This window comes from Citrobacter amalonaticus, assembly GCF_001559075.2.
Classification (GTDB): Bacteria; Pseudomonadota; Gammaproteobacteria; order Enterobacterales; family Enterobacteriaceae; genus Citrobacter_A; species Citrobacter_A amalonaticus_F.
The window spans coordinates 2302493-2356882 of sequence record NZ_CP014015.2 but is presented as its reverse complement, the minus strand read 5'-3'; the positions used below and the strand labels follow the sequence as shown (position 1 = coordinate 2356882).

Sequence of the window (54390 nt, the reverse complement as noted above, 5' to 3'; positions counted from 1 at the left end):
TTTGCACAACGTCGTCTATCTGGTGGCGATCCTCGCGCCGATACATTATCTGTGGTCGGTGAAGATTTTGTCGCCTCAACCCATCATTTATGCCCTGCTCGCACTGCTGCTTTTGGCCTGCCGTTACAAGAAGTTCCGCCAGTGGTGGCGCTAGTTTGGCGAACTGTGCAGTCGGTTACAAAATGCAGAGACTCGGATGTTATTTGTGTGTTAGCGGTTGATTATCTTCCCTGATAAGACCAGTATTTAGCTGCCAATTGCTACGAAATCATTATAATGTGCGACCTTGGCTCCCTGGACGGCGTTTTTAGACCGCTGAAAAGGTGACAATCGAGCATTGAAGGTATATTTTGTTTTTTGCCGGAGGATTGCAGCAAATCGCTGCATGTTAACCGACAAGTCTCACATGAATCGTTGAGGCGGAATATACCGGCGCCCTGGCTGGCAGAAGCCGTTTTGCCGTCAGGACTCACGCTTTACAGACAGCGCTTAACGCCTGTCACAATCACACTAAACAAAGAGTACGGAACCCACTCATGGATATTCGTAAGATTAAAAAACTGATCGAGCTGGTTGAAGAATCAGGCATCTCCGAACTGGAAATCTCTGAAGGCGAAGAGTCTGTACGCATCAGCCGCGCAGCGCCAGCAGGTAGCTTCCCGGTGATGCAACAAGCCTACGCTGCACCAATGATGCAGCAGCAACCTGCTCTGTCTAACGCAGTTGCTCCGGCAGCAGAAGCGCCGGCAGCCGCCGCAGCAGAAATCAGTGGTCACATCGTACGTTCCCCAATGGTTGGTACTTTCTACCGCACCCCGAGCCCGGACGCAAAAGCGTTCATCGAAGTGGGTCAGAAAGTCAATGTAGGCGATACCCTGTGCATCGTTGAAGCCATGAAAATGATGAACCAGATCGAAGCGGACAAATCAGGTACCGTGAAAGCCATCCTGGTCGAAAGTGGTCAACCGGTAGAATTTGACGAGCCGCTGGTCGTCATCGAGTAACGAGGCGAACATGCTGGATAAAATTGTTATCGCCAACCGCGGCGAGATTGCATTGCGAATTCTTCGTGCCTGTAAAGAACTGGGTATCAAGACTGTCGCTGTGCACTCAAGCGCGGATCGCGATTTAAAACACGTATTGCTGGCGGATGAGACGGTTTGTATTGGTCCGGCTCCGTCCGTAAAAAGCTATCTGAACATCCCGGCTATCATCAGCGCCGCTGAAATCACTGGCGCGGTAGCGATTCACCCGGGTTATGGCTTCCTCTCTGAGAACGCCAACTTTGCAGAGCAGGTTGAACGCTCTGGCTTTATCTTCATCGGCCCGAAAGCGGACACCATCCGTCTGATGGGTGACAAAGTGTCAGCCATCACCGCGATGAAGAAAGCGGGCGTCCCGACGGTACCGGGTTCTGACGGCCCTCTGACCGACGATATGGATGCGAACCGCGCCCATGCAAAACGTATCGGCTATCCGGTTATCATCAAGGCGTCCGGCGGCGGCGGCGGTCGCGGTATGCGCGTAGTACGCGGTGATGCCGAACTGGCTCAATCCATCTCCATGACCAAAGCGGAAGCGAAAGCGGCTTTCAGCAACGACATGGTTTATATGGAGAAATACCTCGAGAACCCACGCCACATCGAAATTCAGGTGCTGGCAGACGGTCAGGGTAACGCAATCTATCTGGCTGAACGTGATTGCTCTATGCAGCGTCGTCACCAGAAAGTCGTCGAAGAAGCACCGGCACCGGGCATTACCCCGGAACTGCGTCGCTACATCGGTGAGCGTTGCGCGAAAGCGTGTGTGGATATCGGCTATCGCGGCGCGGGCACCTTTGAGTTCCTGTTCGAAAACGGCGAGTTCTATTTCATCGAAATGAACACCCGTATTCAGGTTGAACACCCGGTAACTGAAATGATCACCGGCGTTGACCTGATCAAAGAACAGCTGCGCATCGCCGCAGGCCAACCGTTGTCAATCAAGCAAGAAGAAGTGCAGGTGAAAGGCCATGCGGTGGAATGCCGTATCAACGCCGAAGATCCGAACACCTTCCTGCCGAGTCCAGGTAAAATCACCCGCTTCCATGCGCCAGGTGGTTTTGGCGTGCGTTGGGAATCGCATATCTATGCCGGTTACACCGTACCGCCATACTATGACTCAATGATCGGTAAGCTGATCTGCTACGGCGAAACCCGTGACGTGGCGATTGCCCGTATGAAGAATGCGCTTCAGGAGCTGATCATCGACGGCATCAAAACCAACATTGATTTGCAGACCCGCATCATGAACGACGAGCATTTCCAGCATGGTGGTACCAACATCCACTATCTGGAAAAGAAACTCGGTCTTCAGGAAAAATAAGACTGCATCAACGTCAAAAGGCCGGAATTTCCGGCCTTTTTTATTTCTGGGGGTCGTCAATCCCATAAGGTACAATCCCCGCTTTCTTTTTCCACAAGGGACAAAAAATGGACAAACGTTTTGTTCAGGCCCACAAAGAGGCGCGCTGGGCGCTGTGGCTGACCCTTCTCTATCTGGCTGCCTGGATAGTTGCCGCTTACCTGCCAGGCGTAACGCCGGGTATTACCGGGTTGCCGCACTGGTTTGAACTGGCCTGTCTGCTGACGCCGCTGATCTTCATTTTACTGTGCTGGGCCATGGTGAAATTTATCTACCGTGACATTCCCCTGGAGGATGACGATGCAGCTTGAAGTCATTCTGCCGCTGGTAGCCTATCTGATCGTGGTGTTTGGCCTCTCTGTTTACGCCATGCGTAAACGGCAAACCGGCACCTTCCTGAATGAGTATTTCCTCGGCAGCCGCTCAATGGGCGGGATCGTGTTGGCAATGACGTTGACCGCGACATACATCAGCGCCAGTTCGTTTATTGGTGGGCCAGGCGCTGCCTATAAGTACGGGCTGGGCTGGGTACTGCTGGCTATGATTCAGCTCCCTGCCGTCTGGCTGTCGCTGGGGATCCTCGGCAAGAAATTCGCCATCCTTGCCCGTCGCTATAATGCTGTCACCCTCAACGACATGCTGTTTGCCCGCTACCAGAGTCGCCTGCTGGTGTGGCTGGCGAGCCTCAGCCTGCTCGTGGCGTTTGTCGGCGCCATGACCGTGCAGTTCATCGGCGGCGCACGCCTGCTGGAAACGGCGGCGGGTATTCCCTATGAAACGGGCCTGCTGATTTTCGGTATCAGCATTGCGCTGTATACCGCATTCGGCGGCTTTCGTGCCAGCGTGCTTAACGACACGATGCAGGGACTAGTGATGCTGATTGGCACCATCGTGCTGCTGGTCGGTATCGTGCATGCGGCCGGTGGCCTGAGCCATGCCGTGGAGACCTTAAACGCCATTGACCCGAAACTGGTTTCACCACAGGGCGCCGATGACATTCTGTCTCCGACCTTTATGACCTCATTCTGGGTACTGGTGTGCTTTGGTGTGATCGGCCTGCCGCATACGGCGGTGCGCTGCATCTCCTACAAAGACAGTAAAGCGGTACACCGGGGGATTATCATCGGTACCATCGTGGTGGCGATCCTGATGTTTGGTATGCACCTTGCCGGCGCGCTGGGTCGTGCGGTGATCCCTGACCTGACGGTGCCGGATCTGGTTATTCCGACACTGATGGTAAAAGTGCTGCCGCCTTTCGCTGCCGGGATCTTCCTTGCCGCGCCGATGGCGGCCATTATGTCGACGATCAACGCCCAGTTGCTGCAAAGTTCCGCTACGATCATTAAAGATCTCTATCTCAATATTCGCCCGGAACAGCTGCAGAACGAGACGCGCCTGAAGCGAATGTCGGCGATGATCACCCTCATCTTAGGCGCACTGTTATTGCTTGCCGCCTGGAAACCGCCAGAGATGATTATCTGGCTGAATCTGCTGGCGTTTGGCGGTCTGGAAGCGGTGTTCTTGTGGCCGCTGGTACTTGGCCTTTACTGGGAACGCGCGAACGCGACCGGGGCGCTGAGTGCGATGATTGTCGGCGGCGTGCTGTATGCGATTCTCGCCACCTTTAACGTTCAGTACCTGGGCTTCCACCCGATTGTGCCCTCGTTGCTGCTAAGTTTGCTGGCTTTCCTGGTCGGAAACCGTTTCGGTTCTCCTGCCCCGCAAGCCGCTGTATTGACTACTGATAAATAAAGAGTTTTGCTATGCCATGGATCCAATTAAAACTGAATACGACGGGCGCTAACGCGGAAGAGTTGAGCGATGCCCTGATGGAAGCGGGTTCCGTTTCTATCACCTTCCAGGACACGCACGACACGCCGGTTTTTGAGCCATTGCCGGGCGAAACCCGCCTGTGGGGCGATACCGATGTCATTGGTCTGTTCGATGCAGAAACCGATATGAAAGAGGTCGTCGCCATCCTGGAACACCATCCGCTGCTGGGCGCCGGGTTCGCGCATAAAATCGAACAACTGGAAGATAAGGACTGGGAACGCGAGTGGATGGATAACTTCCACCCCATGCGTTTTGGCGAACGCCTGTGGATCTGCCCAAGCTGGCGCGATGTACCGGATGAAAACGCCGTCAACGTGATGCTCGACCCCGGTCTGGCGTTTGGCACCGGCACGCATCCCACCACCTCACTGTGCCTGCAGTGGCTCGACAGTCTCGATTTAACCGGCAAGACCGTGATCGACTTTGGCTGCGGTTCCGGCATCCTCGCGATTGCCGCGCTGAAACTGGGCGCCGCGAAAGCGATTGGTATCGATATCGACCCGCAGGCGATTCAGGCCAGCCGTGATAACGCCCAGCGTAACGGCGTATCAGAACGTCTGGAACTCTACCTGCCACAGGATCAGCCAGACGCCATGAAAGCCGACGTGGTGGTCGCCAACATCCTGGCAGGCCCATTACGCGAACTGGCACCGTTAATCAGCGTCCTGCCCGTTACAGGCGGTCTGCTGGGCCTTTCCGGTATCCTTGCCAGCCAGGCCGACAGCGTGTGTGAAGCCTATGCGGATCTCTTCACTCTCGATCCGGTCGTTGAGAAAGAAGAGTGGTGTCGAATCACTGGCCGTAAGAAGTAATCTCCAGCGCCGATTGCGCCGTCTCCACTTTGCGGCGCAATCATCTGCTGAAATGAGAGCATAGTCACATTAAGTCACCATATTCCGCTGATTAATTCAGCAGAATATCTTGTCAGCCTTCACCGTTGCGAAGAAAAAATGAGAAGTTACGCAAAATTATATGCGTACAGATTTTCATCACAACTTTGTAATATAATGATTTGTATGGCTAATTATTTAAAGGCGCTTACTTGAACGGCGATTCTTTGATCCACCTCAGAGGATTGGTCAAAGTTTGGCCTTTCATCTCGTGCAAAAAATGCGTAATATACGCCGCCTTGCAGTCACAGTATGGTCATTTCTTAACTCATGCGCATCGGACAATACCAGCTTAGAAATCGCCTGATCGCAGCGCCCATGGCTGGCATCACTGACAGACCTTTTCGGACGCTGTGCTATGAGATGGGAGCCGGATTGACCGTATCCGAGATGATGTCGTCTAACCCGCAGGTTTGGGAAAGCGACAAGTCCCGTTTACGGATGGTGCACGTTGATGAGCCAGGAATTCGCACGGTGCAAATTGCCGGTAGCGACCCTGTTGAGATGGCCGATGCCGCACGGATTAACGTGGAAAGCGGCGCCCAGATTATTGATATCAATATGGGGTGTCCGGCTAAAAAAGTGAATCGTAAGCTCGCAGGTTCAGCCCTCTTGCAGTACCCGGATTTAGTGAAGTCGATACTGACCGGGGTGGTTAATGCAGTGGACGTCCCTGTGACCCTGAAGATTCGCACCGGCTGGGCTCCGGAACACCGTAACTGCGTAGAGATTGCCCAACTGGCTGAAGACTGTGGCATTCAGGCTCTGACCATTCATGGACGCACCCGCGCCTGTTTGTTCAATGGAGACGCTGAGTACGACAGTATTCGGGCAGTTAAGCAGAAAGTTTCCATTCCGATTATCGCGAATGGTGACATTACTGACCCGCTTAAAGCCAGAGCTGTGCTTGACTATACGGGGGCTGATGCCCTGATGATAGGCCGCGCAGCTCAGGGAAGACCCTGGATCTTTCGGGAAATCCAGCATTATCTGGACACTGGGGAGTTGCTATCCCCCCTGCCTCTGGCAGAGGTTAAGCGCTTGCTTTGTGCGCATGTTCGGGAACTGCATGACTTTTATGGCCAGGCAAAAGGGTACCGAATCGCGCGTAAACACGTCTCCTGGTATCTCCAGGAGCACGCTCCAAATGACCAGTTTCGGCGCACATTCAACGCCATTGAGGATGCCAGCGAACAGCTGGAGGCGTTGGAGGCATACTTCGAAAATTTTGCGTAAACAGAAATAAAGAGCTGACAGAACTATGTTCGAACAACGCGTAAATTCTGACGTACTGACCGTTTCTACCGTTAACTCTCAGGATCAGGTAACCCAAAAACCCCTGCGTGACTCGGTTAAACAGGCACTGAAGAACTATTTTGCTCAACTGAACGGTCAGGATGTTAATGACCTCTATGAGCTGGTACTGGCTGAAGTAGAACAGCCCCTGTTGGACATGGTGATGCAATACACCCGTGGTAACCAGACCCGTGCTGCTCTGATGATGGGCATCAACCGTGGTACGCTGCGTAAAAAATTGAAAAAATACGGCATGAACTAATCTCGATTAGCGAATTGCTTGTTTAAAAAGGCGCTACTCGGCATGGGGAAGCGCCTTTTTTATACGCCTCTTTTGCGGAGCTGATATGAACTCACGATGTGAACCACACTACTTTGGTGATGAATCCGCGTCGATCATCCACGGAGATGCGCTGACAGAACTCAAAAAACTCCCCGCTGAAAGCGTCGATTTAATTTTTGCCGACCCGCCTTACAATATCGGAAAGGATTTTGACGGGATGGTCGAGTCCTGGGATGAAGACGTCTTCCTGGGCTGGCTGTTCGCGTGCATTGAGGAGTGTCATCGGGTGCTGACAAAACAGGGCACGATGTACATCATGAACAGCACCGAAAACATGCCGCATATCGATCTCAAATGCAGAACGCTGTTCACCATCAAAAGCCGGATTGTTTGGTCTTATGACAGTTCAGGCGTGCAGGCGAAGAAATTCTTTGGCTCAATGTATGAACCGATCCTGATGATGGTCAAAGATGCCAGACAGTATACGTTCAACAGTGATGCCATTCTGGTCGAGACCAAAACTGGCGCGAAAAGAGCGCTGATTGACTACCGTAAAAATCCGCCACAGCCGTACAACACGCAAAAAGTTCCAGGCAACGTCTGGGAATTCCCTCGCGTGCGTTATTTGATGGATGAATATGAAAACCACCCGACGCAAAAGCCCCTTGCCTTGTTAAAACGGATCATTCTGGCCTCCTCCAATCCTGGCGATACGGTGCTGGATCCCTTCGCTGGCAGCTTTACCACTGGCGCCGTGGCGGTCGCATCGGGACGTAAATTCATCGGTATTGAAGTCAATAATGAGTATGTGAAGATGGGACTCAGACGGCTGAACGTCTGCTCGCACTACTCCCCGCTAGACCTGGCGAAAGTCAAAAAGAGAAAGACGAAAAACCTGTCAAAAAAGAGCCGAACGGCGTCGGATGTGGTGAAGATCACAGCAAAGTAAAAGCATTGTAATCCTGCTTTTCAGGACGCTTTTTTCGTGTATATTTCCTGCACGCTTGGGCATGAATACACAGGATTTGGCAATGATTCGTAAGTATTGGTGGCTGGTTGTTTTCGCGGTCTCCGTGTTCCTTTTTGATGCGTTACTGATCCAGTGGATTGAACTGATCACCACAGAAGTCGATAAATGCCGCAATATGGATTCGGTCAATCCACTCAGGCTGGTCAACTGTACCGATTTGCAATAACGGGAGATTGATAGGCAGGAGAAATAATTATAGGGTTTCCGGCGTTAATTGCATGACATATCCATCAGGAATTAACATCCTTAATACATTATCCACCAGCGCCGGAGCCTGCTGATAAAGATCGTAGCGGGCGGAATTCATCAACCAGTTTTTCACGATCCCGCTAAAACTACCGTGAATAATAATTAAGACAACGTCTAAATCCAGGGTTCTGGAAATCAACCCTTGCGTCATACTCGCCTGCAATGCGTCGCGCAGTCCCTTCTGGCTAAACCCAATTTTCTCTCGTATTTCTTGCTCTGATATCATTCCCTCATGAAATTCACATTTATGATATAAAATTTGCAGCAATGCCTGCTGTCGGGGAATTTCCGCGATATATTGCAATCCGGCGATTAACTTTTCGCGCAACTGCTGTAAGGGATTATCACAGACATGCAAAGCTAAGCGTTCCTGAATAAGATCACGTAATGGCGGCTGCTGTCGCCAGAGTTCATTGAAGAGCTGCGTTTTGTTGTCAAAATGCCAGTAGATGGCACCCCGGGTGACCTGGGCTGCGTCGGCAATGTCGTTAAGCGTCGTGTTGCCAACGCCTCGTGTGGAAAACTGGATGATTGCGGTCTCAATCAAATGTTGTCGCGTTTTTAACGCTTCGGCTTTTGTTCTCTTAGCCATCGGTTATCGCTTCAGGTGCAGAATAAAAAAACAGGAATACGGCAATTCAGAATTACCGATAAAAATAACTGTATCACCTCATCCGTTCCGAGATGAAACAAAAGCGAATAGCCTCAGCACAAAACATTCAATTAAATAAACACCACAAATAAAACCAATAAAAACATTCATACGACAAATGTACATTTCCAAATATATTAGCCAGAAACAAAGCATGACAAAGAAAAACAAAATGAAAAGATAAAGGCATCACTTTTTTGTTTTTACGTGCCGTAGACCTGGTCATAAAATAAGTATTGCTTACATCGCACGCTAATAATTTGTAGGATAGCCAACTGTTATTTCTTCGCGCACGTTATCGCCTTACCGTTATCCGGTAAATAACGAGCTATTGGTTTTTAAGGAACAGTAATGACGAAACATGCCAGGTTTTCACGCCTGCCCTCATTTATCCTCATCTCTGCTGCGTTACTTGCCGGTTGTAACGATCAGGGAGATAAGCAAGCTCAGGCAACCGAACCGCAGGTGACCGTTCATGTGGTCACCGCCGCGCCGTTAGCGGTAACAACCGAACTGCCGGGGCGGACATCCGCATTCCGCATTGCGGAAGTTCGTCCACAGGTCAGTGGTATTGTTCTCAAAAGAAACTTCACTGAGGGCAGCGATGTTCAGGCCGGGCAATCACTGTATCAGATCGATCCTGCCACTTATCAGGCAGATTACGATAGTGCGAAAGGGGAACTGGCGAAAAGTGAAGCTGCTGCCGCCATCGCCCATCTGACGGTTAAGCGCTATGTTCCACTGGTAGGCACAAAATACATCAGCCAACAGGAATATGACCAGGCGATTGCGGATGCGCGTCAGGCCGATGCGACGGTCATTGCCGCACGAGCCGCGGTTGAGAGCGCACGTATCAATCTTGCTTACACCAAAGTCACCTCGCCAATCGATGGTCGTATTGGCAAATCCAGCGTCACGGAAGGCGCGCTGGTCACCAATGGTCAGGCAACAGCACTGGCTACCGTACAGCAACTCGATCCTATCTATGTCGATGTCACACAGTCCAGTAGTGACTTTATGCGACTTAAGCAGTCCGTTGAACAGGGCAGCCTGCATAAAGACACCGCCAGCAGCAGCGTCCAGTTGGTGATGGAAAATGGCACGGCGTATCCCCTGAAAGGGACACTGCAGTTTTCTGATGTCACGGTGGACGAAAGCACTGGCTCTATCACCCTTCGCGCCGTCTTCCCTAACCCGCAGCACGCTCTGCTGCCGGGGATGTTTGTTCGCGCTCGCATTGACGAAGGCGTTCAGCCCAACGCCATTTTGATCCCCCAGCAGGGGGTAACGCGTACGCCTCGTGGCGATGCGACGGTACTGGTCGTCAATAGCCAAAGTCAGGTTGAGCCGCGCACGGTTGTCGCTTCTCAGGCCGTCGGTGACAAATGGCTGATTAGCGAAGGCCTACAGCCAAGCGATCGGGTGATTGTCAGCGGATTACAAAAAGCCCATCCCGGCGCGAAAGTGAAAGCCACCACGGATGCCAATACCCCTGCGGCAAACGCAGCGCAATAAGGTCACCGGATATGGCAAACTTTTTCATTAGACGTCCTATCTTTGCCTGGGTGCTGGCCATCATTTTGATGCTGGCTGGTGCCCTGGCGATTATGCAACTGCCCGTTGCGCAATACCCGACTATCGCTCCGCCAGCGGTAGCCATTTCCGCAACCTATCCAGGAGCCGATGCGCAAACAGTGCAGGATACGGTGACCCAGGTTATCGAACAGAATATGAACGGTATCGATAACCTGATGTATATGTCCTCCACCAGCGATTCTGCGGGTAGCGTGACCATCACCTTGACCTTTCAGTCCGGGACCGACCCCGATATTGCCCAGGTTCAGGTACAAAACAAACTGCAGCTGGCGACGCCATTGCTGCCTCAGGAAGTTCAACAGCAAGGGATCAGCGTAGAAAAGTCGAGCAGCAGTTTCTTGTTAGTGGCGGGGTTTGTCTCTGACGATCCGCAAACGACCCAGGATGATATCTCCGACTACGTTGCTTCAAACGTGAAAGATACGATCAGCCGTCAGAACGGTGTGGGCGATGTACAGTTATTTGGCGCGCAGTACGCGATGCGTATCTGGCTGGATGCTAATCTGCTGAACAAATACCAGCTCACACCGGTCGATGTGATCAATCAACTGAAAATACAGAACGACCAGATCGCAGCGGGTCAGTTGGGCGGAACGCCCTCGCTGCCAGGGCAGCAGTTGAACGCATCTATCATCGCGCAGACGCGACTGAAAGATCCTGAGGAATTCGGCAAAGTCACATTACGGGTAAACAGTGACGGTTCCGTCGTCCATCTTAAAGATGTCGCACGTATCGAACTCGGGGGGGAAAACTATAACGTTGTCGCCCGAATTAACGGTAAACCGGCAGCGGGTCTGGGGATCAAACTGGCGACCGGTGCCAACGCTCTGGATACCGCCAAAGCGATTAAAACCAAACTCGTTGAGCTACAACCCTTCTTCCCGCCAGGGATGAAAGTGGTTTACCCGTATGACACCACGCCGTTTGTGAAGATCTCCATTCACGAAGTGGTAAAAACACTGTTTGAAGCGATCGTCCTGGTCTTCCTCGTGATGTATCTGTTTTTACAGAATATCCGTGCGACGCTCATTCCGACGATTGCGGTTCCCGTTGTGCTATTGGGTACATTTGCCGTGCTCTCGGCGTTTGGCTACTCGATCAACACCCTGACGATGTTCGGGATGGTGCTGGCGATCGGCCTGCTGGTCGATGACGCCATTGTGGTAGTGGAAAACGTTGAACGTGTGATGATGGAGGAAAAGTTGCCGCCCAAAGAGGCAACCGAGAAATCCATGTCGCAGATCCAGGGGGCGCTGGTTGGGATCGCAATGGTGCTGTCTGCCGTCTTCATCCCAATGGCCTTTTTCGGCGGGTCCACCGGAGCTATTTATCGCCAGTTTTCCATCACGATAGTGTCGGCAATGGCGCTTTCGGTTCTGGTGGCATTGATCCTGACCCCGGCACTTTGCGCAACGCTGCTAAAACCAGCATCCGCCGAACACCACGAGAAGAAAGGCGGATTTTTCGGCTGGTTTAATGCCAAATTTGATCTCAGCGTTAACCACTACACCAACAGCGTCAGCGGCATTGTGCGCAAAACCGGACGCTACCTGCTTCTTTACATCCTGATTGTCGTCGGGATGGGGGTACTGTTTCTCCGTCTCCCCACCTCCTTTCTGCCTGATGAAGATCAGGGCGTATTCATGACGATGGTTCAGTTACCTGCCGGGGCAACCCAGGAACGCACCCAAAAAGTGTTGGATCAGGTCACGCATTACTACCTGAATAACGAAAAAGCGAACGTTGAAAGCGTGTTTACCGTCAACGGTTTCAGCTTTAGCGGCCAGGCGCAGAACGCGGGTCTGGCCTTCATCAGCCTGAAACCCTGGGATGAGCGTAGCGGCAAGGAAAACAGCGTTGAAGCGGTGATTGCGCGTGCAACGCGCGCGTTCAGCCAGATCCGGGATGGGCTGGTCTTCCCCTTCAACATGCCGGCGATAATTGAACTGGGCACCGCGACTGGTTTCGACTTTGAACTGATTGACCAGGGGGGGTTGGGACATACAGCGTTAACATCAGCGCGTAATCAGCTAATGGGTATGGTGGCTAAGCACGCCGATCTGCTGGTCCGTGTTCGACCTAACGGTCTGGAGGATACCCCTCAGTTCAAGCTGGATGTCGACCAGGAAAAAGCACAGGCGCTTGGCATTGCGCTGTCAGACATTAACGAAACAATCTCTGCGTCGTTAGGCGGCTACTACGTTAACGACTTCATTGACCGCGGACGAGTGAAGAAAGTGTATGTTCAGGCAGATGCGAAATTCCGTATGCTGCCAGAAGATATCAATAATCTGTACGTTCGTAGTGCCAACGGCGAGATGGTGCCTTTCTCAGCCTTCAGCTCAGCCCGCTGGGTGTATGGTTCTCCGCGCCTGGAACGCTTCAACGGTATGCCGTCGATGGAACTGTTGGGTGAGGCTGCCCCCGGTCGAAGCACCGGTGAAGCGATGGCCATGATGGAAAGTCTCGCGTCAAATCTGCCTAATGGTATTGGTCATGACTGGACGGGAATGTCATATCAGGAACGTCTTTCAGGCAATCAGGCACCGGCACTGTATGCCATCTCGCTGATCGTTGTGTTCCTCTGTCTTGCCGCACTGTATGAAAGCTGGTCCATTCCGTTCTCGGTAATGCTGGTAGTCCCGCTCGGCGTGGTGGGTGCGCTTCTGGCCGCTTCCCTGCGTGGGCTAAATAACGACGTTTATTTTCAGGTCGGACTGTTAACCACGATTGGGCTTTCCGCGAAAAACGCCATTCTGATCGTGGAATTTGCCAAGGATCTGATGGAGAAGGAAGGTCGTGGTCTGATCGAGGCCACGCTTGAGGCGGCTCGCATGCGCCTGCGCCCTATTCTGATGACCTCACTCGCGTTCATCCTCGGCGTAATGCCGCTGGTCATCAGTCGCGGGGCAGGAAGTGGCGCCCAGCATGCGGTCGGAACCGGTGTGATGGGAGGGATGCTGACGGCAACGCTGCTGGCCATCTTCTTTGTCCCGGTGTTTTTTGTGGTCGTCAGAGGCCGATTTAACAAATCCCAGAGTTAATGTGTAAATTAAGGCGTCTACGGACGCCTTTTTCCTGCTGGTATCTTTCTTTATTTATTAAACAGATAGTCATTTGCTCTGCGTAATACTAAATTCCCTCCTCCATTATTTTTACAATCCACATGAATTGAGATTATTCCATATGCCAATCTTTTTTTAAGCGGTGGTAAAATTCGTTCCGTATTCGCAAAGGGTCAGCATTCTCTGTTGCTGCATTTAGCGGAACGCTTATTGTTGAGGTAACACCATGAAAAGATTAATTCCAGTAGCATTGCTCACGGCATTGCTGGCGGGCTGTGCACACGATTCACCCTGCGTTCCGGTTTATGATGATCAAGGACGTCTCGTTCATACCAATACCTGTATGAAAGGGACGACCCAGGATAACTGGGAAACCGCAGGCGCCATTGCTGGCGGGGCCGCAGCGGTAGCAGGCCTGACGATGGGGATCATCGCGTTGTCAAAATAACATTCTCAGAGCGCGGTACTTGCCGCGCTCTTAGCCTAAGAACACTGTTTTTCATATCATTCAACGTGTTGAAAAATACGTTAGCTAATACATTTTAATAATCAATAACGTCCAGCCCTTTCTCTTTTCTCATTTATTTTTCGATACTCACGCCCTCGATATTCACGCCCGAAATCGTTATTTCACTTTGCGCGCATTATTTTAAATATTTTGCTCCAAAATGTGGCTTACGTTTCAATTTCGCACCATTTCAGGGCGCTGCATTTATTTTTTCCTGTCTACACTCTGCTTATTGCGTCGGATATTCACGCGCAAAACCTGGCATTACCTTTGCTTAGAAGAGTATGGCCAATGCCACAGACAGGTTAAAGACGTTGCAGAACGTCTCTCTATAACAATAATTTCTTTGCCACACAGGATGCATTATGAAAAAGATGATGATAGCCACACTGGCTGCGGCCGGCGTGCTGCTTGCGGTTGCCAATCAGGCACATGCAGGAACCACGCTGGATGCGGTAAAAAAGAAAGGGTTCGTACAATGCGGTATCAGTGACGGTCTTCCCGGTTTTTCTTACGCTGACGCGGACGGGAAATTCTCCGGGATAGATGTGGATGTTTGCCGTGGCGTTGCCGCCGCCGTCCTGGGAGATGATACAAAAGTAAAATATACCCCACTCACCGCAAAAGAACGCTTCACCGCATTACAGTCTGGCGAAGTCGATCTTCTCTCCCGTAATACGACCTGGACCTCCTCGCGTGATGCCGGAATGGGCATGTCCTTCACTGGCGTCACCTATTACGACGGCATTGGCTTCCTGACTCACAACAAAGCGGGTCTGAAAAGCGCGAAAGAGTTAGATGGCGCTACCGTTTGTATTCAGGCGGGAACAGATACGGAACTGAACGTGGCGGATTATTTTAAAGCCAACAACATGAAATACACCCCGGTGACTTTTGACCGTTCAGATGAGTCGGCAAAAGCGCTGGAATCCGGACGTTGCGATACCCTCGCCTCTGACCAGTCCCAACTGTATGCCCTGCGCATCAAACTCAGCAACCCGACTGAATGGCTTGTGCTGCCAGAGGTCATCTCGAAAGAGCCGCTGGGGCCGGTTGTTCGTCGCGGCGACGACGAATGGTTCTCTATTGTGCGTTGGACGCTGTTTGCCATGTTGAATGCCGAAGAGATGGGCGTGACGTCGAAGAACGTCGATGAGAAAGCGGCGAACCCGGCAACACCGGATATGGCACACCTGCTGGGCAAAGAAGGCGACTACGGCAAAGATCTGAAGCTCGACAATAAATGGGCTTACAACATCATCAAGCAGGTGGGTAACTATGCGGAGATCTTTGAACGCAATGTCGGATCGGAAAGTCCGCTGAAGATCAAACGTGGACAGAACAATCTCTGGAATAACGGCGGCATTCAATACGCACCGCCGGTGCGTTAAGTCGTTGTGATGTAACGGGCGCCGCACAGGCGGCGCTCAGTTCAGAGTTATGGTTACCGAGGCTTTCCTATGTTCCATCGCCGCTCAAGTGTAAAAGGGTCACTCTCCTTTTCAAACCCTGCGGTCCGCGCCTGGCTGTTCCAGATCCTCGCCATTCTTGCGGTCGTTGCAGTTGCTATCTATCTCATTCATAACACGATTAATAATCTAAGCAGTCGCGGCATTACCTCGGGCTTTGCCTTTCTCGACCGTAGCGCTGGGTTTGGCATCGTCCAGCACCTGATCGACTATCAGCAGGGTGACACGTACGGACGTGTTTTTGTGGTGGGCTTGCTTAATACGCTGCTGGTTTCCGCATTGTGTATTGTCTTTGCGTCATTTATCGGCTTCTTTCTCGGACTGGCGCGTCTTTCCGATAACTGGCTACTGCGTAAACTCTCGACGGTTTATATTGAGACCTTTCGTAATATCCCACCCCTGCTGCAAATCTTTTTCTGGTACTTCGCGGTTCTGCGCAATTTACCCGGCCCACGTCAGGCCGCGAGCGCGCTGGATATGGTCTTTCTGAGTAATCGGGGACTCTATATCCCGTCTCCGCAGTTAGGGGAAGGCGTACTCGCTTTCGTGCTCTCGGCAGTGATTGCCATTGTGCTGTCCATAGGTCTGTTCCGCTTCAATAAAATGCATCAGATGAAAACGGGACAACTTCGCAGAACCTGGCCTACCGCATTAAGTCTGATTGTGCTATTGCCGCTCATCGCGCACTGGCTTTTTGGCGCGGCGCTACACTGGGATATCCCACAACTACGCGGCTTCAACTTCCGTGGAGGAATGGTGCTCATTCCTGAACTGGCGGCCCTGACGCTGGCGTTATCGGTATATACCTCGGCGTTTATTGCCGAAATCATCCGGGCAGGCATTCAGGCTGTCCCCTACGGTCAGCATGAAGCCGCCCGCTCTCTGGGATTGCCTAATACCGTGACCCTTCGACAGGTCATTATTCCTCAGGCACTTCGCGTCATTATTCCACCGCTGACCAGCCAGTATCTGAATATTGTGAAAAACTCATCGCTGGCCGCCGCCATTGGCTATCCCGACATGGTATCGCTGTTCGCCGGTACGGTACTTAATCAGACAGGACAGGCCATCGAAACGATCGCCATCACGATGTCGGTGTACCTGGTCATCAGCCTGAGCATCTCACTGCTGATGAACATCTATAACCGACGAATCGCCCTCATTGAGCGCTAAGGAATCATGATGACAAAAGCATTGCTGTCTCATCCCATGCGCCCGGCCAGTAACGGTCCTGGTCGTTCGATCGTATGGGTACGCAAAAATCTCTTTTCCAGTTGGTCAAACAGCCTGCTGACGCTGTTCTGTCTGTGGCTGATGTGGGAGTTGATTCCCCCTTTGTTGAACTGGGCGTTCCTGCAGGCCAACTGGGTGGGCTCCACCCGTGCAGACTGTACCAAAGCTGGCGCCTGCTGGGTGTTCATTCACGAACGTTTTGGACAGTTCATGTATGGCTTATACCCGCATGACCAGCGCTGGCGTATCAATCTGGCGTTGATCATTGGGTTGGCTTCCATTGTGCCGATGTTCTGGAAAGCATTGCCGCGGCGTGGGCGCTATATCGCTGCCTGGGCTGTCATCTACCCGATCATTGTCTGGTTCCTGTTGTATGGCGGCTTTCTTGGTCTGGATCGCGTTGAAACGCGCCAATGGGGCGGGCTGACGCTAACCTTAATCATCGCATCCGTCGGGATCGCGGGGGCACTGCCATTAGGAATTTTGCTGGCACTGGGACGTCGCTCTCATATGCCCGTCGTGCGGATCTTATCCGTCATTTTTATCGAGTTCTGGCGTGGCGTACCGCTGATCACCGTACTGTTTATGTCTTCGGTCATGCTGCCGCTGTTTATGTCAGAAGGAACCAGCATCGATAAGCTTATTCGGGCGCTGGTTGGCGTGATCCTCTTCCAGTCGGCCTACGTCGCGGAAGTCGTTCGTGGGGGGCTACAGGCATTACCGAAAGGGCAATACGAAGCAGCAGAGTCGCTGGCGTTGGGCTACTGGAAAACCCAAGGGCTGGTCATTCTTCCTCAGGCCCTGAAGCTGGTGATCCCTGGGCTGGTGAACACCATTATCGCCCTGTTTAAGGATACCAGTCTGGTCATCATTATCGGCTTGTTCGATCTGTTCAGCAGCGTGCAGCAAGCGACGGTTGACCCAGCCTGGCTGGGTATGTCGACAGAAGGCTATGTCTTCGCTGCTCTGATTTACTGGATTTTTTGTTTCAGCATGTCGCGCTATAGCCAGCATCTGGAAAAGCGCTTTAACACCGGGCGTACACCGCACTGAGGATTCTATGAGCCAACTATTAATACAACCTGCCGACGCGATGATTACGCTGGAAAACGTCAATAAGTGGTATGGACAGTTTCATGTTCTTAAGGATATCAACCTGCGCGTTAAACAGGGGGAACGCATTGTGTTATGTGGGCCTTCAGGCTCGGGAAAATCAACCACCATTCGCTGCATTAATCATCTGGAAGAACATCAGCAGGGACGAATCATTGTCGATGGCATTGAGTTGAATGAGGACATCCGCAATATCGAGCGCGTCCGGCAGGAAGTCGGCATGGTGTTCCAGCATTTCAATCTCTTTCCTCATCTGACGGTTCTGCAAAACTGTACGTTGGCGCCGATTTGGGTGCGTAAGATGCCGGTAAAAGAAGCCGAGGCGCTGGGAATGCACTACCTGGAACGCGTGCGTATTGCGGAGCACGCGCATAAATTTCCAGGGCAGATCTCCGGAGGACAGCAACAACGCGTGGCTATTGCCCGCTCGCTATGTATGAAACCCAAAATTATGCTGTTTGATGAGCCCACGTCGGCGCTGGATCCCGAAATGGTGAAAGAGGTACTGGATACGATGATTGGCCTGGCGCAATCAGGAATGACAATGCTTTGCGTCACACATGAGATGGGATTTGCCAGAACGGTGGCAGACAGGGTGATCTTTATGGATCGTGGGGAAATTGTTGAGCAGGCCCCGCCGGATGAGTTTTTTGCACATCCTAAATCAGACCGTACTCGTGCGTTTTTATCGCAGGTAATACACTAAGCAGAATGCAAAAAGGCCATCCGTCAGGATGGCTTTTTGCTTTTCTGTGCCCAACCCCGCCTGATGGCGGCCCAGATCAGATCTGTCGTTCAGGAAAAACAAAAGGCCCAGTCTTTCGACTGAGCCTTTTGTTTTATTTGATGTCTGGCAGTTCCCTACTCTCACATGGGGAGACCCCACACTACCATCGGCGCTACGGCGTTTCACTTCTGAGTTCGGCATGGGGTCAGGTGGGACCACCGCGCTACAGCCGCCAGACAAATTCTTTTCTACTGTGCCGAACTTTAACCTAATTAAGTGGTGCTGATACCCAGAGTCGAACTGGGGACCTCACCCTTACCAAGGGTGCGCTCTACCAACTGAGCCATATCAGCACGCTAAATTTGATGCCTGGCAGTTCCCTACTCTCGCATGGGGAGACCCCACACTACCATCGGCGCTACGGCGTTTCACTTCTGAGTTCGGCATGGGGTCAGGTGGGACCACCGCGCTACAGCCGCCAGGCAAATTCTTTTGTGCTCAGTACGCAATATTTTATCGCATCAGCTGCGAAAATTATTGCGTACTACAATCCGGTATCAAGCTGAAAAATCTCTCTATTCCGCCAAAACATCTTCGGCGTTGTAAGGTTAAGCCTCACGGTTCATTAGTACCGGTTAGCTCAACGCATCGCTGCGCTTACACACCCGGCCTATCAACGTCGTCGTCTTCAACGTTCCTTCAGGACTCTTAAAGAGTCAGGGAGAACTCATCTCGGGGCAAGTTTCGTGCTTAGATGCTTTCAGCACTTATCTCTTCCGCATTTAGCTACCGGGCAGTGCCATTGGCATGACAACCCGAACACCAGTGATGCGTCCACTCCGGTCCTCTCGTACTAGGAGCAGCCCCCCTCAATTCTCCAGCGCCCACGGCAGATAGGGACCGAACTGTCTCACGACGTTCTAAACCCAGCTCGCGTACCACTTTAAATGGCGAACAGCCATACCCTTGGGACCTACTTCAGCCCCAGGATGTGATGAGCCGACATCGAGGTGCCAAACACCGCCGTCGATATGAACTCTTGGGCGGTATCAGCCTGTTATCCCCGGAGTACCTTTTATCCGTTGAGCGATGGCCCTTCCATTCAGAACCACCGGATCACTAAGACCTGCTTTCGCACCTGCTCGCGCCGTCACGCTCGCAGTCAAGCTAGCTTATGCCTTTGCACTAACCTCCTGATGTCCGACCAGGATTAGCTAACCTTCGTGCTCCTCCGTTACTCTTTAGGAGGAGACCGCCCCAGTCAAACTACCCACCAGACACTGTCCGCAACCCGGATCACGGGTCCACGTTAGAACACCAGCCATTAAAGGGTGGTATTTCAAGGTTGGCTCCACACGAACTGGCGTCCGCGCTTCAAAGCCTCCCACCTATCCTACACATCAAGGACCAGTGTTCAGTGTCAAGCTATAGTAAAGGTTCACGGGGTCTTTCCGTCTTGCCGCGGGTACACTGCATCTTCACAGCGAGTTCAATTTCACTGAGTCTCGGGTGGAGACAGCCTGGCCATCATTACGCCATTCGTGCAGGTCGGAACTTACCCGACAAGGAATTTCGCTACCTTAGGACCGTTATAGTTACGGCCGCCGTTTACCGGGGCTTCGATCAAGAGCTTCTCCGCGAGGATAACCCCATCAATTAACCTTCCGGCACCGGGCAGGCGTCACACCGTATACGTCCACTTTCGTGTTTGCACAGTGCTGTGTTTTTAATAAACAGTTGCAGCCAGCTGGTATCTTCGACTGATTTCAGCTCCACGAGCAAGTCGCTTCACCTACCTATCAGCGTGCCTTCTCCCGAAGTTACGGCACCATTTTGCCTAGTTCCTTCACCCGAGTTCTCTCAAGCGCCTTGGTATTCTCTACCTGACCACCTGTGTCGGTTTGGGGTACGATCTGATGTTACCTGATGCTTAGAGGCTTTTCCTGGAAGCAGGGCATTTGTTGCTTCAGCACCGTAGTGCCTCGTCATCACGCCTCAGTGTTAAAGTGAACCGGATTTACCTGGAACACACACCTACACGCTTAAACCGGGACAACCGTCGCCCGGCCAACATAGCCTTCTCCGTCCCCCCTTCGCAGTAACACCTGGTACAGGAATATTAACCTGTTTCCCATCGACTACGCCTTTCGGCCTCGCCTTAGGGGTCGACTCACCCTGCCCCGATTAACGTTGGACAGGAACCCTTGGTCTTCCGGCGAGCGGGCTTTTCACCCGCTTTATCGTTACTTATGTCAGCATTCGCACTTCTGATACCTCCAGCATGCCTCACAGCACACCTTCACAGGCTTACAGAACGCTCCCCTACCCAACAACACTTAGTGTCGCTGCCGCAGCTTCGGTGCATGGTTTAGCCCCGTTACATCTTCCGCGCAGGCCGACTCGACCAGTGAGCTATTACGCTTTCTTTAAATGATGGCTGCTTCTAAGCCAACATCCTGGCTGTCTGAGCCTTCCCACATCGTTTCCCACTTAACCATGACTTTGGGACCTTAGCTGGCGGTCTGGGTTGTTTCCCTCTTCACGACGGACGTTAGCACCCGCCGTGTGTCTCCCGTGATAACATTCTCCGGTATTCGCAGTTTGCATCGGGTTGGTAAGTCGGGATGACCCCCTAGCCGAAACAGTGCTCTACCCCCGGAGATGAATTCACGAGGCGCTACCTAAATAGCTTTCGGGGAGAACCAGCTATCTCCCGGTTTGATTGGCCTTTCACCCCCAGCCACAAGTCATCCGCTAATTTTTCAACATTAGTCGGTTCGGTCCTCCAGTTAGTGTTACCCAACCTTCAACCTGCCCATGGCTAGATCACCGGGTTTCGGGTCTATACCCTGCAACTTAACGCCCAGTTAAGACTCGGTTTCCCTTCGGCTCCCCTATTCGGTTAACCTTGCTACAGAATATAAGTCGCTGACCCATTATACAAAAGGTACGCAGTCACCCCATAAAGAGGCTCCCACTGCTTGTACGTACACGGTTTCAGGTTCTTTTTCACTCCCCTCGCCGGGGTTCTTTTCGCCTTTCCCTCACGGTACTGGTTCACTATCGGTCAGTCAGGAGTATTTAGCCTTGGAGGATGGTCCCCCCATATTCAGACAGGATACCACGTGTCCCGCCCTACTCATCGAGCTCACAACACGTGCAGTTTTGTGTACGGGGCTGTCACCCTGTATCGCCGGCCTTTCCAGACCGTTCCACTACCACACATGCTGATTCAGGCTCTGGGCTGCTCCCCGTTCGCTCGCCGCTACTGGGGGAATCTCGGTTGATTTCTTTTCCTCGGGGTACTTAGATGTTTCAGTTCCCCCGGTTCGCCTCGTTAACCTATGTATTCAGTTAACGATAGTGCAACGAATTGCACTGGGTTTCCCCATTCGGACATCGCCGGCTATAACGGTTCATATCACCTTACCGGCGCTTTTCGCAGATTAGCACGTCCTTCATCGCCTCTGACTGCCAGGGCATCCACCGTGTACGCTTAGTCGCTTAACCTCACAACCCGAAGATGTTTCACTTCTGATTGCGAAAATTTGAGAGACTCGAACACACCATTAACGGTGTGTCGTTTCAATTTTCAGCTTGATCCAGATTTTTAAAGAGCAAAACTTCGCAGTGCACCTTTTCAGGTTCACTCTGAAGTTTTCTTGATAACGTTCTACAGTATGGTGGAGCTATGCGGGATCGAACCGCAGACCTCCTGCGTGCAAAGCAGGCGCTCTCCCAGCTGAGCTATAGCCCCATACAGTGTAGTTAAACCTCATCCCCAATTCGTTGCCGGGCGCGGCGTGGTGAAGCGAAGCATACTGAAGTATGCGAGCTTTGCCACAACAAAGCACGGGAGCGAATTTGGTAGGCCTGAGTGGACTTGAACCACCGACCTCACCCTTATCAGGGGTGCGCTCTAACCACCTGAGCTACAAGCCTGTAGAGGTTTTACTGCTCGTTTTTCATCAGACAATCTGTGTGGGCACTACAAAGGCAGGTTCTTTAAGGTAAGGAGGTGATCCAACCGCAGGTTCCCCTACGGTTACCTTGTTACGACTTCACCCCAGTCATGAATCACAAAGTGGTAAGCGCCCTCCCGAAGGTTAAGCTACCTACTTCTTTTGCAACCCACTCCCATGGTGTGACGGGCGGTGTGTACAAGGCCCGGGAACGTATTCACCGTGGCATTCTGATCCACGATTACTAGCGATTCCGACTTCATGGAGTCGAGTTGCAGACTCCAATCCGGACTACGACATACTTTATGAGGTCCGCTTGCTCTCGCGAGGTCGCTTCTCTTTGTATATGCCATTGTAGCACGTGTGTAGCCCTGGTCGTAAGGGCCATGATGACTTGACGTCATCCCCACCTTCCTCCAGTTTATCACTGGCAGTCTCCTTTGAGTTCCCGGCCTAACCGCTGGCAACAAAGGATAAGGGTTGCGCTCGTTGCGGGACTTAACCCAACATTTCACAACACGAGCTGACGACAGCCATGCAGCACCTGTCTCACAGTTCCCGAAGGCACATTCTCATCTCTGAAAACTTCTGTGGATGTCAAGACCAGGTAAGGTTCTTCGCGTTGCATCGAATTAAACCACATGCTCCACCGCTTGTGCGGGCCCCCGTCAATTCATTTGAGTTTTAACCTTGCGGCCGTACTCCCCAGGCGGTCTATTTAACGCGTTAGCTCCGGAAGCCACGCCTCAAGGGCACAACCTCCAAATAGACATCGTTTACGGCGTGGACTACCAGGGTATCTAATCCTGTTTGCTCCCCACGCTTTCGCACCTGAGCGTCAGTCTTCGTCCAGGGGGCCGCCTTCGCCACCGGTATTCCTCCAGATCTCTACGCATTTCACCGCTACACCTGGAATTCTACCCCCCTCTACGAGACTCAAGCCTGCCAGTTTCGAATGCAGTTCCCAGGTTGAGCCCGGGGATTTCACATCCGACTTGACAGACCGCCTGCGTGCGCTTTACGCCCAGTAATTCCGATTAACGCTTGCACCCTCCGTATTACCGCGGCTGCTGGCACGGAGTTAGCCGGTGCTTCTTCTGCGGGTAACGTCAATCACTGTGGTTATTAACCACAATGCCTTCCTCCCCGCTGAAAGTACTTTACAACCCGAAGGCCTTCTTCATACACGCGGCATGGCTGCATCAGGCTTGCGCCCATTGTGCAATATTCCCCACTGCTGCCTCCCGTAGGAGTCTGGACCGTGTCTCAGTTCCAGTGTGGCTGGTCATCCTCTCAGACCAGCTAGGGATCGTCGCCTTGGTGAGCCGTTACCTCACCAACAAGCTAATCCCATCTGGGCACATCCGATGGCAAGAGGCCCGAAGGTCCCCCTCTTTGGTCTTGCGACATTATGCGGTATTAGCTACCGTTTCCAGTAGTTATCCCCCTCCATCGGGCAGTTTCCCAGACATTACTCACCCGTCCGCCACTCGTCAGCGAAGCAGCAAGCTGCTTCCTGTTACCGTTCGACTTGCATGTGTTAGGCCTGCCGCCAGCGTTCAATCTGAGCCATGATCAAACTCTTCAATTTAAGTTTGATGCTCGTAGAATTAAACGTCGTAATGAATTACGTGTTCACTCTTTGAGACTTGGTATTCATTTTTCGTCTTGCGACGTTAAGAATCCATGTCACTCTGAGTGCCCACACAGATTGTCTGATAAATTGTTAAAGAGCAGTTGCGACGCGCTTTAGCGCTCTGTCGCGAGGTGGCGTATATTACGCTTTCCTCTTTCAGAGTCAACCCTGATTTTCAGGATTTTTCTCTTCGCTGTGACGACCATCTTGTGAAGCATTTCACTTTGTCGTCTCAACGGAGGCGCATTATAGGGATCCCATTTTTTTGCACAAGCCTTTTTTGGATCTTTTTTTTCGTTTGCTGCTTTTTCATCCCTTTCGCTCCATTCATGCGCAATTTGGCGAATTTTTGATAGCTAAAGCGCTTGCACAAGGCCAGAAATGCAACCAAAGTCATCATTACTGTTCTCTTTCCTTGAGGTAAACATGTCTGACGTATTACGTCCTTATAAGGATCTTTTCCCACAGATCGGCCAACGGGTGATGCTCGACAGCAGCAGTGTGATCATTGGCGATGTTCGCCTGGCGGACGATGTGGGGATCTGGCCACTTGTCGCGATCCGTGGCGATGTGAATTACGTTGCGATCGGGGCGCGTACGAATATTCAGGATGGCAGCGTGTTGCACGTCACGCACAAATCCGCCTCCAACCCCGATGGCAACCCGCTCATTGTGGGAGAAGATGTGACAGTCGGGCATAAAGTGATGTTGCACGGCTGCATCATTGGCAACCGGGTCCTGGTCGGTATGGGATCGATTCTGCTGGATGGCGCGGTGATAGAAGATGACGTAATGATTGGGGCGGGAAGCCTGGTGCCGCAAAACAAACGCCTGGAGAGCGGCTATCTCTACTTAGGGAGCCCGGTCAAACAGATCCGGCCGCTAACAGAGGAGGAGAAAGCGGGTTTGCAATACTCCGCCAGAAATTATGTGAAATGGAAAGACGAGTATCTCGCTCAGGGTAACCAAACCCAACCATGAACGTCTTCTTGCTGGGACTGGATCAGCGCTTCCGCTTCTTCTTCCAGATCCCAGCGGTGTTCGCAAAAGTGAGCTAACCATTGTTCCGCCGTTTCACCACCAAAGCGATTCGCCAGCGTTTCTCCCTTAATAGCGCACATTAACTGCATACCATTAACCAACGCGGGAAAGCAGACCGCTTTTTTCTGCGCGTCCCACTCTTCCCGGTCTGGAAACTGAATGGCCTGATTCATGCGGACAACTCCTGCTTGAGGCGCGCAATCACCGGTTCAATTTCCGGCAACACGCCGTGCCAGAGCAGAACGGCATGAGCCGCTTGCCCCACCAGCATCCCCAGGCCATCGGCATAACGTTTCGCGCCCTGACGTTCACACCAGGAGAGAAACGGCGTATTGCCCTTTTGGTAGAACATGTCGTAACAACATACGGACGGACGAATGAGCGATGCCGGGATCGCCGGGATCTCACCACTGATGCCGCTGGAAGTGGCATTAATAATCAGATCAAACTCATGTCCTTCCAGCTCATCCATACCCAACGCCTGCACGCTGCCGGTATGTGCAAAAACCAGTGCCAGTTCTTCCGCACGGGATGCCGTCCGGTTGACGATAGTCACCCCGCAATCCATAGAAAGCAGTGGTAACAGTACGCCACGCGAAGCGCCACCCGCGCCAATCAGCAGGATACGCTGCCCCGGCCGGATAAATGACAGACGTTCAAGATCGCTTAGCAGACCGATGCCATCCGTATTATCACCAAGCAAGCGACCATCATCGAGCCGCTTGATCGTATTCACCGCACCGGCCAACGCAGCCCGCTCCGTGAGTTCATCAGCGCGGGCAAATGCTTCTTCTTTAAACGGCACCGTGACGTTCACTCCTTTACCGCCATCGGCAAAGAACGCGTTCAGCGTGTTGATGAAATCATTAACAGGCGCCAGCACACGGCCATACGGATGCGCAATCTGCAACTGCTGCGCAAATTGCTGATGAATAAACGGCGATTTGCTGTGCGCGATTGGATTACCAAAAACAGCATAGGTTTCCATCATCTTACCCCTGTCGAAACAGCTCGCCCGTCAGGGCATCACGGATTTCCGAAGGATTCAAGCGACCGCCGGTTTCTCCTGATACCACCGGGAAGTCTGTACCAAACTGTGCGCGGACTTCCTCAACCGTACGGCAAGGGGGTAATCCACTCAGGTTAGCGCTGGTTGAAACCAACGGTTTGCCATAAGCCTGGCACAAGGCGACCACCAGCGGATGATCCGTCACGCGCACCGCCAATGAATCAAAACGCCCCGTCAACCAACGAGGCGTCGTCGCCGGCGCGGGGAAAACAAAGGTCACCGGACCAGGCCAGCGTGCAAACACGGCATCACGCTGGGCATCGGTCAGCATACTGTCGTTAATATACGGCTTGAGCTGCTCAAAACTGGCGGCGATCAAAATTAATCCTTTATCGACCGGACGCTGTTTTAAGGCCAACAGACGATTTACGGCCACTTCGCTGTCGGGATCGCACCCGACGCCAAAGACGGCTTCTGTTGGATAGGCGATGACATTCTCTTTATTCAGTACCTCTATTGCGTCAGCGATAGGGTCTGTTGGCAGGTTATTATTCACTTGTTTGTTCCGCCGAAACCGGCTTTCCACATTGTTTACTGGCGCAAAAGTGCTTCACACCCTGCGCGGTTTTCTTTTCGATGAGTAGCGGATAGTGGCACTCAGAACACTCTCCGGCTATCGGTTTGAAGTTAATAACAAACTGGCACTCCGGATAGCGATCGCAGGAGTGGAAGGTTTTGCCATAACGGGAACGCCGCTGGACCAGATGGCCCGTCTGGCATTGAGGGCAGGTAATTGCGGTTTCATCAGGTTTATCAATGAGCTCAGTATGCTCACATTCCGGATAGTTGCTGCAGCCGATAAACATGCCAAAACGTCCCTGGCGCAACACCAGTTCGCCGCCGCAGTCAGGGCAATGTTTCCCCTCCAGAACTTTGACGATATGTCCGTCCGCTGAGGATTTCAACGGACGGATATAATCACATTCCGGATAGTGCGAGCAACCAAGAAACGGACCGTGTTTCCCGGAGCGAATCACCAGTTCAGCCCCGCACTGTGGACAGGGCTCATTTTTACGCACCGAAAACAGTGCTGATTTAGCCATAACAACTCATGCTGAATTAAGGTTGATTAATGCAGCATACCTTCATTCACTTCAAAGAGTAATTCTTCCATTTGCTGATATGCATTTTCACAACCCGGAATGTTGAACAAAACCATCAGGATGACCCACTTCAGGTCTTCCAGGTCGAATTCTGCGGTATCCAGCGCGAGCACACGTTCAATCACCATTTCTCGCGTTTCGAGGTTTAGCACCTGAATCTGCTCAAGGAATAACAGGAATCCCCGGCAACTGGCATCCAGTCGGTCACACTCTTCTGGAGTATAGATACGCACAGAGAGAGGATCGGAGGCGAGCTGCATCGGCTCGGCAAGACCTTCCTGGTAGTCAGCAAGCTTTTCCAGCCACAGGAGCGCGTTGTAGATGTCTTCACGATCAAAACCAGCGTCGGTAAGATCCCGTTCAAGTTTGTCCTGATCCACACGTAATTCAGCTTCATTGTGGATATATGTCTCAAACAAATACATTAGTACGTCGAACATGGCATGCCCTCCTCAATCGGACATAGCCGCCGGGTACAACTGCGATCCATCCTGCTAACTCCAGTTCGAGTAGCTGAGCCACTACCTCTGGCACAGGTTGGCCGGCACGTTCAGCGACGACGTCAACAGGTGTTACCTCATCTCCTACGTTAGCCAGGAGCTCGGGAAATGGCAATGCTGCGCCTTCCTGATCTGATGAATAAAGTGATTTTTCAGGCTCATCTGGCAGCCAATGCAGGCCGTACTGCAAATTTTCCATGATTTCCTCCGGGGCCGTCACAAGGGTGGCGCCCTGCTTCACCAGCCAGTGTGGCCCTTCGCTTCCGGGGCTGCCGAGGGGGCCGGGTATGGCGAACACCTCTCGTCCTTGCTCCAAGGCACAGCGCGCAGTGACCAGCGAGCCACTGCGTAATGCCGCCTCAACCACCAGAACCCCTTTGCTCAGGCCGCTAATGATACGGTTCCGGCGGGGAAAGTTGCGCGGTAAAGGGGCCATCATCAGCGGGAATTCGGACACCAGCGCGCCTCCCGTTTCCAGCAACGCATCGGCCATCCCGGCATGTCGGCGGGGATAGATGGATTGCAGGCCGTTTCCTAATACGGCAATGCTTTTTCCCTTTGACTGGATCGCTGCCCGATGGGCGATGCCATCAATACCTCGCGCCAGACCGCTGGTAATGGTGATTTCCCAACTGGCCAGTTTCTCACAAAACAACTGCCCCCACCGTTCGCCATACCAGGACGGCGTTCGGCTTCCCACGACGGCGAGTTGAAAATCATGGAGACATTGCGGGGAGCCAACGACAAAAACCGCGCCGGGATAATCTTCAATGGCGCGAAGCTGCGCAGGATAATCATCACTGTCTGCCAGCAATAAGTCATGGTGCGGCGACTCAAGCCAGCGAAGGGTCTTTTCCAATTCTTTTTCCGGAAAGGTCAAAAAGCGCGTGGCCTGAGAAGGGGAAAGCCCCACACGCCGCAGTGCGGCAATATCAATATCCGGGTGTGATATCAGTCCGTGAGCGACTCGCACCATCTCATCGCCAAACAACTCATTCACAGCCATTAAACGTAACCAAATTTCGGTACGGGTCATCCTTGTCCCCCTGCCACAAGCAGTCTTAGCAATCTTTGCGATTGGTCACTGATGCTGTCAATCAGAGGGGGATTTGTCTAGAATAGAGGTAATAATCTTTCCAACTCCTGAACACAACTCTGGATAACTATGTCAGTTTTGCAAGTGTTACATATTCCGGACGAGCGCCTTCGCAAAGTCGCAAAGCCGGTAGAAGAAGTGAATGCAGAAATTCAGCGTATTGTCGATGATATGTTCGAGACGATGTACGCAGAAGAAGGTATTGGCCTCGCAGCAACGCAGGTTGATATTCATCAGCGGATTATCGTCATTGACGTGTCGGAAAATCGTGACGAACGCCTGGTGTTAATTAACCCGGAACTGCTGGAAAAAGAAGGCGAGACCGGTATTGAAGAAGGTTGTCTGTCTATTCCGGAACAACGTGCTTTAGTGCCGCGTGCTGAGAAAGTGAAAGTTCGCGCGCTCGATCGCGAAGGTAAACCGTTTGAACTGGAAGCCGACGGCCTGCTGGCTATCTGTATTCAGCACGAGATGGATCACCTGGTCGGTAAACTGTTTATCGATTATTTGTCACCGCTGAAGCAGCAACGTATTCGTCAGAAAGTTGAGAAACTCGACCGCCTGAACGCACGAGCTTAAGGACAAGAATCAACGTGTCAGACTCACTACGTATTATTTTTGCGGGTACACCTGACTTTGCAGCGCGTCATCTTGACGCGCTGTTGTCGTCTGGACATCACGTTGTCGGCGTGTTTACCCAACCTGACCGCCCGGCGGGTCGGGGGAAAAAACTGATGCCAGGCCCGGTGAAAGTCCTGGCCGAAGAAAAAGGCATTCCGGTTTTCCAACCCGTCTCCTTGCGCCCGCAGGAAAACCAGCACCTGGTGTCTGACCTGAACGCAGATGTTATGGTCGTCGTAGCGTATGGTCTGATTCTGCCGAAAGCCGTGCTGGATATGCCGCGTCTCGGCTGCATTAACGTCCACGGCTCCCTGCTGCCCCGCTGGCGTGGTGCGGCCCCTATTCAACGTTCACTCTGGGCGGGCGATGCTGAAACGGGCGTCACCATTATGCAGATGGACGTCGGTCTGGATACGGGCGATATGCTCTACAAACTCGCCTGTCCTATCACCGCGCAAGACACCAGCGGCACGCTGTACGACAAGCTGGCGGATCTTGGTCCGCAGGGGCTGATTGAAACGCTGAAGCAGTTAGCTGAGGGCCGTACAAATCCACAAGTACAGGATGAAGCGCTAGTCACCCACGCAGAAAAGCTCAGTAAAGAAGAAGCGCGCATCGACTGGTCGCTTTCTGCGGCACAACTGGAACGTTGCATTCGCGCATTCAATCCCTGGCCAATGAGCTGGCTGGAAATTGACGGCCAGCCGGTAAAAGTCTGGCAGGCATCCGTGATAGAGACGCCGACGCAGGCAGAACCGGGAACCATCCTTGACGCCACGAAACAAGGTATTCAGGTCGCTACCGGCAACGGAGTCCTGAACCTACTCTCATTGCAACCCGCCGGGAAAAAAGCGATGAGCGCCCAGGATCTTCTGAATTCACGTCGGGAATGGTTCATTCCTGGCAACCATCTGGTCTGACGGCCACTTCTGATAACGCCCGGTGTTGCCGGGCCTTTTTATTTTTGCGGTTATGAATAAGAAATTTAACTTACGCAGTATGGCGGCGCAGGCCGTTGAACAGGTCGTCGAGCAAGGGCATTCACTGAGCAATGTCCTGCCGCCGCTACAACAAAAAGTCTCCGATAAAGACAAAGCGCTGCTTCAGGAACTCTGTTTTGGGGTTTTGCGCACGCTGTCGCAACTCGACTGGTTGATCAACAAACTGATGTCCCGCCCGATGACGGGAAAACAGCGCACCGTGCACTACCTGATTATGGTGGGATTCTATCAATTACTGCATACCCGTATTCCTCCACATGCAGCGCTGGCGGAAACGGTCGAAGGCGCCGTGGCGATAAAGCGCCCGCAGCTTAAAGGGCTGATAAACGGAGTTCTGCGTCAGTTCCAGCGTCAGCAGGAAGAACTGCTCGCAGAATTCGCCAGCAGCGACGCGCGTTTTCTGCACCCTGGCTGGCTACTGAAACGCCTGCAAAAGGCGTATCCCACGCAATGGGAAGCCATTGTCGATGCCAACAATCAGCGCCCCCCGATGTGGCTACGCGTGAATCGCACACACCATACGCGCGACAGCTGGCTGGCGCTGCTCGAAGACGCCGGGATGAACGGTTTCCCCCATCCAGACTATCCTGATGCCGTCCGTCTGGAAACACCAGCACCGGTCCATGCGCTTCCGGGGTTCGAGGAAGGATGGGTCACCGTTCAGGACGCCTCAGCCCAGGGGTGCGTAACCTTCCTTGCTCCGCAAAACGGCGAGCACATTTTAGATCTGTGTGCAGCACCAGGCGGTAAAACCACCCACATTCTCGAAGCGGCTCCCGAAGCAAACGTGCTGGCAGTTGATGTGGATGAACAGCGCCTCTCCCGCGTTTATGACAACCTGAAACGTCTCGGGATGAAAGCGACGGTTAAGCAGGGTGACGGGCGTTTCCCTGCACAATGGTGCGGCGAGCAGCAGTTTGATCGCATCCTGTTAGATGCCCCCTGCTCTGCAACCGGGGTTATCCGTCGTCACCCGGATATCAAATGGCTCCGCCGCGATCGCGATATTGCCGAACTGGCAAAGCTACAGGCTGAAATTCTTGATGCCGTCTGGCCGCATCTGAAATCCGGCGGCACGCTGGTCTATGCCACCTGTTCCGTATTGCCGGAAGAGAACAGTCAGCAAGTTCACGCCTTCTTACAGCGTACGGCGAATGCCATGCTGAGCGAGACAGGCACACCCGACATGCCGGGTCTGCAAAATCTGCCGGGTGCAGAAGACGGTGATGGCTTCTTTTACGCTAAGCTAATCAAAAAGTGATGGGATAACGGGTCACGACTGATGAAAATAATCATTCTGGGCGCAGGACAGGTGGGTGGAACGCTGGCAGAGAACCTGGTCGGCGAGAACAACGACATCACCGTGGTGGATACTAACGGTGAACGCCTGCGCAGCCTGCAGGATAAGTTCGATCTGCGTGTCGTTCAGGGACATGGCTCGCACCCACGTGTGTTACGCGAAGCCGGCGCGGATGATGCAGATATGCTGGTTGCCGTGACCAGTTCCGATGAAACGAACATGGTTGCCTGCCAGGTGGCCTATTCGCTGTTCAACACGCCGAACAGAATCGCCCGTATCCGCTCTCCTGATTATGTCCGTGATGCGGACAAGCTGTTCCACTCAGAAGCCGTGCCTATCGATCACCTGATCGCGCCCGAGCAGTTGGTCATCGACAGCATTTACCGATTGATCGAATATCCTGGCGCGTTACAGGTCGTCAATTTCGCAGAAGGTAAAGTGAGCCTTGCCGTAGTAAAAGCCTATTACGGTGGCCCACTGATCGGGAACGCGCTCTCAACGATGCGGGAGCATATGCCGCATATTGATACCCGCGTTGCGGCGATTTTCCGTCACGACAGACCGATCCGCCCACAGGGCTCCACCATTGTCGAAGCGGGTGACGAAGTCTTCTTTATTGCCGCTTCCCAGCACATTCGTGCGGTGATGAGCGAACTGCAGCGCCTCGAAAAACCTTACAAGCGCATTATGCTGGTTGGCGGCGGGAACATCGGGGCAGGTCTGGCGCGTCGTCTGGAAAAAGATTACAGCGTGAAATTGATCGAACGCGATCAACAGCGCGCTGCCGAGTTGGCCGAAAAACTACAGAATACGATCGTCTTCTTTGGCGACGCCTCGGATCAAGAATTGCTGGCCGAAGAGCATATCGATCAGGTCGATCTGTTTATTGCCGTTACCAACGACGATGAGGCTAACATCATGTCAGCGATGTTGGCTAAGCGAATGGGGGCGAAAAAGGTGATGGTGTTGATCCAACGCCGCGCTTATGTCGATCTTGTCCAGGGTAGCGTGATCGATATCGCGATCTCCCCCCAGCAAGCAACCATCTCGGCTCTCCTTAGCCATGTGCGAAAAGCGGACATCGTTGGCGTCTCTTCATTACGCCGTGGCGTCGCGGAAGCGATTGAAGCCGTCGCTCACGGCGATGAAAGCACCTCACGCGTTGTCGGCCGGGTCATCGACGAGATCAAACTACCGCCAGGCACGATTATTGGTGCAGTAGTGCGTGGCAACGATGTGATGATTGCCAATGACAATTTACGTATCGAACAAGGCGATCATGTCATTATGTTCCTGACGGATAAAAAGTTTATTACCGACGTCGAACGCTTATTCCAGCCAAGTCCTTTCTTCCTTTAACATTGAAGGGTGCATTATTCGCACCCTTTTTAATCCCCTGATTTATCAAGGCTTAATTCATACTGTTAATCTCAATACTTAAATGGCAAATGCCTTAACATTTGTTAAACTTATTAACGTCAGCTGCATAGGGAGAATATAATGAGCATTATTAAAGAGTTTCGCGAATTCGCGATGCGCGGGAATGTTGTCGATTTGGCGGTGGGTGTCATTATCGGTGCAGCGTTCGGTAAAATTGTATCGTCACTGGTTGCCGATATCATTATGCCGCCGCTGGGTTTGTTAATTGGTGGGATCGATTTTAAGCAGTTTGCCGTCACGTTGCGCGATGCGCAGGGAGATATCCCTGCCGTTGTGATGCATTATGGCGTGTTTATTCAGAACATCTTCGACTTTGTGATTGTGGCATTTGCTATTTTCATGGCAATTAAGCTCATTAACAAACTCAATCGTAAGAAAGAAGAGCCGGCGGCTGCACCTGCGCCGACGAAAGAAGAAGTCTTGCTTACTGAGATCCGCGACCTGCTGAAAGAACAGAATAATCGTTCTTAACAGACGGCAGAAAGCAGAAGGCCAGTGGTAAAAAAGTGATTCACTTTCTTGCCACTGGCCTCCCAGTTACCCCGGTTACCGTGTTTGCCTTTACGTAAATAACTCCCTTTCCCTTTCTTATTCTTTTCAACACGCTGTCTGAATAGCGGGTCATGTAATAATGCCTCAATGGCATTGTCCTTTATCTGCCCTTTCGTATGCTGATAACGACTCATAATAGCTCCAGTTTGTAGTTTAACGGCGGGAGTGTAGTCCCACCTGTCTGATAAATCAACAGCCCGACTTCACTCCACTGGCTCCTTGTTCCAGAGCTTCCAGGATTGAGCAGTACACACTGCTATGCGCTGTGCCACAACAGGCATCGTTCAGACGCTGCAATGAACGCTGCATACTTTGCAGTTCGGCAATGCGCGCTTCGACTTCTATCAGCCTGTCCTGCACGATCCCTTTGGATTCCTGGCAGGTGTGATGTTCGGGATCGATACGGATCGACAACAATTCACGGATCGACTCAAGGGTAAATCCGAGCTGTCGGGCATAGCGGATGAATTTAAGCCGCTGAAGATCCTTTTCCGTATACAATCGGAAACCACCTTCTGTACGCACTTCATGCTCCATCATCTGCTGCTTTTCATAGTAGCGGATCGTATCAGGGGTCACTTCCGCCAGCTTTGCTAACTCACCAATGCGATACATGTCTACTCCATTAATTGTCGTTAATTTTATGCAGCAGCTTATCGGCATACTCACCGCGTAAAAATTCCGTGCTTAGACCGGCCTGCCGCAGCTTCAGTTCCAGCAGTGACAAACGCCGACTCACTTCCAGATACTGCGGATCATCCTGCCTAAGGCCTTTCAGCAGATCCAACAACTGGATAGCTTCTTTTCGCTGCTCCAGTTCGGGCGGCAGACAGCCTGCGTTCTTCAGTAAACGATAACCGGCACGTAGCTCAACAGGCACATGTGAATCATCATCCAGCAGCAACGGTTCGCCAGCGCCGCGAAGATCTTCGAATTCGCCTTTTCTTTGTGCATCAATGATATGACGCTCTGCCCACTGGTCCAGTAACCACATAATGACTCCAGGGGATGAACAAAAAGAGTACAGATATTGTAGATAAGTGGGGGTGCTGCGGATATAAAAAAACCCGCCGGGGCGGGTTTTTTTACGTTACTACAGATTACTCTGCAGCAGCTTCTGCTTTCGACTCAGAGCGATCAACCAGCTCGATGTATGCCATCGGCGCGTTGTCGCCTGCACGGAAGCCACACTTCAGAATGCGAGTGTAACCACCGGCGCGGCTCGCAAAACGCGGGCCCAGCTCGTTAAACAGTTTTGCCACGATCTCGTTATCACGAGTGCGGGCGAATGCCAGACGACGATTAGCTACGCTATCAGTCTTGGCAAGAGTAATCAGCGGCTCAACTACGCGACGCAGCTCTTTCGCTTTAGGCAGGGTCGTCTTGATGATCTCATGACGAACCAGTGAACCTGCCATGTTGCGGAACATAGCCTGGCGATGGCTGCTGTTGCGGTTCAGTTGACGACCACTCTTACGATGGCGCATGACCTTATCCTTCTCAGTAAAACCTTAACCTGTGATCCGGTTACTCGTCAGCGATGCTTGCCGGTGGCCAGTTTTCCAGGCGCATGCCCAGAGACAGTCCACGGGAAGCCAGCACGTCTTTAATCTCAGTAAGAGATTTTTTACCAAGGTTAGGCGTCTTAAGAAGCTCAACCTCAGTACGCTGTACCAGATCACCGATATAGTGGATAGCTTCTGCTTTAAGGCAGTTAGCAGAGCGGACAGTCAATTCCAGATCGTCAACAGGGCGCAGCAGGATCGGATCGAATTCTGGTTTCTCTTCTTTCACTTCCGGCTGACGTACATCACGTAAGTCAACGAAAGCTTCCAGTTGTTCAGCCAGAATGGTCGCCGCACGACGAATCGCCTCTTCAGGATCGATTGTGCCGTTGGTTTCCATTTCGATGACCAGCTTGTCCAGGTCGGTACGCTGTTCTACACGCGCTGCTTCAACATTGTAGGCAATACGCTCTACAGGGCTGTAGCATGCGTCGACCAGCAGACGGCCGATTGGGCGCTCATCTTCTTCCGAATGAATTCGGGTAGAAGCCGGCACATAACCACGACCGCGCTGAACTTTGATACGCATGCTAATAGACGCGTTCTCATCGGTCAGGTGGCAGATCACGTGCTGCGGCTTGACGATTTCGACATCCCCGTCATGGGTAATGTCGGCTGCAGTCACAGGGCCAATGCCAGATTTATTCAAGGTAAGAATAACTTCATCTTTACCCTGAACTCTCACCGCCAGCCCTTTCAGGTTGAGCAGGATTTCCAGGATATCTTCCTGAACGCCTTCTTTGGTGCTGTACTCATGTAGTACACCATCAATCTCAACCTCGGTCACCGCGCAACCCGGCATCGATGAGAGCAGAATACGGCGCAGTGCGTTACCCAGAGTATGGCCGAAGCCACGCTCTAAAGGCTCAAGGGTCACCTTGGCGTGCGTCGAACTCACTTGCTCGATATCAACCAGGCGCGGTTTTAGAAACTCTGTCACAGAACCCTGCATTGTGTCCTCTCTTTGGTACTAAGCTTTACTTGGAGTAAAGCTCGACGATCAGGTGTTCGTTAATGTCCGCAGACAGATCAGAACGCTCAGGCTTACGCTTGTACGTACCTTCCATCTTGCCAGCATCAACTTCCAGCCAGGTTGGCTTTTCACGCTGCTCAGCCAGCTCCAGAGCGGCTTTCACGCGAGACTGCTTCTTCGCTTTCTCACGAATGCTAACAACGTCATTCGGACTAACCTGATAAGAAGCGATGTTAACAACACGACCGTTTACCATAATCGCTTTATGGCTAACCAGCTGACGTGCTTCTGCACGAGTGGCGCCGAAGCCCATACGGTATACAACGTTGTCCAGACGACCTTCCAGCAGAGCCAACAGGTTTTCACCGGTGTTGCCTTTCAGACGTGCTGCTTCTTTGTAGTAGTTACGGAACTGACGCTCCAGCACACCGTAGATACGGCGAACTTTTTGCTTTTCACGCAACTGCACACCATAGTCAGACAGACGCGGTTTACGCGCACCGTGCTGGCCAGGAGCTTGTTCAATTTTACACTTGGTATCGATCGCGCGAACGCCAGACTTAAGGAATAAGTCGGTGCCCTCACGACGGCTCAGCTTGAGCTTAGGACCCAAATATCTTGCCATTTTCTTTCTCCAACAAACCTGGAAAACGAAGCGTTATACGCGGCGTTTTTTCGGCGGACGACAACCGTTATGAGGGATCGGAGTCACATCAGTAATATTAGTGATGCGGAAACCAGCGGCGTTCAGAGCACGAATAGTAGATTCGCGGCCTGGACCCGGACCTTTAACCATAACTTCCAGATTCTTGATACCGTATTCTTTTACGGCGTCAGCGCAACGCTCTGCTGCAACCTGAGCTGCGAACGGAGTAGATTTGCGAGAACCACGGAAACCGGAACCACCGGCTGTTGCCCAACCCAGCGCGTTACCCTGACGATCAGTGATAGTCACGATGGTGTTGTTGAAAGAAGCATGGATATGAGCCACGCCGTCAGAGACTTGTTTTCTTACACGTTTACGTGCACGAATTGGTGCCTTTGCCATTATTCAATCACCCCGATTATTTCTTGATCGGTTTGCGCGGACCCTTACGGGTACGTGCGTTGGTCTTAGTACGCTGACCGCGCACTGGCAGACCACGACGATGACGCAAACCGCGATAGCAACCAAGATCCATCAGGCGCTTGATGCTCATGCTGATTTCACGGCGCAGATCACCTTCAACGACAAATTTGGCAACTTCGTCACGCAGCGTGTCGATTTGTCCTTCAGACAGCTCACTGATCTTAACATTTTCAGCGATACCCGCTGCAGCCAGGATGGCTTTAGAACGGGTCTTACCGATGCCGTAGATCGACGTTAACGCGATCACAGCATGTTTTTGATCAGGAATGTTAATGCCTGCTATACGGGCCACTATGCACTCCTACTATTTAATATGTACGCACCATGCTGAAAAGCCCGTTTTCAGGATACTCAAATGGAAACGTACAGACATACAAAAGATTGGCTGGCTAATCTAGCCAGCTCAACCCAACTTTGCAAGAAAAATATGCGAATAAATCAGCCTTGGCGCTGTTTATGCTTCGGCTCGGCACTGCAAATCACACGGATGACACCATCACGCTTAACGATTTTGCAGTTACGGCATAATTTCTTGACGGAAGCACGAACTTTCATTTTTACTCTCCGTAACTTCTCGGGCGACCAATTATCGGCCGTAGCCTTTCAGGTTCGCCTTCTTCAATGCAGACTCGTACTGACTAGACATCATCAGAGTTTGCACTTGAGCCATAAAGTCCATAATCACGACAACAACGATAAGCAGTGAGGTCCCACCGAAGTAGAACGGTACTTTCATTGCATCACGCATGAACTCCGGGATCAGGCAGATAAAGGTAATGTAAAGCGCACCGACCAAAGTCAGGCGGGTCATTACTTTATCGATATACTTCGCCGTTTGCTCTCCCGGACGAATTCCTGGTACAAATGCACCGGACTTCTTCAGGTTATCTGCTGTTTCACGCGGGTTGAAGACCAACGCCGTGTAGAAGAAACAGAAGAAGATGATTGCAGACGCATAGAGTAACACATAAAGCGGTTGCCCAGGCTGCAAATACAGCGAAATTGTTGTCAGCCAGTTCCAACCAGTACCGCCCCCGAACCATGACGCGATGGTTGCCGGGAACAGAATAATACTGGAAGCGAAGATTGCCGGGATTACCCCCGCCATATTCACTTTCAGCGGTAAATGTGTGCTCTGTGCAGCATAGACACGACGACCTTGCTGACGTTTGGCGTAGTTTACCACAATGCGGCGTTGACCACGCTCAACAAATACAACAAAGAACGTCACTGCAAATACTAATACTGCAACCAACAGCAACACGAGGAAGTGCAGGTCGCCTTGACGCGCTTGCTCGATAGTATGGGCAATGGCTGGCGGGAGTCCCGCGACAATACCGGCGAAGATAATGATCGAAATACCGTTACCGATACCACGTTCAGTAATCTGTTCGCCCAACCACATCAGGAACATCGTCCCTGTGACCAGACTGACAACAGCGGTGAAGTAGAATGCAAAGCCCGGGTTCATGACCAGGCCTTGCATACCAGGCATATTCGGCAGACCGGTAGCAATACCGATCGACTGGAATATCGCCAGCACCAGAGTACCGTAACGGGTGTACTGGCTGATCTTACGACGACCAGACTCCCCTTCTTTCTTAATTTCTGCCAGCGTTGGGTGAACCACCGTCAGCAGCTGGATAATAATTGATGCCGAAATGTACGGCATAATACCCAGGGCAAAGATAGAAGCACGGCTGAGAGCACCACCAGAGAACATGTTAAACATTTCAATGATGGTGCCTCGCTGTTGCTCAAGCAGTTTGGCAAGTACAGCGGCATCAATACCAGGGATCGGAATGAAAGAGCCAATACGGAACACGATAAGCGCACCGATAACAAACAGCAGTCTGCGTTTCAGCTCGCCTAAGCCACCTTTGGCACTTTGAAAATCTAATCCCGGTTGTTTAGCCATCTGCTACTTATTCCTCGATTTTACCGCCAGCAGCTTCGATAGCAGCACGAGCGCCTTTAGTAACACGCAGACCACGAACAGTTACCGGAGTAGTGACTTCACCAGCCAGGATCACTTTCGCGAACTCGATCTGGATACCGATAATGTTAGCCGCTTTCAGCGTGTTCAGGTCTACAACACCGCCTTCTACTTTAGCCAGGTCAGACAGACGAACTTCGGCTGTAATCGCTGCTTTACGAGAAGTGAAGCCGAATTTCGGCAGACGACGATACAGAGGCATCTGGCCGCCCTCGAAACCGCGACGTACGCCACCGCCAGAACGAGACTTCTGACCTTTGTGACCACGACCACCGGTTTTACCGAGGCCAGAACCGATACCACGACCCAGGCGTTTACCCGCCTTTTTGGAGCCTTCGGCCGGAGACAGAGTATTTAAACGCATCTCTTACTCCTCAACTTTAACCATGAAGGAAACCGCGTTGACCATACCACGAACAGCAGGAGTATCCTCGCGCTCTACGGTGTGACCAATACGACGCAGACCCAGGCCAAGCAGCGTTGCCTTGTGTTTCGGCAGACGACCGATTGCACTGCGGGTTTGAGTAATTTTAATAGTCTTTGCCATGGTTTATTTCCCCAGAATTTCTTCAACGGATTTACCACGCTTGGCAGCGACCATTTCTGGAGAATTCATATTTTCCAGGCCATCAATAGTTGCACGAACCACGTTGATCGGGTTGGTGGAACCATATGCTTTAGCCAGAACGTTATGAACTCCAGCAACTTCCAGAACGGCGCGCATTGCACCACCGGCGATGATACCGGTACCTTCGGAAGCTGGCTGCATGAATACACGAGAACCCGTGTGAACACCTTTAACCGGGTGTTGCAGGGTGCCGTTGTTCAGCGCGACGTTAATCATATTGCGACGGGCTTTTTCCATCGCTTTCTGGATCGCTGCTGGAACTTCACGCGCTTTACCGTAACCAAAACCAACGCGACCGTTACCATCGCCTACTACAGTCAGAGCTGTGAAGGAGAAAATACGACCACCTTTTACGGTTTTAGATACGCGGTTTACCGCGATCAGCTTTTCCTGCAGTTCGCCAGCTTGTTTTTCGATGTGAGCCATCTTACACCTCTACCTTAGAACTGAAGGCCAGCTTCACGGGCAGCATCTGCCAGTGCCTGGACACGACCATGATATTGGAACCCGGAACGGTCAAAGGACACATCTTTGATGCCTTTTTCCAGAGCGCGTTCAGCGACAGCTTTACCCACAGCTGCAGCCGCGTCTTTGTTACCGGTGTACTTCAGTTGTTCAGCGATAGCTTTTTCTACAGTAGAAGCAGCTACCAGAACTTCAGAACCGTTCGGTGCAATTACCTGTGCGTAAATATGACGCGGGGTACGATGTACCACCAGGCGAGTTGCGCCCAGCTCTTTGAGCTTGCGGCGTGCGCGGGTCGCACGACGGATACGAGCAGATTTCTTATCCATAGTGTTACCTTACTTCTTCTTAGCCTCTTTGGTACGCACGACTTCGTCGGCGTAACGAACACCCTTGCCTTTGTAAGGCTCAGGACGACGGTAGGCACGCAGATCTGCTGCAACCTGGCCGATTACCTGCTTATCAGCGCCTTTCAGCACGATTTCAGTTTGAGTCGGACATTCTGCAGTAATCCCTGCCGGCAGCTGATGGTCAACCGGGTGTGAGAAACCTAATGACAGGTTTACTACGTTCCCTTTAACCGCTGCACGATAACCTACACCAACCAGCTGCAGCTTCTTAGTGAAGCCTTCGGTAACACCGATAACCATTGAATTCAGCAGGGCACGCGCGGTACCAGCCTGAGCCCAACCGTCTACGTAACCATCACGCGGACCGAAGGTCAGTGCATTATCTGCATGTTTAACTTCAACAGCATCGTTGAGAGTACGAGTCAGCTCGCCGTTTTTACCTTTGATCGTAATAACCTGACCGTTGATTTTTACATCAACGCCGGCAGGAACAACGACCGGTGCTTTAGCAACACGAGACATTTTTTCCTCCGATTAGGCTACGTAGCAGATAATTTCGCCACCAAGACCAGCCTGGCGCGCTGCACGATCAGTCATAACACCTTTAGAGGTAGAAACAACCGCGATACCCAGACCCGCCATAACTTTCGGCAGCTCATCTTTACGTTTGTAGATGCGCAGACCTGGGCGACTGACACGCTGAATGCTTTCTACAACAGCTTTACCCTGGAAATACTTAAGAGTCAGTTCCAGTTCCGGCTTGGTGTCGCCTTCAACTTTAAAATCTTCAATAAAACCTTCTTCCTTCAGCACGTTGGCAATTGCCACTTTCAGCTTGGAGGAAGGCATGGTGACCGCAGCTTTGTTCGCGGCCTGACCGTTACGGATACGGGTCAGCATATCCGCGATCGGATCTTGCATGCTCATCTGTCTTTACTCCCGTGATTCAATTGGTGACAATTACCAGCTAGCCTTTTTCAAGCCTGGTACTTCACCGCGCATAGCGGCTTCACGTAACTTGATACGGCTCAACCCGAACTTGCCCACATAACCATGTGGACGACCTGTTTGACGGCAGCGGTTACGCTGACGAGACGGGCTGGAATCACGCGGCAGAGACTGCAGCTTAAGAACAGCGTTCCAACGTTCTTCGTCGGAAGCGTTCACATCAGAGATGATCGCTTTCAGTTCAGCGCGTTTCGCGAAGTATTTATCAGCTAAAGCTACGCGTTTTACTTCGCGTGCTTTCATTGATTGCTTAGCCATTCAGTAACCCTACCTTACTTGCGGAACGGGAAGTCAAAGGCAGCCAGCAGAGCACGGCCTTCTTCGTCAGATTTCGCAGTAGTGGTAATGGTAATATCCAAACCACGAACGCGGTCGACTTTATCGTAGTCGATTTCTGGGAAGATGATCTGCTCACGGACACCCATGCTGTAGTTACCACGACCGTCGAATGACTTAGCGGACAAGCCACGGAAGTCACGGATACGCGGTACAGCAATAGTGATCAGGCGCTCAAAGAACTCCCACATGCGTTCGCCACGCAGAGTTACTTTACAGCCGATCGGATAGCCCTGACGGATTTTGAAGCCTGCAACAGATTTGCGTGCTTTGGTGATCAACGGCTTTTGACCGGAGATTGCTGTCAGATCAGCTGCTGCGTTATCCAGCAGTTTCTTGTCAGCGATCGCTTCACCAACACCCATGTTCAGGGTGATCTTCTCGACCCGAGGGACTTGCATGACAGAATTGTAGTTAAACTCAGTCATGAGTTTATTAACTACTTCGTCTTTGTAGTAATCATGCAGTTTCGCCATCGTACTACTCCAAATTACTTGATAGTTTCGCTGTTAGACTTGAAGAAACGGACTTTTTTGCCGTCTTCGAATCTAAAGCCTACACGGTCAGCCTTACCGGTTGCCGCATTGAAGAGTGCAATGTTAGAGATCTGAATAGCTGCTTCTTTCTCTACAATGCCGCCTGGTTGGTTCAGAGCCGGAACCGGCTTCTGGTGTTTCTTAACCAGGTTGATACCTTCAACGATGACCTTGCCGGAAGACAGGACATTCTTAACTTTACCGCGTTTACCTTTATCTTTACCGGTTAACACGATAACTTCGTCATCACGACGGATTTTCGCTGCCATGATTCGCTCCTTAGAGTACTTCTGGTGCCAGAGAGATAATTTTCATGAACTTCTCGTTACGAAGTTCACGAGTTACCGGCCCAAAAATACGCGTACCGATAGGTTGCTCGCTGTTATTGTTTAAAATAACGCATGCATTACCATCGAAGCGAATGACAGAACCGTCCGGGCGACGAACACCCTTCTTGGTGCGCACCACTACCGCCTTCAGCACATCACCTTTTTTGACCTTACCACGCGGAATTGCTTCTTTGATGGTGATCTTGATGATGTCGCCTACGCCTGCGTAGCGACGGTGCGAGCCACCCAGAACCTTGATACACATTACGCGACGTGCACCGGAGTTGTCGGCGACGTTCAGCATAGTCTGTTCTTGGATCATTTTAGTGCTCCGCTAATGTCAACTACTACTGAGACCCGAAATCAGGTCGTTAAAAAAGCCCCATATCGAGGGCGCGGCATTATAACACCGCTCTCAGGATATGGGTAGAAAAAATAAACGGCCCATCGCTGAGCCGTTTATTCGTTGAGAACGCGTACTGTATTACAGAACCGCTTTCTCTACAACGCGAACCAGCGTCCAGGACTTAGTCTTGGACAGCGGACGGCATTCACGGATTTCAACCTTGTCGCCGATACCGCATTCGTTGTTCTCGTCATGTACGTGCAGTTTGGTCGTACGCTTAATGAATTTACCGTAGATCGGGTGTTTCACAAAACGTTCGATAGCAACAACAATGGATTTCTCCATTTTGTCGCTAACAACGCGACCTTGCAGAGTACGGATTTTATCGGTCATTACGCACCCGCCTTCTCAGTCAGTAAAGTCTTAACGCGTGCGACATCACGACGCACTTGCTTCAACAGGTGAGACTGTTGCAGCTGGCCACTTGCAGCCTGCATACGCAGGTTGAACTGCTCACGCAGCAGGTTCAGCAGCTCGGTGTTCAGCTCTTCAACACTCTTCTCACGCAGCTCTTTTGCTTTCATTACATCACCGTCTTAGTTACAAAGGTGGTTTTAATCGGCAGTTTCGCTGCTGCCAGCTTGAATGCTTCACGGGCCAGCTCTTCCGGTACGCCGTCCATTTCATACAGGACTTTACCCGGCTGAATCAAGGCAACCCAATACTCCACGTTACCTTTACCTTTACCCATACGCACTGCCAGCGGCTTTTCAGTGATCGGTTTGTCCGGGAATACACGGATCCAGATCTTACCTTGACGCTTAACTGCACGGGTCATAGCACGACGTGCTGCTTCGATCTGACGGGCAGTCAGACGACCACGGCCAACAGCTTTCAGACCGAAGCTGCCGAAGCTAACATCCGCGCCAGCAGCCAGACCGCGGTTACGGCCTTTGTGCATTTTACGGAATTTTGTACGCTTTGGTTGTAACATCAGCGACGCTCCTTATTTACGGCCTTTACGCTGCTGCTTTTTAGGTTGAGCAGCCGGTTTTTCCGGTTGTTCAACAGCAGCCATACCACCCAGGATCTCGCCTTTGAAGATCCATACCTTAACGCCGATTACACCGTAAGTGGTGTGCGCTTCAGAGGTGTTGTAGTCGATGTCAGCACGCAGAGTGTGCAGCGGTACGCGACCTTCGCGGTACCATTCGGTACGTGCGATTTCCGCGCCGCCCAGACGGCCGCTAACTTCAACTTTGATCCCTTTAGCGCCCAGACGCATTGCGTTCTGTACAGCACGCTTCATCGCACGACGGAACATAACACGACGTTCCAGCTGAGAAGTGATGCTGTCAGCAACCAGTTTTGCGTCCAGTTCAGGTTTACGAACTTCGGCGATATTGATCTGTGCAGGAACGCCAGCGATATCCGCTACGACCTTACGCAGTTTTTCTACGTCTTCGCCTTTCTTACCGATTACGATGCCCGGGCGAGCAGTGTGAATAGTCACACGGATGCTCTTAGCCGGACGCTCGATAACGATACGAGATACGGACGCTTTAGCCAGTTCCTTAGTCAGGTACTGACGTACTTTAAAATCGCTGTCCAGGTTGTCAGCGAATTCTTTGGTGTTCGCAAACCAGGTAGAGTTCCATGGTTTTACAATACCCAGGCGAATACCATTAGGATGTACTTTCTGACCCATTGCTAGTCTCCAGAGTCTCAGCGATCGGACACAACCACAGTGATGTGGCTGGTGCGCTTCAGGATGCGATCTGCACGACCTTTTGCACGCGGCATAATGCGCTTCATGCTCGGGCCTTCGTCTACGAAAATTTTCGTAACTTTCAGATCGTCAATGTCAGCGCCATCGTTGTGTTCAGCGTTAGCAATGGCAGATTCCAGTACCTTCTTGACCAGTACAGCCGCTTTCTTGTTGGTGTAGGTCAGAATATCCAGAGCCTGCGACACTTTCTTACCGCGAATCAGGTCAGCAACAAGGCGAACCTTCTGAGCAGAAGAACGAGCATGGCGATGTTTAGCGATAGTTTCCATCTCTTCCTCCTACCTTATTTCTTCTTCGCTTTTTTATCAGCAGCATGGCCGCGATAAGTACGAGTCGGTGCGAATTCACCCAGTTTGTGACCGACCATTTCATCGGTTACAAATACTGGAACGTGCTGACGACCATTATGGACAGCGATGGTCAAACCGATCATGTTAGGAAAGATCGTTGAACGACGGGACCAAGTGCGCAGGGGCTTCTTGTCTCCGCTTTCCACCGCTTTCTCTACCTTCTTCAGCAAGTGCAGGTCAATAAAAGGACCTTTCTTGAGAGAACGTGGCATGGCTTATCCTCTAAAATTATTTGCTACGGCGACGTACGATGAATTTATCAGTACGCTTGTTGCTGCGGGTCTTTTTACCTTTGGTCTGAACGCCCCACGGAGTTACCGGGTGCTTACCAAAGTTACGACCTTCACCACCACCATGTGGGTGGTCGACTGGGTTCATCGCGGTACCGCGAACGGTCGGACGAACACCACGCCAGCGTGCAGCACCTGCTTTACCCAGAACGCGCAGCATATGCTCAGCATTGCCAACTTCGCCCAGAGTTGCACGGCAGTCTGCTTCGACTTTACGCATTTCACCAGAACGCAGACGCAGGGTGACATAAGCACCATCACGAGCAACGATCTGAACGTAAGTCCCAGCGGAACGTGCCAGCTGACCGCCTTTACCTGGTTTCATTTCTACGTTATGAACGGTAGAACCAACCGGGATATTGCGCATCGGCAGGGTGTTGCCTGGTTTGATTGCAGCATCAACGCCAGATTGGATCTGGTCGCCAGCTTTCAGGCCTTTAGGGGCCAGGATGTAACGGCGCTCACCGTCTTTGTACAGAACCAGCGCGATGTTCGCGGAACGGTTCGGATCGTACTCAAGACGTTCAACAACTGCCGGAATACCATCTTTGTTGCGTTTGAAGTCAACAATACGGTATGCCTGCTTGTGGCCACCACCGATATGACGGGTGGTGATACGGCCATTGTTGTTACGACCACCGGATTTGCTGTTTTTTTCCAGCAACGGAGCAAAAGGTTTGCCCTTGTGCAGCTCAGGGTTAACCACTTTAACGACGTGGCGACGACCCGGAGATGTCGGTTTACATTTAACAACTGCCATTGTATTACTCCTCCGACTTACTCAGCGCCGCCAACGAAGTCCAGATTCTGGCCTTCCTTCAGGGTGACGTAAGCTTTTTTCCAGTCGCTACGACGACCGATACGCTGTCCGTGACGTTTAACTTTCCCTTTAACAACCAGGGTGTTAACGACTTCGACTTCGACTTCAAACAGTTTCTGCACAGCAGCTTTGATCTCTGCTTTGGTCGCGTCTTTAGCAACTTTGAGAACGATGGTGTTAGTTTTTTCCATCGCAGTAGACGCTTTTTCAGAAACGTGCGGTGCACGCAGCACCTTCAGCAGACGTTCTTCACGAATCATGCCAGCATCTCCTCAACTTGCTTAACAGCATCAGCAGTCATTACGACTTTGTCGAAGGCGATCAGGCTAACCGGGTCGATACCAGTTGCATCGCGTACGTCAACCTTGTGCAGGTTGCGCGCAGCCAGGAACAGGTTTTCGTCCAGCTCACCGGTGATGATCAGCACATCTTCCAGAGCCATGTCTTTCAGTTTCTGTGCCAGCAGCTTAGTTTTAGGCGCTTCAACAGAGAACTTCTCGACAACGATCAGACGATCCTGACGTACCAGTTCGGACAGAATGCTTTTCAGCGCGCCGCGGTACATCTTTTTGTTAACTTTTTGACTGTGGTCCTGCGGACGAGCAGCGAAGGTCACGCCACCGGAACGCCAGATCGGGCTCTTGATAGAACCTGAACGCGCACGGCCGGTACCTTTCTGGCGCCACGGCTTTTTGCCTGAACCAGTTACTTCAGCACGAGTCTTCTGAGCACGAGTACCCTGACGAGCACCAGCTGCATAAGCAACAACAACCTGGTGAACCAGCGCTTCGTTGAAATCACGACCGAAGGTAGTTTCGGAAACAGTCAGCGCGCTCTGCGCGTCTTTCAATACTAATTCCATTGCTATCCCCTTACGCCTTCACAGCTGGTTTAACGATCAGGTCGCAACCGGTTGCACCCGGAACACCACCTTTAACCAGCAGCAGGTTGCGCTCAGCGTCAACGCGTACTACGTCAAGGCTCTGAACGGTTACACGCTCGTTACCCATCTGGCCTGCCATTTTCTTGCCTTTGAACACTTTGCCCGGAGTCTGGTTCTGACCGATAGAACCCGGAACGCGGTGAGACAAGGAGTTACCGTGAGTCGCGTCCTGGGTACGGAAGTTCCAGCGCTTAACGGTACCTGCGAAACCTTTACCTTTAGAGGTACCGGTTACGTCAACTTTTTTAACGTCAGCAAACAGTTCAACGCTAATGCTCTGACCAACAGTGAATTCTTCACCATCTGCCAGACGGAACTCCCACAGGCCGCGGCCAGCTTCTACGCCAGCTTTAGCAAAGTGACCAGCTTCCGGCTTAGTTACACGGTTAGCTTTTTTAGCACCAGTGGTAACCTGAACAGCACGATAGCCATCGCTAGCCAGATCTTTAACCTGAGTAACGCGGTTTGCTTCAACTTCGATTACGGTTACTGGGATAGATACGCCATCTTCAGTGAAGATGCGGGTCATACCCACTTTTTTACCGACTAAACCAATCATTGTATCAACCTCTCAATCGCTCGATGACCTGATTAACCCAGGCTGATCTGCACGTCTACACCGGCAGCCAGGTCCAGACGCATCAGAGCATCAACGGTTTTTTCAGTTGGCTCAACGATGTCAACCAGACGCTTGTGAGTACGAATCTCGTACTGATCACGCGCGTCTTTGTTGACGTGCGGAGAGATCAGAACGGTGAAACGCTCTTTGCGGGTCGGCAGCGGGATCGGACCACGGACTTGCGCACCAGTGCGCTTAGCAGTCTCGACGATTTCCGCGGTTGATTGATCGATCAGACGATGATCAAACGCTTTAAGGCGGATACGGATTCTTTGGTTCTGCATGAGACCAGAGCTCCAATTATTTTATAAACGAAAATGATTACTCCTCAGACCCATTACGATTGATGGGAGAGTGTAACCGTTCTTACGTAGCTCCCCGATTGGGAGCATTGTTAGACAGCCAAATCGGCTATCCGAGGTTCAGATCGAACCTGCCGTCAATTAAGACAAGCCCGCGCATTATACGCAAATATCAGACTGAAGCAAGTGTCGCGTAGATATTAATCACTTCGCCCGCAATGCGAACAGGGTTCCGGGATTTTCTGTTGTGAAAGAAACACTGCGGATTTACTGGAAAGCGTCCCTCAATACCCATAGTAGCGCCTTGCTCCCTTATCCATCTTCTTTAAAGTAGCGCCATGGTTGATGGAGGATGACATGATGTCTGCTGCCCTACCCTTTCTGCTGCTGTATACCGCATTGTCTTTGACTTTGAGTTTCTGCGATATGCGCAGCGGACGACTGCCGGACCGGTTTACCTGCCCGTTGCTGTGGGGCGGATTGATCTTTCACCTGTGCATCATCCCGACACAACTTGCCGATGCCGTATGGGGCGCCGTCGCGGGTTACGCCAGCTTTGCCTTTATCTACTGGGGTTATCGGCTGGTTCGTAAGCAAGAAGGGCTCGGCTATGGTGATGTGAAATTCCTTGCCGCGCTGGGTGCCTGGCATGGGTGGATGCCTTTGCCTTTTTTAATCTTTTGGGCGGCGCTGCTGGCGTGTTTCGGTATTGTGGCTGTGGGGATAGTTCATGGGAAATCGGCATTAAAAAACCCGCAACCTTTTGGGCCATTTCTGGCAGCTGCGGGTTTCATTACCGGATATTACCGTTTCACCTCAGGAGCGATTAGCTGGTCACTTTAATTTGCGACTGCAGGTAATTTTGCAGACCAATTTTCGAGATGAGATCCAGTTCTGTCTCCAGCCAGTCGATATGTCCTTCTTCATCCGCAAGGATTTCGATCATCATATCCCGGCTGACATAATCATGAACGGTATCGGCATAGGCGATAGCTTCACGTAAGTTTTTCGCCCCTTCGAGCTCTAACCGGAGATCGGACTGCAGCATCTCTTCGACATCTTCGCCAATCCCCAATTTGCCGAGATCCTGTAGGTTCGGGATCCCTTCCAGAAACAAAATACGCTCAATATATTTATCCGCGTGTTTCATTTCATCGATGGATTCATGGTACTCGACATCATTGAGGCGAGTCAGGCCCCAGTTTTTGAACATACGTGCATGGAGAAAATACTGGTTGATCGCGACAAGCTCATTTCCCAATAGTTTATTGAGATAATTTATGATTTTAACATCACCTTTCATTTTATAGTCCCTCCGCTTCCACTCTCCAGAGCATAGATGGGGCTACAGGGATGTCAAAAAAAAGAGTGTGACTCAGGCGATCTCTTTAAATTCTGGCATTTGCATTAATTCATCCTGCATGACTTCGCGTGCCGCACGAACGCATTTACCGCATTGATTTCCCACAGGAATAAACTTGCGTAGCTGCTGGAAGGATTGAGGATGAAACTGACGTACCGCCTGGCGAATTTTTTTATCACTTACACCATTACACAAACAAACGTACATGATCGCTCCCGTTCAATTTCTGCGCAAAGTGTAAATGAGAATAGTTATGATTACAATAGCACAATTCTCTCTACGTAACGGGAGCGGAGTTAAAATTGCGAAGAAATGTGACAAGCTAAATAACGGGCAGCAAAAAGGGCGCCGAAGCGCCCTTTTTTAGTGCAGAACTAATGAGTAATTATTAGCTCATTACTTTAGCAACAACGCCCGCACCTACAGTACGGCCGCCTTCACGGATTGCGAAACGCAGACCGTCGTCCATCGCGATCGGGTGGATCAGGGTAACAACCATTTTGATGTTGTCGCCCGGCATTACCATCTCTACGCCTTCCGGCAGTTCGATGGTGCCAGTCACGTCAGTAGTACGGAAGTAGAACTGCGGACGGTAGCCTTTGAAGAACGGAGTATGACGGCCGCCTTCGTCTTTGGACAGGATGTACACTTCAGATTCGAATTTGGTGTGCGGCTTGATAGAACCCGGCTTAGCCAGTACCTGACCACGTTCGATTTCTTCACGTTTGATACCACGCAGCAGAACACCAACGTTCTCACCCGCACGGCCTTCGTCCAGCAGTTTGCGGAACATTTCAACGCCAGTACAGGTAGACTTAGCAGTCTCTTTGATACCAACGATTTCAACTTCTTCGCCAACTTTGATGATACCACGTTCTACACGACCGGTAACAACGGTACCACGACCGGAGATGGAGAATACGTCTTCGATCGGCAGCAGGAACGGCTTGTCAATCGCACGCTCTGGTTCCGGAATGTAAGAATCCAGGAAGCCAGCCAGTTCGATGATTTTCGCTTCCCACTCTGCTTCGCCTTCCAGCGCTTTCAGAGCAGAACCACGAACGATCGGCGTGTCGTCGCCCGGGAAATCGTACTGAGACAGAAGTTCACGAACTTCCATTTCTACCAGTTCCAGCAGCTCTTCGTCATCAACCATGTCGCATTTGTTCAGGAACACGATGATGTACGGAACGCCTACCTGACGACCCAGCAGGATGTGCTCACGAGTCTGCGGCATCGGGCCGTCAGTCGCAGCAACAACCAGGATCGCGCCGTCCATCTGCGCAGCACCGGTGATCATGTTTTTAACATAGTCGGCGTGGCCCGGGCAGTCTACGTGTGCGTAGTGGCGAGTCGGGGTGTCATATTCAACGTGAGAGGTGTTGATGGTGATACCACGAGCTTTTTCTTCCGGCGCGTTATCGATCTGGTCGAATGCACGAGCAGCACCGCCGTAGGTTTTAGCCAGTACGGTAGTGATTGCAGCAGTCAGGGTAGTTTTACCGTGGTCAACGTGGCCGATGGTGCCGACGTTAACGTGCGGTTTTGTACGTTCAAATTTTTCTTTAGACACGGCTATATTCCTTACTATAGCGCTCTCCCCTTGTGGAGAGAGCACGGGACTTAGGTTTTAATCCTGTGGATTATTTACCACGGGCTTCGATTACGGCCTGAGCAACGTTGTTCGGTGCATCATCATACTTCAGGAATTCCATAGTGTACGATGCGCGACCTTTGGTCAGAGAACGCAGCTGAGTTGCATATCCGAACATTTCAGACAGCGGAACTTCAGCGTGGATCTTAACGCCAGTGACTTCGGATTCCTGACCGCGCAGCATACCGCGACGACGGCTCAAGTCACCGATAACATCACCGGTGTTTTCTTCCGGCGTTTCTACCTCAACCTTCATGATTGGCTCAAGCAGAACTGGTTTAGCTTTCTTAAAGCCTTCTTTAAAGGCAATAGACGCAGCCAGTTTAAACGCCAGTTCAGAGGAGTCAACGTCATGGTAAGAACCGAAGTGCAGACGAACACCCATATCAACAACCGGGTAACCTGCCAGCGGGCCGGCTTTCAGCTGCTCCTGGATACCTTTATCAACGGCAGGGATGTATTCGCCAGGGATTACACCACCTTTAATGTCGTTGACGAACTCGTAGCCTTTCGGGTTAGAACCCGGCTCCAGCGGGTACATGTCGATAACAACATGACCATACTGACCGCGACCACCAGACTGCTTGGCGTGTTTACCTTCGATATCGGTAACTTTCGCACGAATCGCTTCGCGGTAAGCAACCTGAGGTTTACCGACGTTCGCTTCAACGTTGAATTCACGCTTCATACGGTCAACGATGATGTCGAGGTGCAGTTCACCCATACCGGCGATAATGGTCTGGTTAGATTCTTCGTCAGTCCATACGCGGAATGACGGGTCTTCTTTAGCCAGACGGCCCAGAGCCAGACCCATTTTTTCCTGGTCAGCTTTGGTTTTCGGTTCTACGGCGATGGAGATTACCGGCTCAGGGAATTCCATACGCTCCAGAATGATCGGCGCATCCGGGTCACACAGGGTGTCACCAGTAGTTACGTCTTTCAGACCGATCGCAGCAGCGATGTCGCCCGCGCGAACTTCTTTGATCTCTTCACGTTTGTTAGCGTGCATCTGAACGATACGACCGAAACGCTCACGTGCAGATTTCACGGAGTTCAGTACGGTATCACCAGAGTTAACCACACCGGAGTACACACGGAAGAAGGTCAGGTTACCCACGAACGGGTCGGTAGCGATTTTGAATGCCAGTGCAGAGAAAGGCTCGTCGTCGCTAGCGTGACGCTCAGCAGGCGTATCTTTACCGTCGTCCAGGATACCGTTGATCGCAGGTACGTCAACCGGGGATGGCAGGTAATCAATTACCGCATCCAGCATCGCCTGAACACCTTTGTTCTTAAATGCAGAACCACAGGTTACCAGGATGATTTCGTTGTTCAGAACGCGCTGACGCAGAGCTTTTTTGATCTCTTCTTCAGTCAGTTCTTCACCACCCAGGTATTTCTCCATCAGCTCTTCAGAAGCTTCCGCAGCGGACTCGATCAGGTTCTGGTGCCATTCTTCAGCCAGTTCCTGCATGTCAGCCGGGATATCTTCGTAAGTGAAGGTAACGCCTGCATCTGCTTCGTTCCAGTTGATGGCTTTCATTTTCACCAGGTCAACAACACCGGTGAACGCTTCTTCAGCGCCAATCGCCAACTGCAGCGGAACAGGGTTCGCGCCCAGACGGGTTTTGATCTGACCAACAACTTTCAGGAAGTTCGCACCCATACGGTCCATTTTGTTAACGAACGCAATGCGCGGAACTTTATATTTGTTTGCCTGACGCCATACGGTTTCAGACTGCGGCTGAACACCACCAACTGCGCAGTAAACCATTACCGCACCATCAAGAACACGCATGGAACGTTCTACTTCGATAGTGAAGTCAACGTGCCCCGGGGTGTCGATGATGTTTACGCGATGCGGTTCATACTGCTTAGCCATACCAGACCAGAATGCAGTAGTCGCTGCGGAAGTGATAGTAATACCACGTTCCTGCTCCTGCTCCATCCAGTCCATGGTGGCTGCGCCGTCATGAACTTCACCGATTTTATGGTTTACACCGGTGTAGAACAGAATACGTTCGGTAGTAGTGGTTTTACCGGCGTCGATGTGCGCACTGATACCGATGTTACGGTAGCGTGCGATGGGTGTTGTACGAGCCATTTGATTCCTCGTTTATCTTTTAGGCGTTCAATTTAAGTAGCCCAAAGCGGGCTGCTTACTGGAAGCGCCCGCCTGGTGACTAAAACTCCGAAGGGATTACCAACGGTAGTGTGCGAACGCCTTGTTGGCTTCTGCCATACGGTGAACGTCTTCACGTTTCTTAACTGCAGTACCTTTGTTGTCTGCAGCATCAGAAAGTTCGTTCGCCAGGCGCAGAGCCATGGATTTATCACCGCGTTTACGAGCAGCTTCAACGATCCAACGCATTGCCAGAGCATTACGACGAACCGGACGGACTTCAACTGGTACCTGATAAGTAGAACCACCAACGCGGCGAGACTTAACTTCGACAGTCGGGCGCACGTTTTCGAGAGCTACTTCGAAAGCTTCCAGTTCAGATTTACCAGAACGCTGAGCCAGGGTCTCCAGCGCGCTGTATACGATTGTTTCGGCAGTAGATTTTTTACCATCTACCATCAGGATATTTACAAATTTAGCCAGCAGTTCTGATCCGAACTTCGGATCCGGCAGAATTTTACGCTGACCAATGACGCGACGACGTGGCATGGAAATACTCCGTTGTTAATTCAGGATTGTCCAAAACTCTACGAGTTTAGTTTGACATTTAAGTTAAAACGTTTGGCCTTACTTAACGGAGAACCATTAAGCCTTAGGACGCTTCACGCCATACTTGGAGCGAGCTTGCTTACGGTCTTTAACGCCGGAGCAGTCAAGCGCACCGCGTACGGTGTGGTAACGAACACCCGGGAGGTCTTTAACACGACCGCCACGGATCAGGATCACGGAGTGCTCCTGCAGGTTGTGAC

General features: G+C 51.7%; 69 protein-coding genes, 3 tRNA genes and 4 rRNA genes (2 of these 76 only partly in view). 24 read left to right on the top strand and 52 right to left on the bottom strand.

The genetic code is table 11. From position 1 onward, the window contains the following. The 10 genes from msrQ to AL479_RS11375 all read left to right on the top strand — a co-directional run. On the top strand, nucleotides 1-154 hold the 3' end of the coding sequence (gene msrQ / locus AL479_RS11425) for a protein-methionine-sulfoxide reductase heme-binding subunit MsrQ (protein WP_061076141.1). The gene continues 446 nt to the left of window position 1, outside the view; 154 of the gene's 600 nt are visible here — the last part of the coding sequence; the start codon falls outside the window, past its left edge; its stop codon occupies nucleotides 152-154. 382 nt (nucleotides 155-536) lie between these two features. Next, nucleotides 537-1004 carry an acetyl-CoA carboxylase biotin carboxyl carrier protein gene (gene accB / locus AL479_RS11415; RefSeq protein ID WP_042998342.1) on the top strand — a complete coding sequence of 156 codons (468 nt, stop codon included), beginning with the start codon at nucleotides 537-539 and terminating at the stop codon, nucleotides 1002-1004. Between the two features lie 10 nt (nucleotides 1005-1014). Next, entirely contained in the window at nucleotides 1015-2364 is a 1350-nt protein-coding gene (gene accC, locus AL479_RS11410) for an acetyl-CoA carboxylase biotin carboxylase subunit (RefSeq protein ID WP_061076140.1), read from the top strand. Between the two features lie 107 nt (nucleotides 2365-2471). After that, the gene (locus AL479_RS11405) at nucleotides 2472-2714 is read left to right on the top strand and encodes a YhdT family protein (protein WP_061076139.1); all 243 of its coding nucleotides are present in this window, start codon (nucleotides 2472-2474) and stop codon (nucleotides 2712-2714) included. Further along, on the top strand, nucleotides 2704-4155 hold the full coding sequence (panF, locus tag AL479_RS11400; protein ID WP_061076138.1) for a sodium/pantothenate symporter: 1452 nt from the start codon (nucleotides 2704-2706) through the stop codon (nucleotides 4153-4155). The genes AL479_RS11405 and panF overlap by 11 nt, the downstream gene beginning before the upstream one ends. Nucleotides 4156-4166: 11 nt before the next feature. Further along, nucleotides 4167-5048: a 50S ribosomal protein L11 methyltransferase gene (gene prmA / locus AL479_RS11395; RefSeq protein WP_061076137.1), complete on the top strand. Its 882-nt coding sequence runs from the start codon at nucleotides 4167-4169 to the stop codon at nucleotides 5046-5048. A 348-nt stretch (nucleotides 5049-5396) separates the two neighbouring features. Continuing rightward, a complete protein-coding gene (dusB, locus tag AL479_RS11390; RefSeq protein ID WP_044327070.1) occupies nucleotides 5397-6362 on the top strand; it encodes a tRNA dihydrouridine synthase DusB in 966 nt (321 codons plus the stop codon). A 25-nt stretch (nucleotides 6363-6387) separates the two neighbouring features. Next, entirely contained in the window at nucleotides 6388-6684 is a 297-nt protein-coding gene (gene fis / locus AL479_RS11385; protein ID WP_000462905.1) for a DNA-binding transcriptional regulator Fis, read from the top strand. A gap of 85 nt (nucleotides 6685-6769) precedes the next feature. Further along, nucleotides 6770-7654, top strand: a complete 885-nt coding sequence (gene yhdJ / locus AL479_RS11380; RefSeq protein WP_061076136.1) for an adenine-specific DNA-methyltransferase — start codon at nucleotides 6770-6772, stop codon at nucleotides 7652-7654. Between the two features lie 82 nt (nucleotides 7655-7736). Then, nucleotides 7737-7901 (top strand): DUF2556 family protein, encoded by a 165-nt coding sequence (locus AL479_RS11375; RefSeq protein WP_061076135.1) that lies wholly within the window; start codon nucleotides 7737-7739, stop codon nucleotides 7899-7901. A 27-nt stretch (nucleotides 7902-7928) separates the two neighbouring features. On the opposite strand, the gene envR is transcribed toward AL479_RS11375, so the two are convergent. Beyond that, nucleotides 7929-8576 carry an acrEF/envCD operon transcriptional regulator gene (gene envR / locus AL479_RS11370; RefSeq protein ID WP_061076134.1) on the bottom strand — a complete coding sequence of 216 codons (648 nt, stop codon included), beginning with the start codon at nucleotides 8574-8576 and terminating at the stop codon, nucleotides 7929-7931. Between the two features lie 411 nt (nucleotides 8577-8987). Here envR and AL479_RS11365 point away from each other — a divergent pair, with 411 nt between their 5' ends. From AL479_RS11365 to AL479_RS11335, 7 genes are all read left to right on the top strand, one after another. Next, nucleotides 8988-10151, top strand: a complete 1164-nt coding sequence (locus AL479_RS11365) for an efflux RND transporter periplasmic adaptor subunit (RefSeq protein ID WP_061076133.1) — start codon at nucleotides 8988-8990, stop codon at nucleotides 10149-10151. Between the two features lie 11 nt (nucleotides 10152-10162). Further along, nucleotides 10163-13276 carry an efflux RND transporter permease subunit gene (locus AL479_RS11360; protein WP_061076132.1) on the top strand — a complete coding sequence of 1038 codons (3114 nt, stop codon included), beginning with the start codon at nucleotides 10163-10165 and terminating at the stop codon, nucleotides 13274-13276. A 247-nt stretch (nucleotides 13277-13523) separates the two neighbouring features. Next, entirely contained in the window at nucleotides 13524-13745 is a 222-nt protein-coding gene (locus tag AL479_RS11355) for a membrane protein (RefSeq protein ID WP_000825639.1), read from the top strand. Between the two features lie 425 nt (nucleotides 13746-14170). After that, entirely contained in the window at nucleotides 14171-15196 is a 1026-nt protein-coding gene (locus tag AL479_RS11350; protein WP_061076131.1) for an amino acid ABC transporter substrate-binding protein, read from the top strand. Between the two features lie 69 nt (nucleotides 15197-15265). Then, the gene (locus tag AL479_RS11345; RefSeq protein WP_061076130.1) at nucleotides 15266-16447 is read left to right on the top strand and encodes an amino acid ABC transporter permease; all 1182 of its coding nucleotides are present in this window, start codon (nucleotides 15266-15268) and stop codon (nucleotides 16445-16447) included. Nucleotides 16448-16456: 9 nt separating this feature from the next. After that, nucleotides 16457-17560 (top strand): amino acid ABC transporter permease, encoded by a 1104-nt coding sequence (locus AL479_RS11340; RefSeq protein WP_061076129.1) that lies wholly within the window; start codon nucleotides 16457-16459, stop codon nucleotides 17558-17560. 7 nt (nucleotides 17561-17567) lie between these two features. Beyond that, entirely contained in the window at nucleotides 17568-18326 is a 759-nt protein-coding gene (locus tag AL479_RS11335; protein ID WP_061076128.1) for an amino acid ABC transporter ATP-binding protein, read from the top strand. Between the two features lie 142 nt (nucleotides 18327-18468). Here AL479_RS11335 and rrf (AL479_RS11330) read toward each other — a convergent pair. The 8 genes from rrf (AL479_RS11330) to AL479_RS23940 form a co-directional block, all read right to left on the bottom strand. Continuing rightward, nucleotides 18469-18584 (bottom strand): 5S ribosomal RNA (gene rrf, locus AL479_RS11330). A 40-nt stretch (nucleotides 18585-18624) separates the two neighbouring features. Then, a tRNA-Thr gene (locus AL479_RS11325) sits at nucleotides 18625-18700 on the bottom strand. Nucleotides 18701-18714: 14 nt separating this feature from the next. Next, nucleotides 18715-18830: ribosomal RNA gene (gene rrf / locus AL479_RS11320) — 5S ribosomal RNA — on the bottom strand. Between the two features lie 121 nt (nucleotides 18831-18951). Next, nucleotides 18952-21857 (bottom strand): 23S ribosomal RNA (locus AL479_RS11315). Between the two features lie 171 nt (nucleotides 21858-22028). After that, nucleotides 22029-22104: transfer RNA gene (locus tag AL479_RS11310), tRNA-Ala, on the bottom strand. 108 nt (nucleotides 22105-22212) lie between these two features. Continuing rightward, nucleotides 22213-22289: transfer RNA gene (locus AL479_RS11305), tRNA-Ile, on the bottom strand. A gap of 69 nt (nucleotides 22290-22358) precedes the next feature. Beyond that, nucleotides 22359-23900 (bottom strand): 16S ribosomal RNA (locus AL479_RS11300). The 16S, 23S and 5S rRNA genes sit together here with 3 tRNA genes alongside, the layout of an rRNA operon. 277 nt (nucleotides 23901-24177) lie before the next feature. Then, nucleotides 24178-24345 carry a hypothetical protein gene (locus AL479_RS23940; protein ID WP_192575255.1) on the bottom strand — a complete coding sequence of 56 codons (168 nt, stop codon included), beginning with the start codon at nucleotides 24343-24345 and terminating at the stop codon, nucleotides 24178-24180. Between the two features lie 26 nt (nucleotides 24346-24371). On the opposite strand from AL479_RS23940, the gene AL479_RS11295 reads away from it, so the two are divergent. Further along, nucleotides 24372-24926: a gamma carbonic anhydrase family protein gene (locus AL479_RS11295; RefSeq protein ID WP_042998365.1), complete on the top strand. Its 555-nt coding sequence runs from the start codon at nucleotides 24372-24374 to the stop codon at nucleotides 24924-24926. On the opposite strand, the gene AL479_RS11290 is transcribed toward AL479_RS11295, so the two are convergent. From AL479_RS11290 to dprA, 6 genes are read right to left on the bottom strand one after another with little or no spacing between them, the layout of a single operon-like run. Beyond that, complete coding sequence (locus AL479_RS11290; protein WP_061076127.1) at nucleotides 24902-25159, bottom strand: DUF1488 domain-containing protein; 258 nt, start codon at nucleotides 25157-25159, stop codon at nucleotides 24902-24904. The two genes, AL479_RS11295 and AL479_RS11290, sit on opposite strands and share 25 nt — an antisense overlap. Continuing rightward, the gene (gene aroE, locus AL479_RS11285) at nucleotides 25156-25974 is read right to left on the bottom strand and encodes a shikimate dehydrogenase (RefSeq protein ID WP_061077966.1); all 819 of its coding nucleotides are present in this window, start codon (nucleotides 25972-25974) and stop codon (nucleotides 25156-25158) included. Before aroE ends, AL479_RS11290 begins: the two co-directional genes overlap by 4 nt. Before the next feature lie 4 nt (nucleotides 25975-25978). Next, nucleotides 25979-26551, bottom strand: a complete 573-nt coding sequence (tsaC, locus tag AL479_RS11280; protein ID WP_061076126.1) for an L-threonylcarbamoyladenylate synthase type 1 TsaC — start codon at nucleotides 26549-26551, stop codon at nucleotides 25979-25981. Then, complete coding sequence (locus tag AL479_RS11275) at nucleotides 26544-27098, bottom strand: type I DNA topoisomerase (protein ID WP_061076125.1); 555 nt, start codon at nucleotides 27096-27098, stop codon at nucleotides 26544-26546. Before AL479_RS11275 ends, tsaC begins: the two co-directional genes overlap by 8 nt. A gap of 26 nt (nucleotides 27099-27124) precedes the next feature. Then, complete coding sequence (gene smg / locus AL479_RS11270; RefSeq protein ID WP_012908442.1) at nucleotides 27125-27598, bottom strand: DUF494 family protein Smg; 474 nt, start codon at nucleotides 27596-27598, stop codon at nucleotides 27125-27127. Further along, on the bottom strand, nucleotides 27570-28694 hold the full coding sequence (gene dprA / locus AL479_RS11265) for a DNA-protecting protein DprA (RefSeq protein ID WP_061076124.1): 1125 nt from the start codon (nucleotides 28692-28694) through the stop codon (nucleotides 27570-27572). Before dprA ends, smg begins: the two co-directional genes overlap by 29 nt. A 129-nt stretch (nucleotides 28695-28823) precedes the next feature. Here dprA and def point away from each other — a divergent pair, with 129 nt between their 5' ends. From def to mscL, 5 genes are all read left to right on the top strand, one after another. Further along, nucleotides 28824-29333 (top strand): peptide deformylase, encoded by a 510-nt coding sequence (gene def, locus AL479_RS11260; protein ID WP_042326273.1) that lies wholly within the window; start codon nucleotides 28824-28826, stop codon nucleotides 29331-29333. A gap of 14 nt (nucleotides 29334-29347) precedes the next feature. After that, a complete protein-coding gene (gene fmt / locus AL479_RS11255; protein WP_061076123.1) occupies nucleotides 29348-30295 on the top strand; it encodes a methionyl-tRNA formyltransferase in 948 nt (315 codons plus the stop codon). Nucleotides 30296-30347: 52 nt separating this feature from the next. Continuing rightward, on the top strand, nucleotides 30348-31637 hold the full coding sequence (gene rsmB, locus AL479_RS11250; RefSeq protein ID WP_061077965.1) for a 16S rRNA (cytosine(967)-C(5))-methyltransferase RsmB: 1290 nt from the start codon (nucleotides 30348-30350) through the stop codon (nucleotides 31635-31637). 21 nt (nucleotides 31638-31658) lie between these two features. After that, nucleotides 31659-33035, top strand: a complete 1377-nt coding sequence (gene trkA, locus AL479_RS11245) for a Trk system potassium transporter TrkA (RefSeq protein WP_012908437.1) — start codon at nucleotides 31659-31661, stop codon at nucleotides 33033-33035. Between the two features lie 141 nt (nucleotides 33036-33176). Beyond that, nucleotides 33177-33587 (top strand): large-conductance mechanosensitive channel protein MscL, encoded by a 411-nt coding sequence (gene mscL / locus AL479_RS11240; RefSeq protein ID WP_042326268.1) that lies wholly within the window; start codon nucleotides 33177-33179, stop codon nucleotides 33585-33587. On the opposite strand, the gene arfA is transcribed toward mscL, so the two are convergent. From arfA to rpsJ, 31 genes are all read right to left on the bottom strand, one after another. Beyond that, complete coding sequence (gene arfA, locus AL479_RS11235; RefSeq protein ID WP_042998373.1) at nucleotides 33584-33802, bottom strand: alternative ribosome-rescue factor ArfA; 219 nt, start codon at nucleotides 33800-33802, stop codon at nucleotides 33584-33586. The genes mscL and arfA overlap by 4 nt on opposite strands. Before the next feature lie 55 nt (nucleotides 33803-33857). Continuing rightward, entirely contained in the window at nucleotides 33858-34283 is a 426-nt protein-coding gene (zntR, locus tag AL479_RS11230; RefSeq protein ID WP_061076122.1) for a Zn(2+)-responsive transcriptional regulator, read from the bottom strand. A gap of 10 nt (nucleotides 34284-34293) precedes the next feature. Further along, a complete protein-coding gene (locus AL479_RS11225) occupies nucleotides 34294-34662 on the bottom strand; it encodes a DUF1992 domain-containing protein (protein WP_061076121.1) in 369 nt (122 codons plus the stop codon). 106 nt (nucleotides 34663-34768) lie between these two features. Further along, nucleotides 34769-35155, bottom strand: coding sequence for a 50S ribosomal protein L17 (gene rplQ / locus AL479_RS11220; RefSeq protein ID WP_001216372.1), 387 nt, complete (start codon nucleotides 35153-35155; stop codon nucleotides 34769-34771). Between the two features lie 40 nt (nucleotides 35156-35195). After that, entirely contained in the window at nucleotides 35196-36185 is a 990-nt protein-coding gene (locus AL479_RS11215; protein ID WP_001162094.1) for a DNA-directed RNA polymerase subunit alpha, read from the bottom strand. A 25-nt stretch (nucleotides 36186-36210) separates the two neighbouring features. Beyond that, the gene (gene rpsD, locus AL479_RS11210) at nucleotides 36211-36831 is read right to left on the bottom strand and encodes a 30S ribosomal protein S4 (RefSeq protein WP_000135226.1); all 621 of its coding nucleotides are present in this window, start codon (nucleotides 36829-36831) and stop codon (nucleotides 36211-36213) included. Nucleotides 36832-36864: 33 nt separating this feature from the next. Continuing rightward, on the bottom strand, nucleotides 36865-37254 hold the full coding sequence (gene rpsK / locus AL479_RS11205) for a 30S ribosomal protein S11 (protein ID WP_001029684.1): 390 nt from the start codon (nucleotides 37252-37254) through the stop codon (nucleotides 36865-36867). Between the two features lie 16 nt (nucleotides 37255-37270). Beyond that, nucleotides 37271-37627, bottom strand: coding sequence for a 30S ribosomal protein S13 (rpsM, locus tag AL479_RS11200; RefSeq protein ID WP_012908431.1), 357 nt, complete (start codon nucleotides 37625-37627; stop codon nucleotides 37271-37273). A 146-nt stretch (nucleotides 37628-37773) separates the two neighbouring features. Further along, nucleotides 37774-37890 (bottom strand): 50S ribosomal protein L36, encoded by a 117-nt coding sequence (gene rpmJ, locus AL479_RS11195; RefSeq protein ID WP_000868187.1) that lies wholly within the window; start codon nucleotides 37888-37890, stop codon nucleotides 37774-37776. Between the two features lie 31 nt (nucleotides 37891-37921). Then, nucleotides 37922-39253, bottom strand: a complete 1332-nt coding sequence (secY, locus tag AL479_RS11190; protein ID WP_001118864.1) for a preprotein translocase subunit SecY — start codon at nucleotides 39251-39253, stop codon at nucleotides 37922-37924. 7 nt (nucleotides 39254-39260) lie between these two features. Continuing rightward, nucleotides 39261-39695 carry a 50S ribosomal protein L15 gene (gene rplO / locus AL479_RS11185; RefSeq protein ID WP_001238917.1) on the bottom strand — a complete coding sequence of 145 codons (435 nt, stop codon included), beginning with the start codon at nucleotides 39693-39695 and terminating at the stop codon, nucleotides 39261-39263. Nucleotides 39696-39698: 3 nt separating this feature from the next. Next, nucleotides 39699-39878, bottom strand: coding sequence for a 50S ribosomal protein L30 (rpmD, locus tag AL479_RS11180; RefSeq protein ID WP_001140434.1), 180 nt, complete (start codon nucleotides 39876-39878; stop codon nucleotides 39699-39701). A 3-nt stretch (nucleotides 39879-39881) separates the two neighbouring features. Then, a complete protein-coding gene (rpsE, locus tag AL479_RS11175; protein WP_000940121.1) occupies nucleotides 39882-40385 on the bottom strand; it encodes a 30S ribosomal protein S5 in 504 nt (167 codons plus the stop codon). A gap of 14 nt (nucleotides 40386-40399) precedes the next feature. Then, nucleotides 40400-40753 carry a 50S ribosomal protein L18 gene (rplR, locus tag AL479_RS11170; RefSeq protein ID WP_000358956.1) on the bottom strand — a complete coding sequence of 118 codons (354 nt, stop codon included), beginning with the start codon at nucleotides 40751-40753 and terminating at the stop codon, nucleotides 40400-40402. A gap of 9 nt (nucleotides 40754-40762) precedes the next feature. Continuing rightward, nucleotides 40763-41296 carry a 50S ribosomal protein L6 gene (gene rplF, locus AL479_RS11165; protein ID WP_012135817.1) on the bottom strand — a complete coding sequence of 178 codons (534 nt, stop codon included), beginning with the start codon at nucleotides 41294-41296 and terminating at the stop codon, nucleotides 40763-40765. Nucleotides 41297-41308: 12 nt separating this feature from the next. Then, entirely contained in the window at nucleotides 41309-41701 is a 393-nt protein-coding gene (rpsH, locus tag AL479_RS11160) for a 30S ribosomal protein S8 (RefSeq protein ID WP_000062611.1), read from the bottom strand. 33 nt (nucleotides 41702-41734) lie between these two features. Beyond that, nucleotides 41735-42040 (bottom strand): 30S ribosomal protein S14, encoded by a 306-nt coding sequence (rpsN, locus tag AL479_RS11155; RefSeq protein ID WP_061076120.1) that lies wholly within the window; start codon nucleotides 42038-42040, stop codon nucleotides 41735-41737. A gap of 14 nt (nucleotides 42041-42054) precedes the next feature. Then, on the bottom strand, nucleotides 42055-42594 hold the full coding sequence (rplE, locus tag AL479_RS11150; RefSeq protein WP_001096206.1) for a 50S ribosomal protein L5: 540 nt from the start codon (nucleotides 42592-42594) through the stop codon (nucleotides 42055-42057). Nucleotides 42595-42608: 14 nt separating this feature from the next. Further along, nucleotides 42609-42923, bottom strand: a complete 315-nt coding sequence (gene rplX, locus AL479_RS11145) for a 50S ribosomal protein L24 (RefSeq protein WP_035894981.1) — start codon at nucleotides 42921-42923, stop codon at nucleotides 42609-42611. Between the two features lie 10 nt (nucleotides 42924-42933). Next, nucleotides 42934-43305, bottom strand: coding sequence for a 50S ribosomal protein L14 (rplN, locus tag AL479_RS11140; RefSeq protein WP_000613954.1), 372 nt, complete (start codon nucleotides 43303-43305; stop codon nucleotides 42934-42936). Between the two features lie 162 nt (nucleotides 43306-43467). After that, on the bottom strand, nucleotides 43468-43722 hold the full coding sequence (rpsQ, locus tag AL479_RS11135) for a 30S ribosomal protein S17 (protein ID WP_002438707.1): 255 nt from the start codon (nucleotides 43720-43722) through the stop codon (nucleotides 43468-43470). Next, nucleotides 43722-43913 (bottom strand): 50S ribosomal protein L29, encoded by a 192-nt coding sequence (gene rpmC / locus AL479_RS11130; RefSeq protein ID WP_000644742.1) that lies wholly within the window; start codon nucleotides 43911-43913, stop codon nucleotides 43722-43724. Before rpmC ends, rpsQ begins: the two co-directional genes overlap by 1 nt. Beyond that, nucleotides 43913-44323: a 50S ribosomal protein L16 gene (gene rplP, locus AL479_RS11125; protein WP_000941208.1), complete on the bottom strand. Its 411-nt coding sequence runs from the start codon at nucleotides 44321-44323 to the stop codon at nucleotides 43913-43915. The genes rpmC and rplP overlap by 1 nt, the downstream gene beginning before the upstream one ends. Nucleotides 44324-44335: 12 nt before the next feature. After that, the gene (gene rpsC, locus AL479_RS11120) at nucleotides 44336-45037 is read right to left on the bottom strand and encodes a 30S ribosomal protein S3 (protein ID WP_000529945.1); all 702 of its coding nucleotides are present in this window, start codon (nucleotides 45035-45037) and stop codon (nucleotides 44336-44338) included. A 17-nt stretch (nucleotides 45038-45054) separates the two neighbouring features. Further along, nucleotides 45055-45387: a 50S ribosomal protein L22 gene (gene rplV / locus AL479_RS11115; protein WP_000447529.1), complete on the bottom strand. Its 333-nt coding sequence runs from the start codon at nucleotides 45385-45387 to the stop codon at nucleotides 45055-45057. 14 nt (nucleotides 45388-45401) lie between these two features. After that, nucleotides 45402-45680 (bottom strand): 30S ribosomal protein S19, encoded by a 279-nt coding sequence (gene rpsS / locus AL479_RS11110; RefSeq protein ID WP_001138117.1) that lies wholly within the window; start codon nucleotides 45678-45680, stop codon nucleotides 45402-45404. Between the two features lie 16 nt (nucleotides 45681-45696). Continuing rightward, on the bottom strand, nucleotides 45697-46518 hold the full coding sequence (rplB, locus tag AL479_RS11105; protein WP_000301864.1) for a 50S ribosomal protein L2: 822 nt from the start codon (nucleotides 46516-46518) through the stop codon (nucleotides 45697-45699). Nucleotides 46519-46535: 17 nt separating this feature from the next. After that, nucleotides 46536-46838 carry a 50S ribosomal protein L23 gene (gene rplW, locus AL479_RS11100; RefSeq protein WP_000617546.1) on the bottom strand — a complete coding sequence of 101 codons (303 nt, stop codon included), beginning with the start codon at nucleotides 46836-46838 and terminating at the stop codon, nucleotides 46536-46538. After that, on the bottom strand, nucleotides 46835-47440 hold the full coding sequence (gene rplD, locus AL479_RS11095) for a 50S ribosomal protein L4 (protein ID WP_000424395.1): 606 nt from the start codon (nucleotides 47438-47440) through the stop codon (nucleotides 46835-46837). The genes rplW and rplD overlap by 4 nt, the downstream gene beginning before the upstream one ends. A gap of 10 nt (nucleotides 47441-47450) precedes the next feature. Further along, entirely contained in the window at nucleotides 47451-48080 is a 630-nt protein-coding gene (gene rplC, locus AL479_RS11090) for a 50S ribosomal protein L3 (RefSeq protein ID WP_061076119.1), read from the bottom strand. Nucleotides 48081-48112: 32 nt separating this feature from the next. After that, nucleotides 48113-48424, bottom strand: coding sequence for a 30S ribosomal protein S10 (rpsJ, locus tag AL479_RS11085; RefSeq protein WP_001181005.1), 312 nt, complete (start codon nucleotides 48422-48424; stop codon nucleotides 48113-48115). Nucleotides 48425-48802: 378 nt separating this feature from the next. On the opposite strand from rpsJ, the gene AL479_RS11080 reads away from it, so the two are divergent. Next, nucleotides 48803-49285 carry a prepilin peptidase gene (locus AL479_RS11080; protein ID WP_061077964.1) on the top strand — a complete coding sequence of 161 codons (483 nt, stop codon included), beginning with the start codon at nucleotides 48803-48805 and terminating at the stop codon, nucleotides 49283-49285. On the opposite strand, the gene bfr is transcribed toward AL479_RS11080, so the two are convergent. From bfr to rpsL, 6 genes are all read right to left on the bottom strand, one after another. Then, the gene (bfr, locus tag AL479_RS11075) at nucleotides 49269-49745 is read right to left on the bottom strand and encodes a bacterioferritin (RefSeq protein WP_042326254.1); all 477 of its coding nucleotides are present in this window, start codon (nucleotides 49743-49745) and stop codon (nucleotides 49269-49271) included. The genes AL479_RS11080 and bfr overlap by 17 nt on opposite strands. A gap of 72 nt (nucleotides 49746-49817) precedes the next feature. Next, on the bottom strand, nucleotides 49818-50012 hold the full coding sequence (gene bfd, locus AL479_RS11070; protein ID WP_012135433.1) for a bacterioferritin-associated ferredoxin: 195 nt from the start codon (nucleotides 50010-50012) through the stop codon (nucleotides 49818-49820). A 181-nt stretch (nucleotides 50013-50193) separates the two neighbouring features. Continuing rightward, nucleotides 50194-51378 (bottom strand): elongation factor Tu, encoded by a 1185-nt coding sequence (tuf, locus tag AL479_RS11060; RefSeq protein ID WP_003031109.1) that lies wholly within the window; start codon nucleotides 51376-51378, stop codon nucleotides 50194-50196. Between the two features lie 70 nt (nucleotides 51379-51448). Continuing rightward, nucleotides 51449-53563 (bottom strand): elongation factor G, encoded by a 2115-nt coding sequence (gene fusA, locus AL479_RS11055; RefSeq protein WP_061076118.1) that lies wholly within the window; start codon nucleotides 53561-53563, stop codon nucleotides 51449-51451. A 96-nt stretch (nucleotides 53564-53659) separates the two neighbouring features. Beyond that, on the bottom strand, nucleotides 53660-54130 hold the full coding sequence (gene rpsG, locus AL479_RS11050; protein ID WP_042322792.1) for a 30S ribosomal protein S7: 471 nt from the start codon (nucleotides 54128-54130) through the stop codon (nucleotides 53660-53662). Nucleotides 54131-54226: 96 nt separating this feature from the next. Then, a protein-coding gene (rpsL, locus tag AL479_RS11045; protein WP_000246815.1) for a 30S ribosomal protein S12 crosses the window boundary here: on the bottom strand, nucleotides 54227-54390 show its 3' end. It continues 211 nt past the right edge of the window; only the last 164 of its 375 coding nucleotides appear in the window; its start codon lies beyond the right edge, outside the window; its stop codon occupies nucleotides 54227-54229.

Coding starts and splice junctions, on each gene's coding strand:
- AL479_RS11360 (WP_061076132.1), top strand. CDS start 10,163: ATGGCAAACTTTTTCATTAGACGTCCTATCTTTGCCTGGGTGCTGGCC.
- rplV (WP_000447529.1), bottom strand. CDS start 45,387: ATGGAAACTATCGCTAAACATCGCCATGCTCGTTCTTCTGCTCAGAAG.
- rsmB (WP_061077965.1), top strand. CDS start 30,348: ATGAATAAGAAATTTAACTTACGCAGTATGGCGGCGCAGGCCGTTGAA.
- rpmC (WP_000644742.1), bottom strand. CDS start 43,913: ATGAAAGCAAAAGAGCTGCGTGAGAAGAGTGTTGAAGAGCTGAACACC.
- bfd (WP_012135433.1), bottom strand. CDS start 50,012: ATGTACGTTTGTTTGTGTAATGGTGTAAGTGATAAAAAAATTCGCCAG.
- mscL (WP_042326268.1), top strand. CDS start 33,177: ATGAGCATTATTAAAGAGTTTCGCGAATTCGCGATGCGCGGGAATGTT.
- rplB (WP_000301864.1), bottom strand. CDS start 46,518: ATGGCAGTTGTTAAATGTAAACCGACATCTCCGGGTCGTCGCCACGTC.
- rpmD (WP_001140434.1), bottom strand. CDS start 39,878: ATGGCAAAGACTATTAAAATTACTCAAACCCGCAGTGCAATCGGTCGT.
- zntR (WP_061076122.1), bottom strand. CDS start 34,283: ATGTATCGCATTGGTGAGTTAGCAAAGCTGGCGGAAGTGACCCCTGAT.
- arfA (WP_042998373.1), bottom strand. CDS start 33,802: ATGAGTCGTTATCAGCATACGAAAGGGCAGATAAAGGACAATGCCATT.
- rpmJ (WP_000868187.1), bottom strand. CDS start 37,890: ATGAAAGTTCGTGCTTCCGTCAAGAAATTATGCCGTAACTGCAAAATC.
- AL479_RS11295 (WP_042998365.1), top strand. CDS start 24,372: ATGTCTGACGTATTACGTCCTTATAAGGATCTTTTCCCACAGATCGGC.
- rplF (WP_012135817.1), bottom strand. CDS start 41,296: ATGTCTCGTGTTGCTAAAGCACCGGTCGTTGTTCCTGCCGGCGTTGAT.
- rplO (WP_001238917.1), bottom strand. CDS start 39,695: ATGCGTTTAAATACTCTGTCTCCGGCCGAAGGCTCCAAAAAGGCGGGT.
- AL479_RS11345 (WP_061076130.1), top strand. CDS start 15,266: ATGTTCCATCGCCGCTCAAGTGTAAAAGGGTCACTCTCCTTTTCAAAC.
- aroE (WP_061077966.1), bottom strand. CDS start 25,974: ATGGAAACCTATGCTGTTTTTGGTAATCCAATCGCGCACAGCAAATCG.
- AL479_RS11350 (WP_061076131.1), top strand. CDS start 14,171: ATGAAAAAGATGATGATAGCCACACTGGCTGCGGCCGGCGTGCTGCTT.
- fis (WP_000462905.1), top strand. CDS start 6,388: ATGTTCGAACAACGCGTAAATTCTGACGTACTGACCGTTTCTACCGTT.
- rplC (WP_061076119.1), bottom strand. CDS start 48,080: ATGATTGGTTTAGTCGGTAAAAAAGTGGGTATGACCCGCATCTTCACT.
- rplR (WP_000358956.1), bottom strand. CDS start 40,753: ATGGATAAGAAATCTGCTCGTATCCGTCGTGCGACCCGCGCACGCCGC.
- rpsC (WP_000529945.1), bottom strand. CDS start 45,037: ATGGGTCAGAAAGTACATCCTAATGGTATTCGCCTGGGTATTGTAAAA.
- panF (WP_061076138.1), top strand. CDS start 2,704: ATGCAGCTTGAAGTCATTCTGCCGCTGGTAGCCTATCTGATCGTGGTG.
- rpsN (WP_061076120.1), bottom strand. CDS start 42,040: ATGGCTAAGCAATCAATGAAAGCACGCGAAGTAAAACGCGTAGCTTTA.
- AL479_RS11215 (WP_001162094.1), bottom strand. CDS start 36,185: ATGCAGGGTTCTGTGACAGAGTTTCTAAAACCGCGCCTGGTTGATATC.
- AL479_RS11375 (WP_061076135.1), top strand. CDS start 7,737: ATGATTCGTAAGTATTGGTGGCTGGTTGTTTTCGCGGTCTCCGTGTTC.
- yhdJ (WP_061076136.1), top strand. CDS start 6,770: ATGAACTCACGATGTGAACCACACTACTTTGGTGATGAATCCGCGTCG.
- rplX (WP_035894981.1), bottom strand. CDS start 42,923: ATGGCAGCGAAAATCCGTCGTGATGACGAAGTTATCGTGTTAACCGGT.
- rplN (WP_000613954.1), bottom strand. CDS start 43,305: ATGATCCAAGAACAGACTATGCTGAACGTCGCCGACAACTCCGGTGCA.
- AL479_RS11355 (WP_000825639.1), top strand. CDS start 13,524: ATGAAAAGATTAATTCCAGTAGCATTGCTCACGGCATTGCTGGCGGGC.
- rpsQ (WP_002438707.1), bottom strand. CDS start 43,722: ATGACCGATAAAATCCGTACTCTGCAAGGTCGCGTTGTTAGCGACAAA.
- AL479_RS11275 (WP_061076125.1), bottom strand. CDS start 27,098: ATGGCTAAATCAGCACTGTTTTCGGTGCGTAAAAATGAGCCCTGTCCA.
- rpsG (WP_042322792.1), bottom strand. CDS start 54,130: ATGCCACGTCGTCGCGTCATTGGTCAGCGTAAAATTCTGCCGGATCCG.
- AL479_RS11335 (WP_061076128.1), top strand. CDS start 17,568: ATGAGCCAACTATTAATACAACCTGCCGACGCGATGATTACGCTGGAA.
- def (WP_042326273.1), top strand. CDS start 28,824: ATGTCAGTTTTGCAAGTGTTACATATTCCGGACGAGCGCCTTCGCAAA.
- prmA (WP_061076137.1), top strand. CDS start 4,167: ATGCCATGGATCCAATTAAAACTGAATACGACGGGCGCTAACGCGGAA.
- AL479_RS11290 (WP_061076127.1), bottom strand. CDS start 25,159: ATGAATCAGGCCATTCAGTTTCCAGACCGGGAAGAGTGGGACGCGCAG.
- rplQ (WP_001216372.1), bottom strand. CDS start 35,155: ATGCGCCATCGTAAGAGTGGTCGTCAACTGAACCGCAACAGCAGCCAT.
- rplE (WP_001096206.1), bottom strand. CDS start 42,594: ATGGCGAAACTGCATGATTACTACAAAGACGAAGTAGTTAATAAACTC.
- rpsD (WP_000135226.1), bottom strand. CDS start 36,831: ATGGCAAGATATTTGGGTCCTAAGCTCAAGCTGAGCCGTCGTGAGGGC.
- rpsE (WP_000940121.1), bottom strand. CDS start 40,385: ATGGCTCACATCGAAAAACAAGCTGGCGAACTGCAGGAAAAGCTGATC.
- rplW (WP_000617546.1), bottom strand. CDS start 46,838: ATGATTCGTGAAGAACGTCTGCTGAAGGTGCTGCGTGCACCGCACGTT.
- trkA (WP_012908437.1), top strand. CDS start 31,659: ATGAAAATAATCATTCTGGGCGCAGGACAGGTGGGTGGAACGCTGGCA.
- secY (WP_001118864.1), bottom strand. CDS start 39,253: ATGGCTAAACAACCGGGATTAGATTTTCAAAGTGCCAAAGGTGGCTTA.
- rpsK (WP_001029684.1), bottom strand. CDS start 37,254: ATGGCAAAGGCACCAATTCGTGCACGTAAACGTGTAAGAAAACAAGTC.
- AL479_RS23940 (WP_192575255.1), bottom strand. CDS start 24,345: ATGATGACTTTGGTTGCATTTCTGGCCTTGTGCAAGCGCTTTAGCTAT.
- bfr (WP_042326254.1), bottom strand. CDS start 49,745: ATGAAAGGTGATGTTAAAATCATAAATTATCTCAATAAACTATTGGGA.
- rpsS (WP_001138117.1), bottom strand. CDS start 45,680: ATGCCACGTTCTCTCAAGAAAGGTCCTTTTATTGACCTGCACTTGCTG.
- rpsH (WP_000062611.1), bottom strand. CDS start 41,701: ATGAGCATGCAAGATCCGATCGCGGATATGCTGACCCGTATCCGTAAC.
- rplD (WP_000424395.1), bottom strand. CDS start 47,440: ATGGAATTAGTATTGAAAGACGCGCAGAGCGCGCTGACTGTTTCCGAA.
- fusA (WP_061076118.1), bottom strand. CDS start 53,563: ATGGCTCGTACAACACCCATCGCACGCTACCGTAACATCGGTATCAGT.
- accC (WP_061076140.1), top strand. CDS start 1,015: ATGCTGGATAAAATTGTTATCGCCAACCGCGGCGAGATTGCATTGCGA.
- AL479_RS11225 (WP_061076121.1), bottom strand. CDS start 34,662: ATGTGGTTACTGGACCAGTGGGCAGAGCGTCATATCATTGATGCACAA.
- smg (WP_012908442.1), bottom strand. CDS start 27,598: ATGTTCGACGTACTAATGTATTTGTTTGAGACATATATCCACAATGAA.
- rplP (WP_000941208.1), bottom strand. CDS start 44,323: ATGTTACAACCAAAGCGTACAAAATTCCGTAAAATGCACAAAGGCCGT.
- AL479_RS11365 (WP_061076133.1), top strand. CDS start 8,988: ATGACGAAACATGCCAGGTTTTCACGCCTGCCCTCATTTATCCTCATC.
- AL479_RS11080 (WP_061077964.1), top strand. CDS start 48,803: ATGTCTGCTGCCCTACCCTTTCTGCTGCTGTATACCGCATTGTCTTTG.
- rpsJ (WP_001181005.1), bottom strand. CDS start 48,424: ATGCAGAACCAAAGAATCCGTATCCGCCTTAAAGCGTTTGATCATCGT.
- dprA (WP_061076124.1), bottom strand. CDS start 28,694: ATGACCCGTACCGAAATTTGGTTACGTTTAATGGCTGTGAATGAGTTG.
- dusB (WP_044327070.1), top strand. CDS start 5,397: ATGCGCATCGGACAATACCAGCTTAGAAATCGCCTGATCGCAGCGCCC.
- AL479_RS11340 (WP_061076129.1), top strand. CDS start 16,457: ATGACAAAAGCATTGCTGTCTCATCCCATGCGCCCGGCCAGTAACGGT.
- envR (WP_061076134.1), bottom strand. CDS start 8,576: ATGGCTAAGAGAACAAAAGCCGAAGCGTTAAAAACGCGACAACATTTG.
- AL479_RS11405 (WP_061076139.1), top strand. CDS start 2,472: ATGGACAAACGTTTTGTTCAGGCCCACAAAGAGGCGCGCTGGGCGCTG.
- accB (WP_042998342.1), top strand. CDS start 537: ATGGATATTCGTAAGATTAAAAAACTGATCGAGCTGGTTGAAGAATCA.